The organism is Shewanella sp. MBTL60-112-B2 (assembly GCF_019655055.1).
GTDB lineage: Bacteria > Pseudomonadota > Gammaproteobacteria > Enterobacterales > Shewanellaceae > Shewanella.
The window spans coordinates 1-57,671 of record NZ_BPFA01000011.1; the positions used below are offsets into that span (position 1 = coordinate 1).

Below are 57,671 nucleotides of genomic sequence, written 5' to 3' on the forward strand. Positions count from 1 at the left end.
AATGTAGATCACTACCTCGATTTTCGCCAATAACGAACTGGTATCACATTAGAAATCAACCCAAAGAGATCGCGATCACACTAAAGGCAAAATAACTAACTTTCAGTAACTTGTGATGCTCGGCCTATTAAAACCTTTTTGACTCGTTAATTTCATAAAATCAAAACAGAAGTTAGTGATGCGCATCCCGTTTATTAAATATTTGCGATCTAAGTGAAGCAATAACTACGTCAAAACTGAAAGTTTTTAACCTTGAAGCATATTTTGAACTTACGCCATCCTGAACTAGAGTGAGCCAACTTAAAATAATAAGAGACATTCCAATGTCATTTGAATCGACCAAAGTACCCGACAATACCGATGGTAAAATGTCAAAACAGCAAAAGAACTTACTCATTCTAGCTGCTGATATTCTACTGTTAGTTTTGATGTATCACTTTCTTCCCTTTGACCAAGGGGTTAACACAGGCTTAGCTATGCTTGTCTTCGCGGCAATACTGTGGTTAACCGAAGCGATTCATATCAGTGTCACAGCGATTTTAATCCCCATCTTAGCGGTTCTATTTGGCGTGTTCGAAACCCAAGCGGCCATGAGCAACTTTGCTAACCCCATTATTTACCTTTTCTTCGGCGGTTTTGTACTCGCAGCAGCGCTTAACCACCAAGGAATTGATAAGTTGATTGCGCAAAAAGTACTGGGAGCATCGAAGGGCCGACTCTCTGTCGCCTGTTTTATGCTATTTGGGATCACTGCTGGTCTTTCTATGTGGATTAGCAACACGGCAACGACCGCAATGATGTTGCCGCTGGCACTTGGGATCTTGCATCAAATCGATATAGAGAAACACAAAAGCACTTACCTGTTTTTACTTCTTGGTATCGCCTATTCGGCAAACATTGGCGGTATTGGTACATTAGTGGGTAGTCCACCCAATGCTATTGCAGCAGCTCAGGTAGGGCTTTCATTTGCCGATTGGCTTGAGTTCGGTCTTATTACAGTTGCCATCATGCTGCCTATGATGCTTATTGCTCTCTATCTTTACCTTAAGCCCGATCTATCAATGATCTGCGAAGTCAAAATGGAGCAGCAATCGCTCAATTTCCAAGGCAAGCTCACACTCGTTATCTTTATCGCTACTGTTTGTTGCTGGATTTTCAGTAAACCCATTGCTCAAGCATTAGGTGGGATCGCTAAATTCGATACTATTGTGGCTCTCGGCTCAGTCGTGTTGTTAGCAGGCCTTGGTTTAGTCAAATGGAAAAAAATTGAAACCACAACGGATTGGGGCGTACTCATTTTGTTCGGTGGCGGATTAACCTTAAGTGCAGTTCTTAAAGCGACTGGCACTAGCGTATTCTTAGCGCACTGGATAACCGACATTTTCGGCAATACTCATATGGCACTGTTCACCTTTGCTGTGATTGCCTTCGTCGTTATGCTGACAGAGTTTGCCAGTAACACTGCTAGTGCAGCATTGTTAGTCCCTGTATTTGCCGCCATAGCTGAGGCATTAGGGCTATCTCCAGTAATGCTATCGGTATTGATTGGTATCGCCGCCTCTTGTGCCTTTATGTTACCTGTTGCGACGCCGCCTAACGCCATCGTTTATGGCTCTGGCTATATTAAACAATCTGAGATGATGAGAGCTGGTGTGATCATTAACTTCATCAGTATGCTTGTACTCTATATCATCGCTCATACTTTCTGGGAAATCTAAAAGCTAAGTTCAAACTATTAGCCCTGCTTATCTTTGGCAGGGCTAACTTCCTAAGTAAAGCTCATATTACAAATCCACTAAGCCATCTTCCAGAGCCTGAATAATATCTGCTACCGATTCAAGGCCCACTGAGATCCTAAGTAAGTTATTTTTAATTCCCGCCTTAATACGCTCCTCTTCACTATAAGGTGAATGGGTCATTGATGCTGGATGTTGAATTAAAGACTCGGCATCGCCAAGACTGACAGCAATAGAAAACAGTGATAACCGATTGATGAAGGCTATTGATTGTTCGAGGCTCGCATCTAACTCAAAGGCGATGACCCCTCCGCCTCTGCGCATCTGGCTGCCCATAAGCTCATGCGCTGGATGACTTTCAAGACCGGGATAGTACACTTTTGACACTTTAGGGTGACCTTCCAGATAACTTGCCACTTTCTCAGCATTATCGCAGTGTCGGGTTACCCGTACGTCTAAGGTTTTCAGTCCACGCAAAATCAGCCAAGCATCGTGAGGCGAAATCACCGCGCCAACGTCTTTTAGTACTTCAAACTTAATCACTTCCATCTGTGCAAAGCTGGCACATATAAGCCCTGCAATCACATCACCATGGCCATTGAGGTACTTGGTTGCACTGTGAATAACGATATCAATGCCATGTTGAATTGGTTGTTGCAGCAATGGCGTCATAAAAGTGTTATCCACCACACTCACCAAGTTATGTTGCTTGGCGATATGGGCAATAACATCCAGATTAAACACATCGAGATGCGGGTTAACCGGGGTTTCACAAAATATCACTTTAGTATTTTGCTTTATTGCAGCTTTAATCGCCTCTTCGTCACTGAAGTTAACTAGCGTCACCTCGATGCCAAACTTAACCAGTTGCGAGGTCATAAGGGAGAAGGTGCAGCCATAAACAGCGTGAGATGCGACTAAGTGATCGCCATGGCTTAAATTTGCCAGCAAGGCAGCTGACACTGCGGCCATTCCTGAGGCCGTCGCTGCGGCAGTATCGCTGCCTTCTAGTGCCGCAATTTTACGCTCAAGTTCTGCCGTAGTCGGATTGCCTAATCGAGTATAGATATAACCTGGCTCATCACCCGAAAATCGAGCCCCGCCTTGCTCTGCGGTCTCAAACACAAAGGTTGCACTCTGGCACAGGGGCGTGACAAGTGCACCAAACTCATTATTCTCACGGCCAGCGTGGATCACTTTTGTGGCAAGTTGCCATCTATCTTGCATAATGCTCTCCCAACTTGGTTACGACCGACCTTTTAATAGTTGTTAATGTCAGCCTTATCTCTTCAATCTCAAATGAATTTTCCAACCCATTCAGAAGAACAATTGAAACAACAAAGGTTGGTGTTAGTTCCATAATCAAGATGAACTAGTCTGAGTAAAGATTATACTTTCTGGAGGCAATTCTACGCGCCAAAATTGTAAAGTGAATGTTACAAGTAAGGGCTAAGTACAAAAATAGGCTGCATGACTGCAGCCTCTGATAGGTATAAGGTATTAAACCAAGACAAGATTAGTCTTGATAGACTTTGCTCTTGTCAGATTTTGCCGCTTTTGACAAAACGCTAGTCGACAGCTCCTTTAGACTTAAGAGTAGTTCTTTATGGATCCCTGATAGCTTAGGTTTTGATTGCTGATTAAACTCAAGCGGACGGCAAAGGGCCATTGCTTGATAACCTAGCCTAGCCGTTAGCAGTCCACCACCTAACCCTTGCCCTAGCCTCGCCGATAGCTTGCCTGACATCTCAACCGACAACAGTTGGGTGCCTAAGTCGGTAATGATCTCACTGGAACCCGCATAGATAATATTACCTACAATACTGCGAATAAGCTTTACTCTGCTCCAGTAGCCTAACTCTATGCCATAACAGTCGGCAATCTTATTAATCATGCTCTGATTGCGCCAAAGAATAATCGCCATATCCAATACCGCTAATGGGCTCGCAGCTAATAGCAGCGCTGACTCTTGGGCAAAACGACGGACGATTTTCTTGGCGACCAAGTCGCGCTCTGTTAACACTATAGAGTCGAACAACATCAACTTTTCTGCGTCGTTATGCTCTGACATGTTGTTAAGTTGAAACTTTGTCAGCTCTGCAGTCTTGGGCAATTTAGCGACGATGTCATCAATAAAGGGATCGGCCTCCCCCATCTGCATACTGTGCACTAAGCGCTTGCCCACTGTTTGCGTGTCTTCGATATGCTTAAGAGCTTTAAGCTTACGCCATTCAACAAAAGTCACTTTACCAGCCCAAAGTAACACTAATCCTGTGACACTGGCATACAGCCCAAACAACCAACTGCTTTGCACAAAGGCGGCCTGTAGACCAAGAAAACCTTCTACCGCAATCACGATGGCAACGCCGGCTAAACAGGCTCTAGCAAGCCAGTTACGCTTAGTTTTAGCACTCTTGTGCGCCGCTAATGACTCAAAATGGGATAAACGTTGCTCAACGAGCAGATCAAGCTCTGGCTCATTCTCAGATTCAGCCTCAATAAAATCGACTTGCTCCTCAAAGCTGACAGAGCGAGCTAGTTTCGATTCAGGCACATTAGCATCAGTGTCAAACCGCTGCTGCTTTCTTATGGAATTATCACCTTGTGACATAAACACTCACTTACTAAAAATCACTTTAATTTATCGCCCAGCAAAAACTGCAACACATGATCTAATCGAATATGTTCAAAGTCGGCATTACTACGCTGGGTATTTTTATTGGTAGCAGGGACAAAATTGATAAACTCAAACCCTTGCTCATCCCAAAAATCGGAAGCAGGCAGAGACTTAGGTACCTCACCTGGAAATAAGGTCACGGACTGTCGCTTACTAAGCTCAGTCCCCCGCACCACCTCAATCTCTTTACCGTCTTGCTTGACCATGCCATGGCTGGTCGATTTAATGGCACTGATTGCCATTGTCTCCACTTCGCAGCCTTCGAATTTGGCGTATTGCTGGCTTTGATGCACGAGCTGGGTCAACAGTGACAATACATTGCCCTGCTGATCACGAGTCACATGGTCAACCTTGCTCGCAGCAAATAGTAATTTATCAATTTTAGGTGCAAATAAGCGTTTCAATAAACTCGATTGGCCAAAATGAAAACTCTCCATCACCGCATGGATAGCCGACTTCATATCATTAAACTGGGCTTGACCTCGATTGAGTGGACTAAAGCAGTCGACCAATACCAATTGTCTATCAAACTTGGCAAAGTAGTCCTGATAAAAGGGTTTAACCACCCTGCTCACGTACTCTTTATAACGCAGCTTTAACGTATGGTAAAAACTATTGGCTACTGACTGTTCTAGAGACTGAAACATTTGTTCACTTATATTAAGCAATGGGAACAAAGCCAGCACGGGCGTGCCATCTAACTCGCCTGGCAATAATAAACGCCCTGGTTGCGCATAATAGAATCCATGATTACTGACGCAGTCTTGCAATACTTTCTGGTAAAGATCGGCAAGCTGCTGCAGCTTAAGTTCATCGGCAGGACTTGCAAGATCCACTGCATCGAAAGCCTTGGAAAACGCACTAAAATGAACCGAACGTTCAAATACCGCTTTGCGCTGTTCTTGAGTATTTGACCACTGCTGGAATGATAGTTTGAGCATGGGTAGATCAAGTAACCACTCACCTGGATAATCGACGATATCCAGATATAAGGTGGCGCTATCGGTCAGTTTCGACAACAGACCTTTGCCAGGGCGATACTTGATAGCCAGTCGTAATTCACTAATATTTCGCGTGGAAACTGGCCAAGTCTGTGGCTCGGTAGTTAACGACTTAATGGCCGCATCATAATTAAAGCTTGGAATGGTCAAGTCTGGTTGCATATCGCGTTTAACGCCATAAAGCCTGCCGTCTCGAGCCACTCGCCATAAAGGTAATTGGGAGCCAGTTTCTGCAATGCCCGAATGTAGCAGCTGATTGACTAAGCCTGTAATAAAGGCTGTTTTACCTGCTCCCGCTAATCCGGTAACCGCTAATCGTAAATTTCTATCTGTGGTTCTTAGCGCAACGGCTTGAGTATTCTTACCAAGCTTTTTGAGTGACTGTTTAAGACTCGCCATAAAATGAAGTGAAACCCGTTTGAGGAAGTTCTAGGGCAGTATAGCCTGCCCCTTCATTGAACTATAGATTGTTGACCCATATAAACTATTGGACTATGAATCTTATAGATTGTTGATTTGATCTTTAAGATCGTAATTATCAGAAGTCACATGACGCTCTAAGTTCTGTAGTCGAACTTCTAACGACCTAAACTGGCTATTCACATCTCTTAATGCCATTTTGGCCGGTTCACCTGACTGCCAAACCTTCTTCTTTAGTCCAATTTCTTTACTTGACTCGTTTTTGCCAGTGCCGGGCTTAATATCTAAGATCATCCAAAGTAACACATAGATAATCAAAACAATCCCGGAGCCACCCAATAAGAAGATTGAGGCTGCAAGTACTCTGACTAGCCAAGTTTCAAAATTAAAGTAATCTGCAATTCCCGCGCAAACACCCGCAATTTTACCCGACTGAGGAATTCGATATAACGTTTTATTTCCTTCGTTCATCTCTACATCCTCCTTATTAAGCACCAATTTGGTCGTATTTATTTATTGCTAGAGAAATCGTCTGTTTAGTCATGACGATTTCTCCACTGCGGCGCCTCACTGTCTAAGATAGCTTCTAGCGTTTCGATGCGATGAGACATCTTATCCGCTTTAGCAATTAACTCATTAAGCTGGCTAAACTCTTCTTCAGTAAGTCCCTGGCTAACCTGTCGCTTACTGCGGTAATGAAGTATTAGCCATATTGGAGCCACAAAAATCATAAAGATGATAATTGGAGCCATCAAAATATCCGTGTTCATAACTCACCTCTGATTAGTATTGATTATTTAGTTTTTGTTTTACTTTCCTTCATTTTAGCCTTGAGCGCTTCAAGCTCCGCACTAACTGAATCTTCAGCTTCTAGGGCGGCAAACTCGTCATTAAGCGACTTCTTATTACCTAAATCGTAAGAATCAACCTGCGATTCTAGGCTTTCAACACGACGCTCATATTGCTCAAACTTGCTCATCGCATTATCAATCTTGCTAGAATCAAGCTGCTTTTTCACCTCTAAACGTGATGAAGCTGTCTGCTTACGCATGATAATAGTCTTTTGACGCGCTTTAGCGTCGGCTAGCTTTTCTTGAAGTAAGTTCACTTCGTCTTTAAGACGTAAGATGTGCTCTTCAACGACAACTAACTCCGCGGCAAGGTTTTGCGCTAGGTCATTGGCTTTTTGCTTTTCAACTAAAGCCGCTTTAGCAAGATCTTCACGGTTTTTAGACAAAGCTAATTCAGCTTTACTTTCCCAATCTTGTACTTGCTCTTGTACTTTAGCGATACGGCGAATGATCTCTTTTTTCTCGGCTAACACTTTTGCTGAGGTAGAGCGTACTTCAACTAACGTATCTTCCATCTCTTGGATGATCAGACGAACCATTTTCTCTGGATCTTCGGCCTTATCGAGTAATGCACTGATATTCGAGTTAATGATGTCTGCAAAGCGTGAAAAGATTCCCATAATGTTTCCCTCTAATTAACGTTGGATTCGATAATTACAATCCATATTCCGTGCCAACTTTAACTTTTCAATACTATACAGCGACTTAAACAAATATTTAACTTTTTCTTTCATTTATAAACTGAGCATCATATTATTATTTTCACCAATTATTAGCGTGAAAGACTAAATTACTGTGAGAAAGCAATTTCAACAAGATAACCTTATCGGTCAATCCAATGCTCTTTTAGAAGTCTTAGAGCATATTTCACAAGTTGCACCACTGTCTAAGCCAGTGCTAATAATTGGTGAGCGCGGCACAGGCAAAGAGCTTATCGCCGAGCGATTACACTACTTATCAAAGCGTTGGGATCAGAGCTTTATCAAACTTAACTGCTCATCATTAAGTGAAAACTTACTCGAAAGTGAGCTATTTGGCCATGATGCGGGGGCATTTACAGGAGCCAGTAAAAAGCATGAAGGCAGATTTGAGCGCGCCGACGGCGGCACGCTGTTTTTAGATGAGCTAGCCAATACCTCAGGACTAATTCAGGAAAAACTACTGCGGGTCATTGAATACGGTGAATTTGAACGAGTCGGTGGTAGTAAAACAGTACAAACTGATGTGCGCCTGATCTGTGCCGCCAATGAAGACTTACCCACTCTTGCCGACGCCGGTGAGTTTAGAGCGGATTTGCTCGATAGGCTCGCTTTCGATGTGATCACCCTTCCGCCCCTGAGACACAGAAGCGAAGATATCATGCCGTTGGCCGAATATTTTGCTATAGGCATGGCAAGACAGTTAAAGCTTGAGCTATTTGAAGGTTTTAGCAGCAATGCTATCAAGCAGCTCATGGAGTATCAGTGGCCTGGTAATATCCGCGAGCTTAAAAACGTGGTTGAGCGTAGCGTCTATCGAAATGCTGAAACAAATGCCGCAATAGATCAAATCATTATCGACCCATTTGCTTCTCCCTATCGCCCGACTAAACGGGTTAAAACCAAAGAGCGACAGCAAACAATTGCACCCGAGGTTAATTCAACGGCCAGTAACGGCAGCGATGAAGTAAGTGCTAACATAAGTACTAGCAATAGTGCAGCAACTGATATGGGCGTTAGCTTTCCTATCGACTTTAAAACCCATTGTGAACAGGGTGAAGTCAGGATCTTAAAACAAGCATTAGAAGCGGGTCAGTTTAATCAAAAGAAAACCGCAGAACTGCTGGGATTAAGTTACCATCAACTTCGCGGGATCTTAAAGAAATACAACTTGCTGGATAAATAATTGCTGTTAGCTAGCGGGCACTGTTAAAATAGCTATTATCGTTCAGTTCAAAAATGACGGCTTAATGAAACAGCTGCTTAAGAGAATAAAGTTAATCACTGCTCTCTCTTTGATTAACTTGTTACTCACCGCCTGTGGTCCACAGCAAGTTCCAACGGGTTTAGTCTATTGCTCAGAAGGCAACCCTGAGACTTTTAACCCTCAATTGGTGACCTCTGGCACCACTATTGATGCCACTTCACAGCAGTTATACGACAGTTTGGTCGATTACGATCCTGTATCTGGTGAAATAGTGCCCGCTCTCGCCACGTCTTGGGAGACTTCAGCTGATGGTTTAAGCTACCGCTTCAAACTGCGCCATGGGGTTCAGTTTCATCAAACGGCGCTATTTACACCGACACGCCTATTTAACGCCGATGATGTGTTATTTTCTTTCAATCGCGTCATAGACTCCACCAACCCTTATCATAAAGTTTCAAAAACAGGTTATCCCTTCTTTCAAAGTATCGGCTTTAATCAAACGGTTAATCGAATTGAAAAAACTGCCGATGACGAAGTGGTATTTCATCTAAATCAAAGCGATGCGTCTTTTCTTTCCAACTTAGCAACCGGATTTTCAGTCATTCTATCTAAAGAATATGCAGATGGACTCTTGGCTCAGGGAACACCAGAATTGTTGGACAGAAAACCTGTGGGTACAGGCCCTTTTCAGTTGGTCAAATATGTTAAAAACGAGCTAATTCGCTATCACCGCAACGACAGTTTTTGGCGTACTCAGCCGGAATTTGAACAACTGGTGTTTAACATCACGCCGCAGAGTAGTACCAGATTAACTAAATTAATCACCGGCGATTGCAGCGTATCGGCCCTGCCGAAGGCGGGGGAATTACCCGTGATTAAAGAGCACCCGAATCTTGAACTCGATACTCAGCTCGGCTTTAACGTCGCATTTTGGGCATTCAATACCAAGAAAAAGCCTTTCGATGACGTACGGGTGCGCCAAGCCCTAGCCTACGCTGTCGATAAGCAGAATATCTTGCGGGCGGTATACCAAGAAACGGCCATAAAGGCGACTGGCATGCTGCCGCCTCAATCTTGGGCCTATCATTATAATAAAAGTGCTTACCAATATAATCCTGACAAGGCTCGTTTGTTATTAGCCAGTGCAGGTATCGAAAACTTAAACATCGATATCTGGGCAATGCCCGTCGCGCGTATTTACAATCCAAATGCCTTAAAAACTGCTGAGTTAATTCAAGCCGATTTAGCTAACATTGGCGTAAAAGTGAATATAGTGACCTACGATTGGAGTGTGTTTAACCAAAAGCTCAGTCTTAACGATTACGACTCGGTGCTGATAGGCTGGAATGCAGATAATAGCGACCCCGATAATTTCTTTTCGCCTATGATGAGTTGTGATGCACTAAAATCATCGAGTAACCGCGCTCAGTGGTGCAACCTTGAAATGGATCGTATCTTAGCAAAGGCAAAAGCCACAACATCAGAATCAGAGCGAAAGGCACTTTACCAACAAGCAGAGGCCTTATTTACAGAACATGTACCAATGATGACATTTGCCCATGCAACACAGCTAACTTTTAAGAGCAAAAATATCAAGCAAACTCAGCTTACTCCTTTTGGTGGGATCTCATTTGAGCGAGCCAAGAAGATAACATCAGAGGAGGAGCTATAATGGGCCGCTATCTTCTACGCAGATTAAATCTGTTTATAGCAACGAGTTTCGTCCTAATAGCCGTGTTGTTTGTAACCACAGGTTATTTCCCTACCAATAAAACCGTTGCACTGACTGGGATCTCTAACCCAACGCCAGAGCAACTTCACAGTATCGAAGAGACTTATCAGTTAAATGAGAGTCAGCTTGAGCAATTTTTTGCCTATACCAAAACTCGCTTAAGTGGCGATTTAGGGTTATCTGTCACTTCACAGCGCCCGGTTATTGAAGAGCTGACTCAGGCACTTCCCGCATCATTTGAGCTTGCTATCGTATCCGGCTTAATTGCCGTATTGCTTGGTGTGCCACTTGGGGTGTTTGCTTCACTAAGTAAGAACAAGGTCACCCAACACAGTATTATGGCAATTACCTTAACCGGTTACTCCATTCCTGTTTTTTGGCTAGGGCTAACCTTGTCATTATGGTTTGGCGTTAAACTTGGCTGGCTTCCGGTTTCTGGGCGAATAAATTTGTTATATGAGATAGAGCCTGTGACAGGCTTTATGCTGGTAGATACCTTACTCTGGGATTCTATCTATCGTTTTTCCGCATTTAAAGATGCATTGTTTCATATCATCTTACCGTCAATAACCTTAGCGGTATTGCCGTTTACTGTGGTGGTACGTATTACTCGTGCAGCCATGCTCAACATCATGGAACTGCCCTATATTAAAGCCGCTGAAGCCCGAGGGCTACACACCAGCACGATAGTACTGCGTCATGCACTACCAAATGCACTGATCCCTGTTTTGAAGAATATGGGCCTCATGCTAGGTACTTTTGCCAGTTACGCCATGATTGTTGAGGTTATTTTCTCATGGCCAGGCGTTGGTAGCTGGTTAGTATCTGGCATTTACCAACGAGATTACACCGTTATTCAAGGTGGCGTGTTGGGCGTTGCACTGACCATCATATTCTTGAGTATCTTAATTGAAGTCATACATAACGCTTATAATCCGCTAAGCAGGAAAGAGATCTATGCCGCGAATTAGGATCTACCAAGAAGACCATATTCTTTCTCCAACCCAGAAAGTATGGCAAGCATTTGCCGATAACCCTTTTGCACTAATTGGGCTTTGGGCGGTGTGTTGTATACTCACCTTAGCCATTTTTGGCCCTTGGATTGCGCCTTTCTCACCGGAGCAGCAGGACTCACTCGCGTTGCTCTTACCGCCCTCTTGGGATGCTAGTGGTACGGTTGAGCACTTCCTCGGTACCGATGACTTAGGCCGAGATATTTTCAGTCGCCTGCTTCATGGTGCGCATCTCACTTTTGGTATGGCTCTGGCAATCGTACTGGCATCATTAGTCGTTGGTTTTATCATCGGCTCGATATCCGGCATGATGAAAGGCTTAAAATCTTCGATATTAAGCCACTTACTAGACGCACTTTTATCCATCCCATCTTTACTGCTGGCCATTTTGGTCGTCGCAATAATGGGGCCGGGACTTGAAAATGTTTTTTGGGCGGTAGGTATTGCTCTCACGCCACAATTTGTTAGGGCTATCCATCAAGCAGTGCATGAAGAGTTGCAAAAAGACTATGTAACCGCAGCTAAATTAGATGGCGCAAACTCAATTCAAGTTTTTTGGTACGTGATCATGCCTAACGTTTGGGAAACCGTAATTATTCAAACGACCTTGGCTATTTCTGCTGCTATTTTGGATATTGCCGCACTGGGTTTCTTAAACCTTGGCGCTCAGGCTCCTAGCCCAGAATGGGGGGCGATGGTGTCGCAAGGACTTGATAATTTATTGACCGCACCTTGGACAGTCACCATCCCAGGTGTTGCCATTTTGTGTAGCGTACTGGCTATTAACTTAGTTGGTGACGGTTTGAGATCGGCGTTATCGCCCATCAGAAATTAATACTATGCCATTACTCGATATTCGTAACCTCACCATTGAACTCGATACCCCCCAAGGACGAGTCAAGGCGCTAGAACGTGTCAGCTTAACCATTAATCCTGGCGAATTACATGGCTTAGTCGGTGAATCTGGTTCAGGCCGCACACTATTAGCCCGTGCTATTTTAGGGGTACCTGGACATAACTGGACCATTACTGCCGATCGCATGATGTGGGACGGGCAAAACTTAATGGATATGTCGGCTAAACAGCGACGTAATTTAATGGGCAGTGAAATAGCCGTTATTTTCCAAGACCCTACCGGCAGCTTAGATCCTGCCATCTCTGTAGGTAGCCAGCTTATCGAAGCCATGCCTGTCGATAAGCAAATTTCATTTTGGAAGCGCAACAAAGTCCGTAAAGCAACGGCGCAAAAGTGGCTGCATAAAGTCGGTATTAAAAATACTGAAGAAGTGATGAGCAGTTATGCGTGGGAGCTTTCCGCTGGTGAGTGCCAAAAAGTCATGATTGCGATGGCGATAGCCAACCAACCACGCCTGTTAATTGCCGATGAACCCACCGACTCGATGGAACTCAGTACTCAGGCGCAGATCTTTAGATTGCTAGGAAAACTTAACCAGTTACACAGCGTATCAATTCTATTGATTAGCCATGAATTAGAAACCTTATCTGGCTGGTGCGATCAGCTCACCGTTTTGTATTGTGGCCAAGTTATGGAGTCTGGTCCAACAGCGGAAGTACTCGAGCAACCGTTTCACCCCTATACCAAAGCCTTGCTGGACAATATGCCCGACTATTCCGGTGGACTTGCCCATAAGTCAGTGATGCAAACCTTGCCAGGCTCATCGCCGGCCCTGCAACATCTGCCTATCGGCTGTCGTTTAGGCCCGCGCTGCCCACAGGCACAAAAGCGCTGTGTCAGTAAACCAAGCCTGTGCCATAAGAAAGACCGCTATTTTGCTTGCCATTTCCCATACCACAGTGAGCCATGTAATGACGACTCCACTTCTTAAAGTTAATGATCTCAGTAAAAGTTATTATGCTGGCTACAAACGTTTTAAACGACAATACAACCACGCTTTATCACCGGTTTCGTTTGAGCTAAATCGTGGTGAAACTCTGGCGATTGTTGGTGAAGCCGGCTCAGGTAAAACCACCATCGCTAGAATATTAGTAGGCGCAGAGATCAGAAGTGGCGGCGAGATCTTCTTTGAAGGTGAGCCGTTAGATAAACACGATTTAAAACAGCGCTGCCGTCTGATCCGGATGATATTCCAAGATCCTAATACCTCACTCAACCCAAGACTGACCATTGGTGAGTTATTAGATGAGCCTTTAAAGTTCAGTACTGATTTAGACAGTAGTGAACGCAAGGCACAGGTAATCGATAAACTGAGAAAAGTCGGCCTATTGCCAGAACATGCTGAGTTCTATCCTCATATGATTTCAGAAGGACAAAAGCAACGCGTAGCTGTGGCACGAGCCTTAATGCTAGATCCTAAAATCATCATTGCAGATGAAGCCTTAACGGCTTTGGACCTCTCTGTTAGATCGCAAATACTTAATCTACTGCTAGAGCTACAACAAGAAATGGGGCTATCTTATATATTCGTATCGCATAATATGAATATCATTCGCCATGTTAGCGATAAAATTATGGTACTGAAAAAAGGGGTTATGGTTGAGAAAGCAACAACAGAACAGTTGTTTAACCAACCTCAACACGAGTACACCCAAAGGTTAATTCAAGATCAAAGCTTATTTACCCGTAAGAAGTAATCTCGTTTCAAGTGCTTTAGATCTGCGCAGTTGCACGCAAAGTCACGGTGAAATCTGATTAAGGCAAGTGAGCTAAACTGCTCCAACCACTGATAAAAAAGCCGATTTTCAACAAAAACGAGTGCCATTTGATGTCGGTTTAATTATCCTAGAGACAATTTTTTAAGAGAATCAAAAAATATGATCATCAAACCTAGAATTCGTGGTTTTATTTGTACTACGACCCATCCTGTTGGCTGTGAAGCTAACGTCCTTGAGCAGATCAACTTTACCAAGGCAAAAGGCAAAATAGCTAATGGCCCTAAAAAAGTTTTAGTTGTCGGTTCTTCTAGTGGATACGGTCTTTCGTCACGCATCACAGCAGCCTTCGGTAGTGATGCCGCCACATTAGGTGTGTTTTTTGAAAAGCCTAGCACCGAAACTAAGCCAGGCACTGCAGGCTGGTACAACTCGGCTGCATTTGACAAGTTTGCAAAAGCTGAAGGACTTTACTCTAAAAGCATCAACTGTGATGCCTTTAGCCACGAAGCTAAACAGAAAGCCATTGAGCTTATCAAGCAAGACTTAGGTCAAGTTGATATGGTGGTTTACTCACTGGCTTCTCCTGTTCGTAAAATGCCTGATAGCGGTGAACTGATCCGTTCTTCACTCAAGCCTATCGGCGAGACTTACACAGCTACAGCAGTAGATACCAACAAAGATCTTATTATCGAAGCTAGCGTTGAGCCAGCCACAGAGCAAGAAATTGCTGATACTGTGACCGTGATGGGCGGTGAAGATTGGGAACTATGGATGCAGGCGCTATCTGAAGCTGGCGTATTAAGCGATAACTGCAAAACCGTTGCTTACAGCTACATTGGTACAGAGCTTACTTGGCCAATCTACTGGCATGGCGCATTAGGCAAGGCCAAGATGGACCTTGACCGCGCAGCTCAAGCATTAGATGCTAAGCTTTCTGTAACGGGCGGCAGCGCTAACGTTGCAGTACTAAAGAGTGTTGTCACTCAAGCTAGTTCTGCAATTCCTGTAATGCCACTGTACATCGCTATGGTATTTAAGAAGATGCGCGCTGAAGGCCTACACGAAGGTTGTATTGAGCAGATTAGCCGTATGTTCAATGAGCGCCTATTTAAGGCCGATGGTACTGCGGCCGACGTAGACGATTCAAACCGCCTACGCCTTGATGACTGGGAGCTTCGTGAAGAGATCCAGCAGCATTGTCGTGATATGTGGCCACAAGTCACTACTGAAAACCTAGCTGAGCTGACAGATTACCGCGAATATAAAGAAGAGTTCTTAAAACTGTTCGGTTTCGGTATCGAAGGTATCGACTATGAAGCTGATGTTAACCCACACGTTGAGTTTGATGTGGTTTCAATCTAAATCACCCCGTGAATTAGATAATACTATTCTGTAGTAAAGTAAACGCCGCAATATTTTATTGCGGCGTTTTTTATTGCGGCGTTTTTTATTGCGCCTTCGCAACGTTCATCACGAAAAACAATGAGGGCAGCAGATAAGCAGTAAGCTTTTGATCTTTATCTTCGTGATCTCCGTGAAAGCGAAGCGCTTCGTGGTTAATTTAGTGGTAAATAAGCAATAAAGTAAAAGCCAACGAAGGACACAGAGCGCTGCGCTACACGAAGAAATCCATCGGCAAGATTAACTATAAAATAATAGCTTCGCTTTTTTGCTCAACTTCTGGACAGCTCTACTTTGTAATCTTCATGAAAGCGGAGCGCTTCATAGTGTGGCAGTTTATTCAGCCCATAAAAAAACCGGCCTCAGCCGGTTTTTTTATGCCTCAATGAGGCGCACTGCTATTTATTAGTAGCGCATATTCAGCAATTCTTATTCAGCAACAGGGTAAAGAACTTCACCCTTAGCCTTTAGCGAAGCAATCACTGCACGGTAATCGTTTTCACTGTACTGAGAGCTTAAGCGTTGCTTAAGTGCATCGAGTAGATTTGCGTCTACACCTTCAGCAGCATTAACTTGCTTAAGAACCACTACAGCGTAACCATTGGCTAAAGCAACAGTATCAACTGAAGGCTTGTCGCTTGGTTGAGCCATCGCGAACGCCTTGTTCACAATCGCACCATCTACGTCTTGTGCAAAACGAGCAAGCTTATCTTTAACGATGTAGTCTGCAGTCACACCTGACGCTTCAACAGCAGTCATAGCTTCTTGTGCTTGCTTACGCGCCGCTTCATTAGCTTGTTCTTGCTTTAAGCGGTTAGCAATTGCATTGCGAACATCAGCTAAATCCATTGTACCAGCAGCTTTATGCGTATTTACACGAATCACAACTACGTGGTTAGGCTCAACTTCTAAAACATCACTGTTCATGCGATCAAGCAGTACATTTGAAGAAAATGCTTCTTTAAGTACATCAGGAGCAGTAAACAACTCAGGCGGATTAGCCTGTGTAAACTCCGGAGTGGTCTTAACTTCAACACCTAAGTCTTTAGCCGCATCGATTAAGGTATCAGGTACTTCATAGCTAGTATCAGCCAAAACTTGCTGTAGCTCGTAGAACTTATCTACCGCTTGCTTGTCTTTAAGCTGAGCAAGGATCTTCTCTTTTACGTCAGCAAACGGCGCTTGTGCACCTGGCTGAATATCTAGCACCTTGATGATGTGATAACCGAAATTTGTTTTGACAACACCTGAGTATTCGCCTTTGTTAAGCGCAAACAGTGCAGTGTCAAATTCAGGCTCCATTACACCCGCTTCGAACCAATCTAGTTGACCACCTTGCTCACCACTAAAGGTATCTTCAGATTCAGTTTTCGCGACTTCAGCAAAGTCTGCACCGTCTTGAAGTTGCTTGTAGATAGCCTCAGCTTTTGCTTTGGCAGCAGCGTCATCGTCACCTTCTTGTACAAGAATGTGCGCAGCTAAACGCTTCTCAGCTTGAGTGTAGTTAGCTTTATGCTCATCGTAATAAGCTTGGGCTTCTGCATCTGTCACTGTGATATCTTTAGCAAGATCTTTCGCATCAAGCTCGATGTAGTTAAGGCTAACGACTTCAGGACGAATGAATTGATCTAGGTTTGAATCGTAATAAGTTTTGATCTGCTCGTCAGTAACACTGATATCAGCAAGGAACGGAGTCGCATCAATAACCTTGTAGTCAATATTACGCGTCTGGCCTTGAAGCTCAGCTAAATACTCAGCTTCACCAGCAAGAACAAACTCAGAACCCACTAAGGTCGCAACAAGCTGACGGCGAGTCATATCGATACGCATCATGTCTCGGAAAGAGTTAGCTTGATAGCCTAGCTGACGTAAAATAGCTTGATAACGATCGTTATCAAATACACCGTCAGTTTGGAAAGCAGGCTCAGACATGATGGCAGCTTTGATCTGCTCATCTGATACGCGTAAACCTAGCTCTGCAGCATTTTGGTCAAGTAGCTTCTCAGCTACTAAGCGCTCTAATACACTTTGCTTAACGCTCTGCATATAGTTGTCATCGGCAGACAAAGTGGCAAACATATCACCTAATTGCTGCTCTAAACGACTACGTTCGTTTTGATATGCTTGCTCTAAAGCAGAGTTGCTGATCTCTTCACCATTTACGGTAGCAGCTGCAACCTCAGTTGAAGAACCTAAATAACTACTCACACCAGTAAATGCAAATGAAAGTATCACAAGGATTAATATGCTTTTAGCAATTACACCTTGCGAGCCTTCGCGAATCTTTTCTAACATCAGACTTCTCGCTTGTTGCGATTAATAAAATAAAAAGGCGCATCACTGTTTGATGCGCCTTTTTGTAATTTAAAGGAGGCGAAAATAATAATATTCTCTGGCTCCTGCTGGCAAAATTAAGGATTCCCTTAATTACTGCCCTCTCTATTTGTAAAAAGCACTGTTAAACAGTGCTTTCTTACAATAGCCTTACAAAGGCTGCATTGCTAACTTTCTTAGTTAACAGCGTCTTTTAGAGCTTTACCAGCTTTAAATGCTGGAATGTTCGCTGCAGCGATTTTGATCTCTTTACCCGTTTGAGGGTTACGACCAGTGCGCTCTGCGCGTTGACGCACTTCGAAAGTACCGAAACCAACAAGAGCAATCTTATCGCCTTCTTTTAGGCCTTCAGTAACTGCGCCAATGAAAGAGTCTAATGCACGGCCAGCAGCAGCTTTAGAAATGTCAGCACCAGAAGCGATTTTCTCGATTAGTTCAGATTTGTTCATGTCATCCCCTTGAATGTAATTTGTGCGCCGCACCCAAATTCTTGTCTAGAGCGGTCTGCGGAGGCTTTTTATAACAAGCTTAGAACCAAAGTTCAAGCCTTATAGGAAAACCAAATAAATAAATTAGGATACTACTCAAAACCAGTCACTCCAAGGGCTGGAGCGACTGACTCTCCACAGACTTAGGCTACCACAGCTTGATACTTAGGTAAGCCCTTTTTACTGTTTTTTTAAGGCAATCCTGCAATTTATTGCGTTAGTCCACGTTTTCTACGACTTCGAAGCCTTCAACTGGTCGCTCAAGCGCCAATTTCAATACTTCATCAACCCATTTGACAGGGTAAATTTTTAGATCGGCAATGACGTTTTGTGGGATTTCTTCCAAATCACGTTCATTTTCTTTTGGAATTAGAACAACTTTCGTACCGCCACGGTGTGCAGCTAGAAGTTTTTCCTTTAATCCACCAATCGGTAACACTTCACCGCGTAGGGTAATTTCACCGGTCATAGCAACATCTGCGCGAACAGGGTTACCGGTCAGGCTTGAAACGAGTGCTGTACACATAGCCGCACCCGCTGATGGGCCATCTTTTGGCGTTGCGCCTTCAGGTACGTGAACGTGAATATCACGTTTCTCGTAAAAATCTGGATTAATGCCAAGCTGTTCTGCGCGAGCTCGAACAACTGTCATAGCAGCTTGAATCGACTCTTGCATCACATCGCCAAGTGAGCCGGTATAAGTTAGCTTGCCTTTACCAGGCACAGATGTGGCTTCAATAGTCAGCAAGTCACCACCAACTTCAGTCCACGCCAAGCCAGTGACCTGACCAATCTGGTTGTTCGACTCAGCTTTACCGTAATCACAACGCTGTACACCTAAGAATGACTTAAGGTTGTCTTGGTTGACTTCAATATGCTTAATACTCTTATCAAGCAAAATGTTCTTAACCACTTTACGGCAAATCTTCGACAGTTCACGCTCTAGCGCACGCACACCTGCTTCACGGGTGTAATAACGAATAATGCCGATAATAGCACTATCGTCTACCGTCACTTCTTTGGCTTTTAGACCGTTACGCTCAATCTGCTTAGGCAACAAGTGCTGCTTAGCGATGTTAAGTTTCTCATCTTCGGTATAACCCGATAGACGAATAACTTCCATACGGTCTAATAGCGGACCTGGAATATTCATCGAGTTAGATGTTGCCACGAACATCACATCAGATAAGTCGTAATCGACTTCCATGTAGTGATCGCTAAATGCTGAGTTCTGCTCTGGATCTAATACTTCAAGTAGTGCAGATGCAGGATCGCCTCGCATGTCGCTACTCATCTTATCGATTTCATCAAGCAAGAATAATGGGTTTTTAACGCCCACTTTAGACATCTTCTGGATTACTTTACCCGGCATAGAGCCAATGTAAGTACGACGATGACCGCGGATCTCCGCTTCATCACGCACGCCGCCTAATGCCACGCGCACATACTTACGGCCTGTCGCCTTAGCGATTGATTGGCCCAATGAAGTCTTACCCACGCCTGGCGGACCGACTAAACAAAGAATGGGACCTTTAAGCTGCTTAACTCGGCTTTGAACCGCTAGATACTCTAAAATACGCTCTTTAACTTTCTCAAGACCAAAGTGATCGGTATCGAGTACGTCTTGCGCTTTAGCTAAGTCACGTTTGATTTTAGAGCGCTTATGCCAAGGCACTGACACCATCCATTCAACGTAACTTCTCACCACAGTTGCCTCAGCAGACATAGGTGACATCATCTTCAACTTATTCAGCTCAGCAGAGGCTTTTTCTTTCGCCTCAGTAGGCATTTGCGCCTCTTCAATCTTTTTAGCTAAGCTTTCAAACTCATCATGAGACTCGTCAATATCGCCAAGCTCTTTTTGAATAGCCTTCATTTGCTCATTCAAATAGTACTCGCGTTGACTCTTCTCCATCTGCTTTTTAACACGACCACGAATACGCTTCTCAACCTGAAGTAGGTCAATTTCCGATTCCATCATCGCCATTAAATATTCGATGCGCTCGCTTACATTGACCATCTCAAGCACTGACTGTTTGTCTTCAAGCTTAAGTGGCATGTGCGCAGCCATGGTATCTGCAAGTCTTGCCGCTTCATCAATCCCCGACAGTGAAGTAAGTACCTCTGGTGGGATCTTCTTGTTCAGCTTGATGTAACCTTCAAACTGGCCAACGGCTGAGCGAACGAGGACTTCCTCTTCTTTCTCTGAAAGTGGCTCAGACTCAAGGTAGTGAGCTGTCGCCTGAAAGATATCTTCCTGCTCGATATAGTTTTCGATGCAGACTCTTTGCCCGCCTTCGACTAATACCTTTACGGTGCCATCAGGAAGTTTTAATAACTGCAGGATTGACGCAACAGTACCTACATCGAAAATGTCATCGCTTGTAGGGTCGTCTAACTCAGCATCACGCTGGGCGACTAAAATAATTTGTTTACCTTGATCCATTGCTTTTTCTAAGCAACGAATAGATTTTTCTCGACCGACGAATAACGGAATTACCATGTGGGGATAAACCACCACATCTCTTAGTGGTAGTACGGGTAGTTCGATTCGCGCATCACGCTCTAGGGTCATAGCTCGATTCCGTTTTTTATGATTACTTATGAGTATATTGGGATGATTAGATAGGTTTCAATGGTGAAAAAGAATTAATTAAAGAAGTGTACAAAAAAGGAGCCATATAGGCTCCTTTTAGACTCACAGTCTGATTTTAGACGAGAGATTATTCCGCTGTTGCGGCTTGTGCTTCGTTATTAGCATAAATCAGAATTGGGCTTGACTCGCCTTTAACCACTGACTCATCGATAACAACTTTAACCACATCATCAGTCGATGGTAGATCATACATGATATCGAGTAAGATCCCTTCAACGATTGAACGAAGACCACGCGCACCAGTTTTACGAGTTTGTGCTTTAAGAGCAATCGCTTTAAGCGCATCGTCTCTAAATTCAAGCTCTACATTTTCCATCTCAAATAATGCAGCAAACTGTTTAGTGATCGCATTCTTTGGCTCAGACAAGATCTGAATCAAAGCTTCATCGTCAAGTTCTGACAGTGTCGCAAGTACAGGTAGACGGCCAATGAACTCTGGGATCAAACCGAACTTAACTAAATCTTCTGGCTCCACTTCTAGTAGCGTATCAGAGATAGTCTTCTTATCAGCTTCACCTTTGACTTCAGCGCCAAAACCAATACCCGTACCAACATGAGCGCGTTGCTCAATGACTTTTTCAAGACCGGCGAACGCACCACCACAAACAAACAAGATCTTAGAGGTATCAACCTGTAAAAACTCCTGCTGTGGATGCTTACGACCACCTTGTGGTGGCACAGCAGCGATAGTACCTTCAATCAGTTTCAATAAGGCTTGCTGAACACCCTCACCCGATACGTCACGAGTGATTGATGGATTGTCAGACTTGCGACTGATTTTATCAATCTCATCGATATACACGATACCGCGCTGTGCTTTCTCTACGTCGTAGTCACACTTTTGCAGTAGCTTTTGAATGATGTTCTCAACATCTTCACCAACATAACCCGCTTCGGTAAGCGTAGTTGCATCAGCCATAGTAAATGGCACATCAAGCACTCGTGCAAGCGTTTCTGCTAACAAGGTTTTACCGCTACCCGTTGGGCCAATTAGCAAGATGTTACTCTTACCAAGTTCTACGCCATCTTTAGGGCTAGCATTTCTAAGGCGCTTGTAGTGGTTATACACTGCGACAGCAAGAACCTTCTTAGCCTTATCTTGACCAATTACATAATCATCCAAGTGTGCTCTTAGCTCATGAGGCGTAGGCAACTTGTCTTGATCTTGCTTTGGTGAGATCTCTTTAATCTCTTCTCTAATAATGTCATTGCAGAGTTCAACACACTCATCACAAACATATACAGAAGGTCCAGCAATGAGTTTTCTTACCTCATGCTGACTCTTGCCACAAAAAGAGCAGTACAGCAGTTTCCCGCCGTCACCGTTACCTTTGTCTTCACCCATTACTTTACCTCTGTTTGCAGCAATTCTACTGCCTATATCTTATCGTTACTTCTTATTTGAGCATAGCTCAGAGAAGAGTAAAAATCAGCCTCGTTTTGCTATCACTGAATCGACTAAACCGTATTCAGCAGCTTCTGTAGCGCTCATGAAGTTATCACGGTCAGTATCACGTTCAATCACTTCAAGTGGCTGGCCAGTATGCTCAGCAAGCATAGTGTTTAACTTATTCTTAATGCCTAAGATCTCTTGAGCATGAATAGCAATATCCGACGCCTGACCTTGGAAACCGCCTAATGGCTGATGGATCATCACTCTAGAGTTTGGTAAGCAATGACGTTTGCCTTCTGCACCGCCTGCTAACAAAAATGCGCCCATGCTCGCCGCTTGACCAATACACACAGTGCTAACGTTTGGCTTAATAAACTGCATTGTGTCATAAATCGCCATGCCCGCAGTTACGCTGCCGCCTGGTGAGTTGATGTATAGGTAAATATCCTTATCTGGGCTCTCTGACTCCAAAAACAGTAACTGAGCAACGATAAGGTTAGCCATATGTTCTTCAACTTGGCCAACAAGAAAGATTACTCGCTCTTTCAAAAGGCGAGAATAAATATCATATGAACGTTCACCTTTAGCTGTTTGTTCAACAACCATAGGAACGAGTGCGTTAAGTACTGATTCTGGCGCTTTGTGCATGATTAACTTCCCTAAATAAAAATGGCCCGCATGAGGAACCTCATACGAGCCATTATAAATGGCTAATAGCCATTTAAGTCAAGCGATGGTTACGCGCGACCTGTAGCCTTGTTCATAAATTCTTCAAAGTTGACTGCTTTTTCAGTCAAAGTTGCAGTTTTTAACAAAGCTTCAACTGCTTGCTCTTCTAGAGCAACGTTGCGCATGTTTTGCATTAGCTCTTCGTTACCATTGTAGTAAGCTACAACTTCACTTGGATCTTCGTAAGCAGAAGCCATTGAAGCGATCAAACCTTGAACACGCTCGTCTTCAGCTTTTAGCTCGTTAGTCTTGATCACTTCGCCAAGTAGTAGACCTACTTTAACGCGACGTGCAGCTTGCTCAGTGAACAGGTCAGCTGGTAGCTCAGGCATGTTTGCAGCTTGGTCGCCGAAACGTTGCATAGCTTGCTTACGCAATACTTCTACTTCGCCGTCGATTAGTGCTGTTGGCAATTCGATGTCGTTTTGCTCAACTAGACCATTAAGAACTTGCTCTTTAACGTTTGCTTTAAGCGCTTGCTCAAGTTCACGGCTCATGTTCTTGCTAATTTCGCCGCGTAGTGCGTCGATGCCACCTTCGGTAATACCGAATAGTGTAGCGAACTCGTCGTTAACTTCTGGAAGGTTAGCAGCTTGAACTTCGTTAAGAGTAATAGCGAATGTCGCTACTTTACCCTTAAGGTTTTCAGCGTGGTAATCTTCTGGGAAAGTCACTTCGATGTTGAACTCTTCACCTGCTTTGTGACCTTCAACACCAGACTCGAAGCCTGGGATCATACGGCCGCTGCCAAGTTGAAGTTCGAAATCATCAGCCTTGCCGCCTTCGAATTCTTCGCCATCGATAGAACCAACGAAGTTGATCTTAGCTTTGTCGCCTTCAGCTGCTGCACGATCTGCAACTTCAAAAGTAGCGTGTTGGTTACGAAGCGTTTCAATCATTGCATCAACGTCTGCTTCAGTTACTTCAGCAGTAGGCTGTTCAACAGTGATTGACTCTAAACCTTTTAGTTCAACTTCTGGGTAGATTTCAAAAGTAGCAACAAACTCAAAGTTTTCGCCTTCAGTTGAACCAGGAGTTAATGTAGGTGCGCCTGCAGGGTTTAACTTCTCAGCAATGATTGCTTCAACGAAGTTGCGCTGCATCACTTCACCAGTGATATCTTGACGAATAGCATTACCATAACGCTTATTAATAACGCTTACAGGTACTTTTCCTGGACGGAAACCTGGGATGCGGGCACGCTTAGCTTCGCTTTTTAATGCTTCTTTAACAGTGTTCTCGATCTGCTCAGCAGGTACAGAAATTGTTAGGCGACGCTCTAAGCCTTGTGTGGTTTCTACAGAAACTTGCATTTTTTTACCTCGAAATATGTCTATCGTCCTTTGCAATAGTCGAAAACTCAACTATTCAGGTATTCGTTTCTTGATCCATAAATTTAACCAAAATGCCCATAAATACTGACGATCGGCACAGGTATCTTTTAGTTGATAATTATCAAGACGCGACATTATAGCTATGGAATGCGCCCGAGTCGAGCCTCAAAGCGTGATTTACAGGCGTAAAAAAAGCGACCTAGGGTCGCTTTTTAAACTTCTTTACAGAATGAGTGGGGTGACTGATGGGGTTCGAACCCACGACAACCGGAATCACAATCCGGGACTCTACCAACTGAGCTACAATCACCACAAAATGGTACGCCCGGCAGGATTCGAACCTGCGGCCACCCGCTTAGAAGGCGGGTGCTCTATCCAACTGAGCTACGGGCGCTCGGCAATGAAATAAATTTCATTTCCTGAACTGGGCAACTAACGTTCCACGTTAGTTTAAATGTGGTCGGTGATAGAGGATTCGAACCTCTGACCCTCTGGTCCCAAACCAGATGCGCTACCGGGCTGCGCTAATCACCGAAATTTTGAAACCTATTGTAAAGTACGTTTTCACGCTGGGACACCCTTTACTGTTTCTGGCCCTCAAGGACAACAACTTGCTGCTCGGTGAGGACGGAGCGCATAGTATCCCCTCTTCTAAATATCGTCAACGCCTTTTTTAAAAAAAGATGTTCACATGGCGATTTAACAGCCCGATAGATTTAGTTTTAACCTTTTCGCAGAATTTAGCAGCAAAGTTCGCTATCTAGTCGAAATAAACCGCTGACTCTATCCTTATTTTCTCAAGAGCTTACTTAACTCAACCGCTAAAATAGAAGCTCTTCCTTTATATAGGTCATTAGCTTTTATCCGCAATATAAAGCACTACGTTATTATCCGTATATTAGAATTGTTTGTTAATAGTCTAAATCAATGACACCTTTGGCACGTCCTGTTAAAATGTCGGCGTTTTCCATTATCGCGCCGTATAAAGGACACCAACCCCAATGACAGCCCAAAACATCGATGGTAAGGCCATTGCCCAAACCATTCGAACGCAACTCAAAGATAAAGTCACCGCCCGCAAAGAGGCAGGAAAAAGAGTCCCTGGTTTAGCCGTAATTCTTGTTGGCGCAGATCCTGCCTCACAAGTATATGTTGGCAGCAAACGTAAAGCTTGTGAAGAAGTAGGCTTTATGTCGCGCTCTTACGATTTAGACAGCAGCATTTCTGAAGATGCGCTTTTGTCATTAATCGATGAATGTAATAACGACCCAAGCATTGATGGTATCTTAGTGCAGTTACCACTGCCTGAGCATATCGAAGAATCAAAAGTCATTGAACGTATCCGTCCGGATAAAGATGTAGACGGTTTCCACCCTTATAATGTTGGTCGTCTTGCACAACGTAGCCCTGTACTACGTTCATGCACGCCAATGGGCATTATGACATTGCTTAAGGCTACCGAGATTGATACCTATGGTTTAGACGCATTAGTAGTAGGTGCATCTAACATTGTAGGGCGCCCTATGGCACTTGAGCTTTTATTAGCAGGTTGTACAACGACCATCTGTCATCGCTTTACGCGTAATTTAGAAGATAAAGTTAGACGTGCTGACTTAGTGGTTGTTGCTGTTGGTAAGCCAGGCTTTATTCCTGGTGATTGGATCAAACCAGGCGCTGTCGTCATCGATGTGGGTATTAACCGCCTTGAAAACGGTCAACTGGTTGGCGATGTTGAATTTGATGTTGCTTCTCAGCACGCGAGTTTCATTACTCCGGTACCGGGTGGTGTTGGCCCAATGACTATCGCAAGCCTGTTAGAGAACACTTTATATGCTTGTGAGCAATATCACGATTAACTGGAGGTTCTAGGTTCTAGGTTCTAGGTTCTAGGTTCTAGGTTCTAGGTTCTAGGTTCTAGGTTCTAGCAAAATGTTCCTGACCTAGCGAGTAAAAAGATACCACACCTTTCCATCCATGGGGTGAGGAATAAGTGCTCCAGACCTAGTTACTCAAAAAAAGAAAAGCCTGCATTAGCAGGCTTTTTTGTATATTTAGTTATGCGGCTTATTGCTAAGAATTACTTCTTACGCCAAGTGGTGCCTTCTGGACCATCTTCTAAGATCACGCCTAATGCATTTAAGCCGTCACGTGCAACGTCTGCTGCAGGCCAATCTTTTTCTGCACGAGCGCGATTACGCTCAGCGATTAATGCTTCAATCTGTGCAACTTCATCATCGCTACCTTCACCTTTAAAGAAGGTATCTACGTCTTGGCCTAGAATACCTAACACATCACCAAGTTCTTTTAGGGCAACACCTAACGCAGAGGCTTGGGCCATATCAGTCGCTTTCAGGCGGTTGATCTCACGCACCATATCAAACAGCACTGAATAGGCTTCTGGTGTATTAAAGTCATCATCCATCGCAGACTTAAACTTAGCCACGAACTCCTCAGCTGGTGCAGCAGCAACCGTTAAATCTAAATCTTTAAGCGCGGTATAGATACGCTCAAGGCCAGATTTTGCCTGCTTTAAGTTGTCTTCAGAATAGTTCAGCTGACTGCGGTAATGGCCTGACAACAAGAAATAACGCACTGTAGTCGCGTCGTAGTGACCTAATACATCACGAATGGTGAAAAAGTTATTCAAAGATTTTGACATCTTTTCTTTATCTACCATCACCATTCCCGTATGCATCCAATAGTTTACATACGGCGTGTCATGGGCACAGCAAGACTGAGCAATCTCATTCTCATGGTGCGGGAACTGTAGATCAGAACCGCCGCCATGAATGTCGAAGTGATTACCTAAATGTTTGCTGTTCATTGCAGAACATTCAATGTGCCAACCAGGGCGACCTGGTCCCCATGGTGATTCCCATGTAGGCTCACCTGGTTTTGACATTTTCCATAATACGAAATCCATTGGATCGCGCTTTGCGTCTTCAACTTCTACTCGAGCGCCCGCTTGTAGCTGCTCAAGATTCTGCCCTGATAAACGGCCATATTCAGGGAATGAAGACACGCTGAATAATACATCACCGTTTGAAGCCACATAGGCATGCTCACGTTCGATTAGTTTTTCAACCATATCAATAATTTCTGGCATATGCAGTGTCGCGCGTGGCTCGTTATCTGGACGTGCCATATTAAGCGCATCAAAATCACGGTGCATTTCACCAATCAAGCGCTCAGTTAATTCATCGCAACTTTCTTTGTTTTCATTGGCACGCTTAATGATTTTGTCATCGACGTCAGTAATATTGCGCTGAAAATTAACGTCATACCCGCTATATCTTAGGTATCTAACTATCATGTCGAAAGATACAAATGTACGTCCGTGGCCAATATGACATAAATCATAGATGGTCACCCCACACACATACATGCCAACCTTTCCTGGTTGTAGTGGCACAAACTGCTCTTTTTGGCGGGTCAGACTATTGTAAAGCTTCAACATTGATTATTCTCTTCAACGGCTAAAATTAAAAATTAGTTTTCCAGTTTACCATTGCAAAAGTCGCTGTTCCAAGCTGTTTTCACGTTGAAAGTTCGCAAAAACGAGTAGATATGGCGCATCTACGCCAGTTTGCGATCTTATACCTATAATCATTAGACAATTTCTTTGACGCTCTGCTTAAATTCAGTGCAAACACCCTGCAGAACAGGTGTAAATTTGACAACCTAACCACACAGCACTTTATGGCGTTCGGCAATTACGTTAGAATCCAGCCATAATCGACAACGTATTCAATAACGAGAGTTTTAAATATGATCACACTGCATACCAATCACGGCGAAATCAAGTTAGCCCTAGATGCTGAAAAAGCACCAAACACTGCGGCTAACTTCGTTAATTATGTTAAAGAAGGTTTCTACGACGGTACAGTTTTTCACCGTGTAATCGACGGTTTCATGATCCAAGGTGGTGGTTTCACGGAAGACATGGGCCAAAAACGCCCTAACGAAACAATTGAAAACGAAGCTAACAACGGTTTATCGAACAAAATCGGTACTATCGCTATGGCTCGTACTTCTGATCCACATTCAGCTACAGCTCAGTTCTTCATCAATGTTGGCGATAACACTTTCCTAGACTTTAAGTCAGAGTCTGCACAAGGCTGGGGTTACTGTGTATTTGGTGAAGTTGTTGAAGGTATGGACGTAGTTAACAAGATCAAAGCAGTTAGCACTGGCAACCGTGGCATGCATCAAGATGTTCCTCTTGAGACTGTTATCATCGAAAAAGTGACTATCGAAGAGTAATAACACCTCGATGCGCACTCTATTTGTGGGCGATTTGCACTTAAGTGCTGATCGCCCCGATATCACCCAAGCTTTTCTTGAATTTCTCGATACTCAACTTCACGACACCGATGCTTTATATATACTTGGTGATCTGTTTGAAGTCTGGGTTGGCGACGATATCGCTGAACCTTTCGCGAGCCAGCTTGCTAAATCGATAAAAAAAGCCTCACTTAAGCTGCCGATCTATTTTATCCATGGCAACAGAGACTTTTTAATTGGTAATGAGTTTGCTAAGCGCAGCGGAATGACATTATTGCCAGAAGTGCATACACTCGATTTATACGGCGTATCTACTGTTATTTTGCATGGCGACAGCCTTTGTACTCTCGACAAGGCTTATCAACGATTTCGTAAGTTCCGTAACTTAAGTTGGGCAAAATGGCTCTATGCTCATTTGCCTAAATCTAAACGTCTCGGTATTGCCGCAAAACTACGAAATAAAAGCCAAAGCAGTAATCAGCAAAAAAGCTATACCATTATGGACGTTGAGCCTATAGCAGTGCTTGAGCTACTTGATAGCACCCAAACTCAGCAAATGATCCACGGTCACACACATCGCCCGGCAATCCATGAACTGAGTAATGGTAAACGCCGAATAGTTGTTGGTGATTGGTATGAGCAAGGCAGCATGCTCACTGTTAGCCAAGATAATATTGAGTTAATCGAGCTACCTTTCGGCAAGTAATCATGACTTGCCGTTATTTCGCTCATTCTTAGCTGACGTAAACTTAAGCTACCTCTGCATTTGCACTCACAATCGGTGCTCCGCTATGAAACTTAAAATCTTCATCGTCTGCAGATATTAACTCCGCTTCGACTTGGGCAAAATGCGCAACGCGGTCACTGATATCAGTATCAGATATGGCTTGTGCTAGGGTTAAGTAGTCTTGGTAATGACGAGCCTCTGAGCGCAACAGCGAAATATAAAATTTCTTCAGTTCCTCATCCAAATGCGGCGCCAGTTTGGCAAAGCGTTCACACGAGCGTGCCTCAATAAATGCGCCAACAATAAGCTTATCAATTAAAGTTACAGGATCATGAGTTCGGACTTGTTTCATCATGCCTTTAGCATAACGACCGGCTCTGGCGCTTTGATAGGCAATACCGCGATTATGCATAATTTCTAACACTTGCTCGAAATGATGGAACTCCTCTTTAATTAGGCGCACCATTTTAGCTATCAAGTCTTCGCTATGGGCAAAGTCACTACGCCCAATTAACTCAGCAGCTAACTCATTCTTTTTACTGTTGTTGCCTAAAAATGTCTCTATATTTCGATCTTGGCTGTAGACAAAGTCAGAATAAGGCTTAGCCCAAGCTTGCAATACTTGGCCACTTTGCTCGTCCACCGCGTATTTACGAACGACAAACATCGCGGTCTGAGCGGCTTTTAATTCACAGTTGCAGTGATCTATTAACAGCCCCTTTAATCGCTCAGGCTTTTTCGCTTCATCAATCCAGCTATCTGGTGTTTCGCATTTCAAAAAAGTATTAATTGGCGCTAATAGTTGCTGCATAGCTAAGTTCATTTGGGGTCCATCGCGACTCTAACAATAGAGGGGGATTTTATCAGCTATTTTCTGCAGAGTCTTAGCTTAACACCTATGCTTAAGTCGATAGGCTTGACTCTACGCAGATTTTGTTCAATAAATAACCTTAGAGCTGTAACAAGTTCGTCTGCAGTTTGGCGAGCCAAATTAACTATAAAAGCTAAAAGCCAACGAGGATAACTATAATGATATTGAATCACTTAATGGGGCTATACACTCATCCGAAAGAAGAGTGGCAAACAATTGAAAAAAACCACGAGGCATTACGCAGCAGTTTGAGCCACATCATCATCATCGCGCTTATTCCTGCTATTTGTTCATTTATTGCCACATCACAAATCGGCTGGGACTTAGGCGTTGGCGATCGTCAGTTCCTAACGACCCAAAGCGCGTTATTCATGTCCACGGGGATGTATTTCGGATTAATTGCCGGAGTCTTTGCTTTGGCCTATCTTGCTTTCTGGATGGCAAAAACATTCGACGCAAAACCTAGCTACACCCAGGCTCTAGAGCTTGCCGCCTATACTGCTACACCGCTGTTTATGGTGGGACTAGCTGCACTTTATCCAACGCTTTGGTTTATTATGGTTATTGGCCTAGCTGGCCTCGCCTATTCGGTTTACCTGTTGTACACAGGTGTTCCCATCATAATGAATATCCCTGAAGAGAAAGGCTTTATTTATGCCAGCTCAGTAGTCACTGCAGGGTTAGTGTTATTGGTCGGACTCATGGCTTCAAGCGTGATCCTTTGGAGCATTGGCTTTGGCCCTATGTATCAGTAATACCAATTAGTATAAAGATTTGGTCGCTCAGCGAGAGTTTAGCGGCACTGAGACCAGGCAACGAGTGAAGAGCATAGTTATTCTACGTTTAAGCTTGTTAACGCAGTATCAGAGCCGCTAAAACTCGCCATTCTGGAGCGTTTTTGGCTGCCTACTTCTGCGTTGAATAACTTCACAAGGGAGCAACCATTCTTTCAGTTATTCGCCTTGAATTAGTTTGCCAAAAACGCTCTGAGTAGATCAACTTCTTATACTGATTGGTATAATCTAGTCCAAATCAATAAAATGCAAGCAACAAAAAGCCGACATAATGTCGGCTTTTTTAATGCTAAAACTTAATGGCTATTAAGTCTTACTCAAAAGTATCTCTTAATGGCACGGTTAGGTTAAACACTAACGCGTCCTTTGTAGAGTCTTTGCTGTCGGCGCAGAAGTAGCCTTCACGCTCAAACTGGTAAGCTTTTTCAGCTTCAGCATTCACAAGACTTGCTTCAACTAGACCATGCTTAATGGTCAATGAATGTGGGTTTAGCACTTCATCAACAGATTCAGCTGCAGCAGGATTAGGGTCGCTGAACAATCTTTCATACATGCGAAGCTCTGCTGGTTTTGCAGTCGTTGCTTCAACCCAGTGAATAACGCCTTTAACTTTACGACCGTCACTTGGGTTTTTACCCAAAGTCTCGTCGTCATAAGTACAGAAGATAGTGGTGATGTTGCCATCAGCATCTTTCTCGCAGCGCTCAGCTTTGATCACGTAAGCATTACGCAAACGTACTTCTTTGCCTTGCACTAAACGCTTGTACTTCTTGTTGGCTTCTTCACGGAAGTCGTCTGCATCAATAAACAGTTCACGGCCAAAAGATAGCTCGCGCTTACCCATCTCTTCCTTGCTAGGATGATTAGCCGCGTTGATGATTTCAACTTGGCCTTCAGGGTAGTTTTCGATAACCACTTTAACTGGATTAATCACAGCCATTGCACGTGGTGCAAAGTCGTTTAGCTCTTCACGAATACACGCATCAAGCATGGCGACTTCGACCATGTTGTCTTGCTTAGTCACGCCTATGCGCTTACAGAATTCACGGATAGAAGCTGCAGTGTAACCACGACGACGGTAGCCAGCGATTGTTGGCATACGCGCATCATCCCAACCTGTTACCAAGTTGCGAACGACTAAATCATTAAGCTTACGCTTAGACATTAATGTGTATTCAAGATTTAGTCTTGAAAACTCATACTGACGTGTTCTGTTTGGCGCTTGGAAATCATCTAAATGATCTAACACCCAGTCATACAATCTACGGTTGTCTTGGAATTCAAGGGTACATAGAGAGTGAGTGATGTTTTCAATCGCATCAGAAATACAGTGAGTGAAATCGTACATTGGGTAAATGCACCATTTGTCGGCTGTTTGGTGATGATGAGCAAAACGAATACGGTAGATGATTGGATCACGCATACACATAAACGGTGATGCCATATCAATCTTAGCGCGCAGTGAACACTCACCTTCTTTGAACTCACCTAAACGCATTTTCTCAAATAGCGCTAAGTTTTCTTCAGGTGTGGTGTCACGGAACGGGCTGTTTTTACCTGGCTCTTTAAGCGTGCCACGGTACTCACGAGTTTCGTCACCGTTTAAGAAACATACATAAGCTAAGCCTTTGTTGATTAACTCAACGGCATACTGATGTAGTTGATCAAAGTAGTTTGACGAATAGCGAATGTCACCATCCCACTGAAAACCGAGCCACTGCACATCAGCCTGAATAGAATTAACGTAATCGATATCTTCTTTTTCAGGGTTGGTATCATCAAAACGTAAGTTACATTGACCTTTGTAGTCCTGTGCAATGCCAAAGTTTAGGCAGATAGACTTAGCGTGGCCGATGTGAAGAAAGCCGTTTGGTTCTGGCGGAAAACGAGTTTGTACACTCGAGTGCTTACCCGTGGCTAGATCTTCATCTATGATATTACGTATGAAGTTACTAGGACGTACTTCAGTGTCCACATGACTCATGGAATTCCTCTTTGCGAACGATGATTAAAGACTAAAAACGCATAATCCTACAGTTTCTGTAAAGGATCAACGACTGAGGCTTAAAAACCTACTTTACTGGCTATAGCATAAGCACATATAGCGCAAAAAGCAGCGAATTATCGCTGCTTTTTATTACTTGATAACAGTATACGCTATTCGCGTTATTCCGTAATCACTTTAATGCCTGGAATAATCGTCTGGGTTTTCTTACCCTTTCTCTTAAGCCAAACATAAAATACCACCAGCGCCACAGTAAAGAAACCAATCCAAAGGCTTGATTGCAATGGGTGCTGTGCAAATGTTGCCGCTTGATAGAACACTGTTGCCACGCCGTAAGCTAAGCCGAATGTCCACAGACCCGCAAATGCTGCCCAGCGTCCACCAAACTCATTAACTAATGCGCCCATTGCCGCTACACATGGTGTGTACAATAGAACAAATAAGAGGTAAGCAAATGCAGCAGTTACACCTGCAAAGCCAGCTTGCAATGCACCGAATGTAGAAGTATCAACTTCTAACTCTTCTGATGCTGTTTCTAACGATGACACATCACCAACAGAGATTGATAGTGGATCTTCCGGTGCAATACCAAATAAGTTTTCAGGAATCGTAGCTAACGCTTCTGTTAGCGTTTCGCTAAATGGTGCTAGCTCTTCATCACCTGCACCAGCATCTGAATAAAGGCTGTTCAAGGTACCAACAACCGCTTCTTTAGCAAAAATGCCCGTGATGATGCCAACAGTGGCAGGCCAGTTATCTTGCTCAACACCCATTGGCGAGAACAAAGGCGTTACTTTTTGGCTGGCAACACTAAGAATCGATTCAGAGCTATCTTCATGGCCAAATGTACCGTCAACACCAATAGCGTTAACAAAGTTAAGTAGAGTTACAACGATAACAATCGTCTTACCTGCGCCCATGATAAAGCTCTTAGTTCGCTTACCTGTGCGCGCCATTACCGTTTTGAACTTTGGCTTTTCGTAACTTGGAAGCTCCATCACTACCGCGCTGCTTGAGCCTGGTAATAATGTGTTACGTAGCAATAAACCTGTACCAATCGCGGCAAAGATACCTATGATGTATAGTAGGAATACTAGATTTTGCCCCGACTCAGGGAAGAAGGCAGCTGCAAATAATGCATATACTGGCAGGCGTGCACCACAAGACATAAAGGGTGCCATCATACCGGTCACAATGCGCTCACGCTCACTGCCCAAAGTACGAGTAGCCATAATCGCAGGTACTGAACAACCAAAGCCCACAATCATAGGCACAAAAGCACGGCCCGGTAGGCCAATACGGCGCATTAAGCCATCAACTACAAACGCAGCGCGCGCCATGTAGCCAGAACCTTCTAATATCGATAACGCTAAGAATAACGCTGCGATCACCGGAATAAAGGTCGCAACGGTTTGAATACCTTGACCCACACCACCAGCAATAATAGTGACTAACCATGTTGGCGAACCAAGGCTAGTCATAAATGCGCCTAAGTGATCAACAAATAATGCGCCTGCTGTAATATCGAAGAAATCAATAAATGAACTGCCCACGTTAATACTGAACATGAACATTAAATACATAACAAATAAGAAAACCGGAATACCTGCAACCGGATGCAGCACAATTTTGTCCAGTTTATCGGTAAAGGTTTCGCGATTATCGCTATCTACTGAACCAGTAAAAACACGCTCAACAAAGTCAAAACGCGTGGTAGCAACCATGATTTCGATATCTTTGCCTTGGCTCGATAGAGCTTGAGAGTATTGCTCAACTTCGCTTGCCATTTGGCTATTTTTACACTTACCACAACCTAAACCATTAGCTAGCATAGCGAGTGCGCGGCCGCGGCTTAATGAGTCATCTTTAGCTAATAAGCTAGTTACACCAGATTCAATTTCAGTGTCGTAATTAAGTACTAGTGGTGCTTCAGATACCTTGCCGTCAAGTAGCGCTACAAATTGCTGTTTGACCTTCTCGATGTCTTTTTCTTCACGAGAACATACAGCGACCACAGGGCAGCCTAGCTCTTCGCTCATTTTAACTACGTCAATCTTAATGCCACGTTCAAGCGCTGCATCAATCTTGTTTAATACAACCACCAACGGAATGCCCAACTCACGTAGCTGCACAGTTAAATATAGGTGGCGTTCGATATTAGTCGCATCAACAAGGTTAATGATGCCGTCAATAGGTTGATCAGCTAGATACTGCTGGGCAATTTGCTCGTCTAAAGAGCAATCACAGCTATTACCTGCTGGCAAAAGATCGTAAATCCCCGGTAAGTCCGTTAAAAATACGTCAGTGCCTTGTAGTGCAAACTGACCGGTCTTTTTCTCAACGGTTACGCCTGACCAGTTACCCACTTGCTGGTTAGAGCCTGTGAGCGCATTAAATAGTGTAGATTTACCCGCATTTGGGTTACCAACAGTGACACAGTTAAATTGTTTAGCCATTCGCTTTTTCAACCTCAATAATATCTGCTAAATCGCGACGCATACATAATTTACTGCCACGGATATCCAGTTCAACGCCCGAGCCCATAGGTGCTCTTCGGATCAAGGAGAATCGAGTATTAGGGGTGATCCCCATCGAAAGGAGTTTGCGTTTGACTACGGCTGGCAGGTCGATTTGACCTACTTGAGAAATTCTGGCGATATCGCCTGGATTCAATTCACTTAACTTCATTGTGCATTCCACCTATTTACAGGCCCCGACTCTCTTTGAATTAATGTTGATTTTAAAGGAGGCAAACAAGTAATAACTTTACCTAGATCAACATTTGGAACTGTAAACGATAATAATTTTCAATTGTGTTCGCCATTATGTGACAAAACTCTCAACTAATAAACGCATTAATTAAGAATGGTTAGTATTTCTAAAAGTAAACGATTCTCCTTTACCGACACCCGAGTGTGACATAGATCACATAAACCCCTTAAATCCTTTAGTAATCAGTTAACTCACCAAATAAACCCTCATTAATGTTATGGAATTGTCACAGACCTGTTCTATCATTCGGTATTAGTAATTTACCAAATTACTAATATATAGCTGAGCGAGTGTGAATAATTAAAATATCGCTTATAAAAGCGAGTGGAGTGAATGATGAGCGAGAACACGGGATGGTTCACGGGAAAAGTCGTGCAACTGATATTACTGACTTTAATCAGCTGCAGCTTCAATGCAATGGCAACCCCTTGGGATAACCAAGATCCTGCAGAAGTAGAAGCTATATTAGATAAGAAGTTTGCAGAAGGCCAATATTCTTCAAAGGGGGCAGACTCCTGCTTAATGTGTCACCGAAAGAGCCCAAAAGTGATGGAACTGTTTGACGGGGTACATGGAAGTGATGTTCAAGGTTCACCAATGGCAGATCTTCAATGTGAAGCTTGTCACGGCCCTCTAGGAAAACATAACCGTGGCGGTAAAGAACCTATGATCACATTTGGTTCAGACTCTCCTATTCCCGCTCAGAAACAAAATAGTGTTTGTATGAGCTGTCATAACGATGACAAGCGTATGGCTTGGGAGGGCAACCATCATGATAATGCCGATGTGAGCTGCGCGAATTGCCACCAGGTGCACACAGGTCACGACCCCATCTCGGACAAGAGTACTGAGGTAGCCGTTTGTACTACTTGCCATACTCAACAAAAAGCCGATATCAATAAACGCTCTTCTCATCCCTTAAAATGGCAACAAATGGTGTGTAGTGATTGCCATAATGCTCACGGAAGCTTGGCGGATGCCAACCTAAAACAGATGAGTATTAACGAGAATTGTTATTCATGCCATGCAGAAAAGCGCGGTCCAAAACTTTGGGAGCATGCTCCTGTCACAGATAACTGCGCAACTTGCCACAATCCACACGGTAGCGTAAATGAAGCCATGTTAATCAGCAAACCTCCCATGCTTTGCCAACAATGTCACTCATCGGTCGGTCACACTTCAAACGCAGTATTTGGTGGTAAGCCTAACGCTTTTAATGCCGGACAAAGTTGCATGAACTGCCATTCGCAGGTCCATGGCTCTAATCATCCATCTGGCAAGCTGCTACAGCGCTAACAAGGAGTGGCCGTTATGTTTGGAATAAACAAAAATATCAACACAGGGCAACAACTATCCATACTCGCGCTTGCAATTAGCGCCAGCATCTCGCCTGCATTTGCTGATGGCTATGGTCTGCAAAGTGCCAACCGAGAAAAGGCTGACACTAGCAAGTGGGAATGTAAACGCTGCACCATTGAATCTGGTTTTAAAGGCACTATAGGTATTGGTGCAGCCTATAACGATGCATCGGACATCAACTTTGGTAATGTCACTGGCACAGATACCGATGGTGCAGTTGGGCACTTAGAGGCAGATTTAGTTAATAAGTCCGAATCTGGCTATGAAACAAGCTTTACAGCCAACAAGCTCGGTTATGACACTGGCAGTGCAAGGATTGAAACAGGCAGACCCGGGCAGTATCAAATAGCCTTAGGTTATCGTGGCCTAGCTAATTACCAAAGTAACGACGCACTTTCGCCTTATACAAACAGCGGTGACAGTTTGACATTACCTGCTAACTGGCAAACAGGCGCAACAACCTCACTGATGCCGACGTTACTCGACGATATAAGAGATATTGAGTTAAAGACTCAAAGAGATCGCTTCTTAGTCGATGCTTCATATCAAGGCGCTTTTTACCAAGCCGATATCAACTTTCAACACGAAGAAAGAGAAGGTAAACGCGCATTTTCTGGCAACTTCCTTACCAATAGTGCCATGCTCGCCCAGCCAATCGATGACAGTACTGATGAGCTCGGGGCCAAGATTTACTTCAACGGTAAAGGTTGGCTCGTTGGTATAGATTCAAGCTTCAGTCAGTATAAAAACGATCATGATTCGATTATTTGGCAAAATGCATTTAGCCCGACATTTGGCGCCGCCTACGAGGGGCAAAGCGCGGTATCGCCAGACAATAAGGCTTACCGCATTGGCGCGAATGCACAACTCAGTGGTAATGGCCATCAAGTGCTGATGCATTTAGGTGTTGCCAGCTTTACTCAAGATGATGCCTTCTTACCAGCCACTATCAATGGCCCTAGTCCCGCCCTGCCAACAACAAACCTCGATGGCAAGGTCGATACAACGGATATGAAACTCAAATACTCGAGCCGTCTAGCTAGAGGCCTGAGTATTAGAGCCAGTTATGATTACTCTGATAGAGACAACAAAACAACTCAACAACCCTACCCTCAAGTAATAACTGACAGCTATTTCTCAGGAACAGCAATTAATCCTGAGTATGACAGAACTAAACAACTAGCGAAGCTTGCTGCAAAGTACCGCTTTAATCGTGACGTCTACCTTGATGCGGGCTATCAATATGATCACAACGACTATAGCGATTTAGACCGTGACTCCTTAAAGCAGAACGGGCTCTTCGCCAAGTTGAACTATATCATTACGCCTTCTTGGTCCGCCTGGTTTAAGGCCGACTATAAAGATAGAACCGGCAGTGCATATAAAGCCGTCAGTTCGACATCAAGTCTAAGTAACCCTTATTTAAGAAAGTCGTACCTTGCAGACAGAGAGCGCCAAGAATACCGCCTCAGCGTTAACTACAATCCGCTATCTGCGTTATCGGCCAGTGCCAATGTGCATATCAGTAGTGACGATTATAACGATACATTAGTCGGCCTCACCAAAGTCGATACACAAGGTTACGACATTTCGGCTAATTACCTTTTCAGCGAAGACTTCATTGTAAACGCTTACCTTAATCAAGATTGGCGCGATAGCGATCAGGCTGGCAGCAACAATTTTAGCCTGCCAAATTGGTACGCCAATACAGATGAAACTTCAACATTAGTTGGCATAGGTTTCGATTACTTACAGCTTTTAGATAAAAAGCTCGATCTGGGATTGGATTACAGCTACTCCGATGGCCAGAGTGATACCGAGATAACCCAAGGGTTAACTTCCCCTTACGGCGACTACTTTGCCGAGAAGCACAACATCAATGCTTTCGCCAAGTACCAGATTGGCGAAAAAATGGCCTTACGTTTTGATTGGATATTTGAAAACTATAAAGATTCAGATTGGCTAAACCAAGGTTTAACGGTCGATTCCATCCCTAATGTCTTAACGTTTGGCGATCTTAGCCACAATTATAGTGCTCATTATGTTGGCCTAACATTTAGCTACGAATTATAGCCTTGAGATAGCAACGTTAACTATTAGCTACCAGCAAGTGCCAAGTCAATAAAAAGGAATTCAAGGACATCAATATGAAACGAGTCACTCAATCACTAGCAGCAAGAATGTTTCCACTTGCGCTACTAGCTATGTTAGCAGGCTGCGGCGGAGACGATGGTAGCCCAGGTAATCCCGGCGAACCTGGAGGGCCACCAGCGACTGAAATAAACAGTCTCAACATCACGGTAAATGAAGTGTTATTTGAATCAGGTGTCGCAACGGTAAATTACCGTATTACCAATGAAAGCGATGAACCCGTTGTCGGTATTCCATCAGCTACCTACATTGCGGCTCAGCTTTTACCTCAAGGCTATACCAATGCAGGGAATGCCAGTCAGTGGCAGTACTTCACCTCCGAATCTTGTTCTAGCAGTTGTGACGGCGAATTTGTTGACCATAAAAATGGTAAGTACAGCTATACATTTAGCGGTGCATTCGATGGCATGAACGACATAACCTATATCAATGGAGCCACTCAGCGTGTGGTGGTAAAAGTTGGCGGTGATACATTGCCTGATGGTACTGACTTGCCAATCACTAATCAGCATTATGATTGGCAAGATAATGGCAGTGAGCCCGCCTACACCCGTAACCTTATCGAAATGAGCACCTGTAATACTTGCCATAACGACTTGGCTTTTCATGGCAGCAAGTATGATGAGGTCGAAACCTGCGTGACTTGTCACAATCTCACTAAAGTCAATAATCCAGGTAATGTGTTCGCCCCTATGGTGCACACTAAACACCTTACTGGCTTTCCTGTATCACTTGCAGACTGTCAAACTTGTCACGCAGCAGATGAAGCGCTTACAGAGAATATGAACTGGGCACGCGTGCCAACCATGGAAGCCTGTGGTAGTTGCCATACCAACATCGACTTCCCTGCTGGTCAAGGGCACCCAACTCAAACTGATAACAGTAATTGTGTTGCATGCCATAACTCTGATTGGACTAAGAGCGCTCACAGCCAAGCAGATACAGATGCGGTACTTGGGCAGTTTAATGCAGAAGTGGTCAGTGCTGAACTCGTTGGCGATGCTGTTAACTTCTCAATAAGACTATCGAACCCGGCAACGAATGAGATTTATAGCGATAGTGCCGACCAGCTTAACTTCATCAATGACCTTCGCGTATATGCCAACTTCGGTTTAAGTGTTGACTACACAACACGTTCCGCCAAGTCAATAAAACTGCAAGATACAACGCCAATATCAGGCAGCAATGGTGTCTACCATTATCAAATTGCAGGGCTCACTCTAAGTGCAGAGCCAGCATCTGATAAAGGCACCCTCGCCCTACAAGGTAAGCTTTGTAGCACTGAATCTATGTTAGCTGACTGCGCTGATACGGACACCACTACTACGATAAAGTCTAGCCATCAATTCTTTAGCGCCACAGCCATAACAGAGCAAGGCCGTAGAGTTGTTGTCACCAATGAGACCTGTGGCAGTTGTCATGGCGATCAGCAGCTGAATTATCATGGTTCACGTAACGATTTAGAAGGGCAATGCCAGCTTTGTCACAACCCTAATATGCAAGCCGATGCGACCGTAACAAACCCTGGCGCTTCAACAGCAGATTATAAGCATCTCGCTCATACGCTACATGCAGGGTCTCGCGAGAGTTACCCTAATATCAATTACCCCGGCAATATCGGTAATTGTGCTCAGTGCCATACTACCGATGAGTCAGGCATTTTAACGGCAGCGCTCCCACTTAACAGTGCAGTGCAGCCACTTGCCTTTAAAGATGGCACCTTTACTAGTGCAACATCAGCTATTTGTAGTGATTGTCACTTAAGCGACACAGCTATAAACCATATGACACAACAAGGCGGGGTATTTAAAGGGTCTAAGGCCGATGCAACTGCAGGAACAGAAAGCTGCGCAACCTGTCATGGACAAGGCGCAGCGGTCGATGTGTTAAAAGTTCACCCTATAAAATAAAAACTTGTCGCCCTAGAAAACAAATTTTAGGGCGACATATTTTGTGATGAGAAAACGATTTGTGACGCAAATAATTAGTGACAAAAACTAATGACAAAACAATGGAACGCAAAATTATGGATATAAAAATTAAACACTTAAAATTGAGTTTAATTGCGCTCACCGCATCAGCCATGCTTTTCGGCTGCAGTGATGGCAATGACGGCGCTGATGGTAAAGATGGTGTTGTTGGCGTTGATATTGATTCAACTTCTAGCGTTCAGGCTCAATTTACAGAAGCCTCAATAACAGATGGAACTGTCACCGTAAACTTCGACCTAGAGAATGCCAATGGCGTTGCAGTATTGGGGCTCGACAAAGACTATGACTTGCGCTTTGGTATCGCCCAACTCGCTAAAGTCAGCGAGACGATTGATGACGTCGAATACGACAGAGGTTACCAATGGCAAGCTTATATCAATGCCCTTAAAGAGCCTGGCACGCCACCTGACGATACCAGCGATCTAAACCCCTCGCCGCAGTATCAAGCTAATGTAGAGGCAGCGAGCAACTGTGAAGACTGTCTAGTGGATAATGGTGATGGTAGTTACACTTATACCTTCCAACAAAATATCGCCAATGTCACTGAGCCTCTTACCATTACTTACGGTGAAGATAATACCCATAGAGCAACATTAGAGCTAAAACTGCCTCAAGCAACAGCAAATGCACATTATGATTGGCAGCCATCTACAGGCGCAACGACCGATATTCAAACCCGTAACGTGGTCACTATTGAAACCTGCTACACCTGTCACCAACCTGAAAGCCTTGCACTTCATGGCGGTCGACGTATCGCACTTGAAAACTGTGCTAGCTGCCACACCTCAACCTCTGGCGATCCTGAAAGTGGTAATAGCGTTGATTTTACCTATATGATCCACGCCATCCATAAGGGACAAGATAGAGAAACCAGCACACCAGAAGGTATGGTGCCAGCACCTTATAAAGTTGTAGGTTACGGCGGTAGCGTACATGACTATGGCAAGGTGATGTTCCCGCAAAAACCAGCTGCCAACTGCGCATCTTGTCATGTCGAAGGTGAAGGTGCCCCAGCCAATGCAGATTTATTTAAAGCAGATTTAAGTAATACAGCCTGCGTGAGCTGCCATACAGAAAAGCCATCACAAACTCACACCGATACCAATTGTGTTTCTTGTCATAATTCAACCGATACCTATCGCGGTACTGGCAGTGCAGAGAAACGTCACGGTGACGTATTGCAAGCCTACGTTGATGCAGAAGCAATGGGGGTAATGTTCAGCAATATTGGCCTTGATGCGAATGGAAAGCTTAAGTTTGATGTCCAAATTCAAGATGCTACTGGTGCAGCTATAGGTGGAGAGTTCATCAATCAAGGCACTCGTGTAATTGTAGCTTGGGACAGTAACAAAGACTTCCCCGCTTATAGTGACGCATCCTACTCTAACCGCAGATTCAAGCTTGAAGACGGTACCTACGACAGCGCAACGAAGACCTTTACTATCATAGGCAGCACCTTCGATATGCCTACCGATGCTAATGGTAAAACATTTGAGCTATGGTCTACCGTAGAGGTTTGTTTCAATAACGGCGGATACTTAGTTGAATCGATCCAAATGACAGAGTGCTCAGACAAGACTCGCTCAGTTGCCGTAAAAGAAGCGCCATACCACTTTGTTTGGTTAGACTCTGGTGTCGACGACACCATGCAAGCCGCGATGCGCCGCTCAATTATCGATGCGGCAAAGTGTCAGAGCTGCCACAACCAAGAGAACTACCATTATAACAACGGCTATAACTGTCAGACGTGTCATACATCGGATAAAACAACTAAGACAGATGACAGCTTCCCTGGCGGTAAGAAACCAACCAGCTACGCATTTAAAGCACATGAAGCTGATGGACATTACTTAAAGTATGCGGGTGTTCAATCAGGAACAGTGCTGAAAACTGATTGTTCGACTTGTCACACCTCAGATGGGATCCAGTTAGGCCGTGCAAGCGAGCGAGTATGGCGCTACGGAGATACCGAAACTGGAGCTGATATTTGGGTATCTTCTGATGCAGGATCTTGCTTAAGTTGTCACCAAAAGTATTTAAGTGATTCTGGCGCTAACCATATTGTTGCCAATGGCGGGATCCTAGATGGTATGGATGCTGATGATGTGAGAACTCGAGCAGCAGAAGCCTGTTCGACTTGTCATAACCCAGAACAGTTAATGGAGATCCACGGTAATTAAACCAAGATTTGTCTGGCTAAGACTGACACTTATTCAGTGCTAGCCCAGATTTAGACACGCGATAAATAAAAGGAGGCAATTGCCTCCTTTTTTATTATATCAACTTTACTAAAATCAATGGGCAATCACCTCCCCTACCAAACAACATTACAAAAAGATTCTATTAACACCACCGTAAAGCCGCACGCAAATTGCGCAACATCACTCTATGAACTATGTAACGCCAAGGTTAATATCCACAGCCACAACCAATCAGTGTTTTTGATGTATATCAAGTTTCCACCCAACTTTAGCGCAAACTTTAAGCTTGCATTAAGTTTGAGCTGGTCAAAATTAATACAAGCTTAAAGCCACCGAGACAAGCTATATAAATAATTGTTTTCAATGTTATTTAACATCTTTTAACAAACGAAGTATCTGCTGACGATATAGCTCACATTTATCCTAGCTATCAAAAAGAAGGCTACCTCTTTTGGGTAAGATCGTGTTGAGGAACCCCCTCATGCTAAAAGAGGTAAAAACCTCATAGCAGCTAACCTATGCAGGGAATAAAATGATGATGAATCGGTATAAATTAACAAATGCTGTAAAGTCAGCAATCGGTATTAGCGCACTCTCGTTCGCGCTAATTGGTTGTGGCAGTGATGGCAAAGATGGCGAAGACGGTGAAAATGGCAACATAGGCGTCGACATTCAACAGGCGACGAGCTTAAAAGCCAATATACTCCATGCCACAGTCACTGAAGGCGTTGTCGCCGTTGATTTTGAGCTAGAAAATGCTAACGGTGTCCCCGTATCTGGCCTAGAGACATTTGATAACATTAACACCTTGGGCTTTGGCATCGCTAAGCTTGATGCACTACAAAAGCGTGATATGCATGCAGTAGGCCAGCCAGCGACGCCTGAACAGTTTAAAGGCGTAAAACCTACTCAATGGACTAGCTATATAAACACAGTAAAAAATGCCAACTTAGAACACATTCCTGAGGGTTTCAATCATCTCGCTGGCGACCAAATTCAAGCGAATATTGAAACAAGCTGTAAAACAGAGTGTATAGAGGTACTAGAGCATGGCACTTACCGCTACACTTTCTCAAAAGCACTGTCAGAATATGAGCAAATAGAAGCGGTCAATACTGAGTTTAATGCAGAGCTTACCCACCGCGTCACGTTAGAACTTAAGCCAACAAGTACGTTTAGCGCAGCCACTCTTGTTAACACCCACTATGATTTTGTGCCTGCACTCGATCGCGCAGCGGAAGCTGATGAAACTCGCAATCTTGTTGATCTACAAGAGTCATGTATCCGCTGCCATAGTGATGACTACGACTCAGCAGCATCAAAATTAATGCTACATGGTAGCAAGCGTATCGAAATTGAAAACTGCGTAGTCTGTCATACTACTTACTCTGGCGACCCAGAAACCGGTGCAACCATAGACTTTGGTTCAATGCTGCATCGTATTCACGACGGCACTTATTTAATGGCTGGCTACGGCGGTAGTGTTCATGATTACACGGGTACCACCTTCCCGACCGATATGGGCAATTGCCAGACCTGTCATATCAATGAGGAGCACTCACCAGCACAAGCCGAGAACTTCCAATTCCATCGCCAAGAAGCCTGTGCATCTTGTCATATGGCCGAATTTAACCCAGTCGATAATGCCGAGTGGCTCACTCCACCAGGAGAAAGCAAAGATCGTGGCTTTGTGGGTAACTACTTCCACTACTATGCAACACCAGAGCTAGATGGTGTAGAAGGTGCCGACGTTCGTGGCGTGTTTGAAAATCAGTCTTGTTCAAGCTGCCATGCCGACGACAGTAACCCACAAGGCGCAGCTATATTCCATATGGCTAAAGTCAATGAAACCATAGATGTTCGTGAGCAATATGCTTATGAACTCAGTAATGGTGTATTTGACCCACAAGCCGGAACCCTCGAGTTTACGCTAACTTGGGAGCGTGAACAGGCTCCACATGAAGACAGTGCGATTAACGGTTTCTGGATCAACATTCAGGCTTTCGATGGTGTAGAGTTTGTTATGGGACCAAGACCTTCAAGTGGACCTTTAGGACGTTCAGAGTCAAGAATATCAATGAATCTAGCAGGATTAGAGAGCAATGAATACTTGACTGCAACCATTGAAGGCAACGCTATAACCTATACAATCAGCGGGATCACTTCAGACAGCATACACACACAGATTGTTGAATTAGGACAAGGATTCATAGATGGCAAGTTGATGGTTTGCGCACAAGGCAGCGAACGAGTTCCCGCTCCTACTACAACCATTGATTGCGAGCACTTAGAAAGCGATCCATACAATTTTGAACTTGCAGTAAAAGGCAATAAAGCTTCTTTCTCTGTTGATGGTAGCAGTATTGCTAACCGCCCAATTGTCGCCTCGGAAGAAAAATGTGCAGCCTGTCATGGTGAGCAAGCAGACTTCTCAATTTCACATATTGCAAAGTATGCAGATCGCGCACCAGACAATAGCTGCGGTACTTGTCACTCAGCAGAGCCTAACACGGCAATTAACTTAGCTGATGGTAGCTGCGTAGCGTGTCACAACAGTACTGGCGCTCCAGGTCACAAATACTATGATTTCAGCCAAGGCTTTGACTTCAAGGTTATGATCCACGGTATTCACTCAGACAATCGTGCTAAATACACTTCAGGTAATGGACGAGACAAAGCTCAAGGTGATATCACCTACCCTACAGATCCCGCAGATTGCGCAGCCTGCCATGATCAAGGGCAGTTAACACTGGCTGGCCTAGCAGATACGCCGCCAACGCTTTCTAAGGATGGAACATACTCTCCAACTGTTGCAGCATGTGCTTCTTGTCACGCACCAACTGCGGAAGGAAATAATGCAGTCATCAGCCACTTCGAATCAAATGGCGGTGTATATCAAGGTAGTGATGGCAGTTATCAGTTAGGTGGTGAAAGCTGCGCGACTTGTCACGCTGAAGGTAAATCTTTCGGAGTAGATAAAGTGCACCCAACCAACTACAAATAACTTTAAGCATATGCCTTGAACAAGGTCCAATGTTAAAGAGTGTCCCCAAAAGCGAGAAGTTATCTTCTCGCTTTTTTATAGACATAAAAAATAAGCCCGGTAACCACAACTGTGTTCATTATCTATCCGATTTAAAAAGGGAAAACAACCTAGCAAAATGGTTAAAACTTAAGCCAACACCAATTAACACTTACACAACAAACGGCCGTTTTGGGGAGAGCAATTCTTAATCGATAATTAAAATAGTCCTAAAACGGGCACTTTCTATATACCCCTAAAGAAATAGTCAGATCTCAATCACATAAAGGGGCTAAAACACCTGCTAAATATCTCCCTCTTAGATAGCCTTAGTGTTGGAAATAAAATTCCACACACTAATTGCGGTTAAATGAGAGCTGTTCTCATATAAAACTTGCAGTTAGTGATGATTAAAAACTATTGCAGGGACATAAAATGATGAACAAATTTAATCTAAGCGCTGCTTCAAAAGCATTGCTTACAGCCGGGGTGCTATCTTTAGCAGTTACCGGTTGTGGTAGCGATGGCGATAATGGTAACGACGGCCAAGATGGTGTAATCGGTGTAAGCATCGATAGTGCAAAAAGCGTAAATGCTATTTTCACTAATGCAACTGTTGATGCGGGTACAGTAACTGTTGATTTTAAACTTGAAAACGACAACGGCGTTGCTGTTCTGGGTCTAACAAAAGACCACGATTTACGTTTTGGTATCGCTCAGCTTTCTCATGTCACAGAGTTGATGGGTGAAACTGAAGTCGATAGAGGCTTCCAGTGGCAGGCGTATATCAACGCTGAGAAAACACCTAACGAAGACTGGATCCCTGAAGGCGAGACAAATATCAAACCTTCTAATCAATTCCAAGCTAACGTAGAAAAAGCGTCTAGTTGCGAAACTTGCTTTGTTGACAATGGTGATGGCACCTACAGCTACAGCTTCCAGCAAAATGTTGCCAATGTAACCGAACCTGTTGCCGTAGCCTATAATGCTGAATTTACCCAGCGTGCAACACTTGAGCTAGAACTACCTAACTTTGCTGCTAACGCTCATTTTGATTGGCAGCCATCAACAGGCATGACCGATGGTATTCAAACTCGTAACGTGGTTGCGATTGAAACCTGTTACACCTGTCACCAGCCAGAGAGCCTCGCTTTCCATGGTGGTCGCCGTATTGACGTTGAAAACTGTGCTTCTTGCCATACCTCTACTTCTGGCGATCCTGAAACTGGTAACAGCGTCGATTTCACTTACATGATCCATGCTATCCATAAAGGTAGTGACAGAAAGATCAGCACACCTGAAGGTATGGTTCTAGCTCCATACAAGGTTATCGGCTACGGCGGCGGTGTACATGACTACGGTGATGTGATGTATCCACAAAATCCTGCTGCTGATTGTGCGGCATGTCACCTTGAAGGCGAAAATGCACCTGCAAATGCAGATCTTTTCAAAGCAGACTTGAGCAACACAGCTTGTATCGGTTGTCACACTGAAAAGCCTTCTAGTAACCACTCAAGCACTAACTGTATGTCTTGCCACGATAATGGTAATGAAGCTTATGGTCGCAGTGCAGAGAGAGCCCATAGCGACGCAACCAAGCGTTACAAAGAAAGCCAAGGCTATTCAGCTAAATTTAGTAATATCGAAGTTAGCAACAACGGTACCAAAGATATATTGACTTTTGATGTGCAAATTTTAGATAAAAATCTGGCTCCTGTAGCAATTGAGCTGATTAAAAACCCTAGCCAATACACTCCATCTAGCATCTACTTATCTTGGGATATCGATAAAGACTACCCAGAATATACAGACGAAACTAAGTACAGTGCGCGTGGTTTTGCTCTACTACCACCAGCTAATTCTTGGGATCCTAAAGTAACAACTTATAACCCTGATACTAAAACATTTAGTATCGATAGCACCAACAGCGCACTAGAACTACCGGTCTTAGAAGGTAAGAGCGTAGAACTATTTGCTGGTGTTGCCACTTGCTTCAGAGTGGGAGGGTTTAATGCTCCACAAGTCGAGCCTATTGCATGTGATGCAACAGATCCTAAAGGTAACTCAATTGCCTCTTATGCATACATTCAAGATGAGCCACTACGCTTTACTTGGAATGGCACTGGTGTTCAAGATACCAAAAAGCCAGCAATAGAGCGTCGTGATATCATCGATGCAGCTAAGTGTACTAGTTGTCACAATCAAGAAATTGTTCACTTTGACAACGGCGTAAACTGTCAGGCATGTCACGTGCCAGATAAAGGCGTAACAGAAGTTAAGAATGAATTCTACCAGTCAACTGGTGAAATCAAATCTACAAGCTTCATCTATAAAGCTCACAAAGCAGAAGGTCACTATACAGGCACTGTTGTTAAAACTGACTGTATGACTTGTCACTCTAAAGGTGAAGGCTACTCAGGTCCTGTGTATGGCTTTGAATTAGGACGTAGTGCGGGTACAGCCCATGCACTACCTAAAGATCTTTCTCAAAAAATACCAGAGGATATTCGTAATCCAGAAAACGATGCAGATAAAGAAGCAAAGAAACTGTGGATTAAAGAAAACACTTGGTACGCTTCTCCAGATGCAGCTGCATGTATGAGTTGTCACCAGAAGTATATGAGTGATGCAGCTCTAGGTCACATGACTACCAATGGTGCATACTTCGGTCCTGATATTTCAGAAGCGAAAACAGCAGCTGAGACTTGCTCTACTTGTCACTCTCCTGAGCAAGTAATGCAACTACACGGTTACTAAAAGTTAATCGATTAATTAGCATTAGCGATTAATCAAAAAGGGAGGCTTAGCCTCCCTTTTTTAATAAGAGCAGTTATCAACAACATCTTTTCTAATTCATTACACATATCACATATATAAGTTCAACATTTCCAACTTTTGTAGCGTTATGGCCCACCCTCTTATACCTCTTTAGAAATAGGCAGATCTAGGTCACATCTTAGCACCTGTTATGCAGATTTTAGCCCTACATTACGTTAGCCTTTCATTGGGGAATCTTATTTCCAGCATTGACTTAAGCGGCAATTAAAAAATTACAGTCGGCTTCACTAAATCTAGCCACACGCCTAAGACAGTGCCAAACCTATGCAGGGAAAAAATGATGAATACTAACAAATCTAAAATTGCGCTGCTTCTAGCAGCAGGTGCTGTCTCTATGGCCCTTACAGGCTGTGGTGGCGACGACGGTAATGACGGTGACAACGGCAACCCAGGTGGTCCAGCGGCTGATGTGATTAATGTACTTAACTTAAAAGTCACTGATGTTACTTACGCTGATGGCGTGCCGACAATCAATGTTTTTGCAACAAACGAAGAAGACCTACCTGTAGTAGGTCTAACTGCGCTTGAAGTGAAAAAAGTGGTACAACTTATCCCACAGGGAGCTACTGGTGCGGGTAACAGCGCTGAATGGCAATACATTGGCTCACAAAAAGAATTCAAAGACCAGAAGAACGGTAACTACAGCTTTACCATTCCTGTTGAAGGTTATAACTCTGAACTAACTCAACGTTATAACGTCATCGCAAGTGCATCGACACTAGCTGACGGAACAACTACAGTGCCTCGCACTGAGTTATCACAAGATTTTTCAGGTGAAGGCTATAAAGCGACATACACTAAAGATGTCGTTGCTACTGCAAGCTGTAACTCATGCCACGCTGAAGGCAAGAAAATTTACCACGGCTATACCACGTCAGAAACTTGTGCAGCTTGTCATACACAAGAGATGGCTGATGAAAAAGGCAAACCACAAGTTGCATACAACCACTTAATCCATAACGTACATAACGACGCTAAAATGTACGGTAAAAACATGGATAAGAGTGCTGAAACAGCAAACGGTATCGTTCAAGATAACTGTACAACTTGTCACGTAGCACCAACCGAAGATAGCAACGAGCTAACTGAATGGGGTAACTGGTCAAGCGTTCCAACCATGGAAACCTGTACTAGCTGTCACGTGAATATTGACTTCCAAGCTGGTCAAGGTCACTCACAGCAAGCTGACAACTCAAACTGTATCGCTTGTCATAACGCTAGCTGGACTGAAGAGATCCACACTGAAGGCTTCGTTCAAAAGAAAGCGCTTATTGACACTTACGGTATGAACACAACTCTAGTTGTTAATGACGATAGCACTGCAACCATCACTGTAGCTCTAATCGATGCTAACGGTGAAGCGGTGAACGCAACCACTCTTCTACCAAAACTCCAGCGCGTTGAAGCAACGACTAACGTCGGTCCTAACAACGTGCAGCTAGGCTACTATGGCAAAGATAGCCTTAATCTAGTGCTGAACGGTAAGCTTGATGCAGCTGCGGCTATTAACGAAGATGGCGACATCGTATACACCACTAAAGCACTAAAATTTGGTACTGGCGATGCAGATACAGCATTCACTTTCTCTGGCCTATCACTATGTTCTGAAAACGGTGAGTTTGTTAACTGTGACACTGTTGTAGTAGAAGAGAATTTAGACACTGACTGGCAAGGTAATAAATCTTTAAATTCAGCCTACTACACGGGAATGAAAGCTGATATTGCTTTCGCAACTTTCTCTGGAGAAGCTGTAAGCAAGCGCCATGTTGACTCTGTTAACTTCGATACTTGCATCAGCTGTCACGGCGACACCTTTGAGATTCATAAAGGTTCTCACCACCCAGGCTTTGTTATGAGCGAACAGTTAGCTCAAATCGTTGACGGTAAGACCATTGTAGGCGTTGACGGCTGTGTGGCTTGTCATACTCCAGACGGTACTTATGCTAACGGTGCCAACATGGGCGCTCTAGAAATGAAACTTCACAAAGTACATAGCTCTGGTGATCACGCTGTTATCACTGGCATGACCTGTAACCAGTGTCATAACGACCTAAACCTTGATGCGTTCAAGAAGAAAAGTGCATTTGCCACTAAAGTCGATGAAGTTTCTACCGGTGGAGAGGCAGTGAGCTTATATACAACACCGATAGCGGCAACATGTATGTCTTGTCACGTATATAGTCCTGAATCAGAAGCTAAATTTACAGCTCATGCAGAAGGTCAGGGGGCAAAAGTTAACGTGCCAGTAGCTATCGCTGATGATGCTGCTCAACTAGAAACGTGTTTCTTCTGCCACAAGCCAACTGCAGACGATCACACTTCTGTGAAGATGTAATTTGCGCAACTCAAATGGACTCAAGCCTTAAACACCAGAGTCCAAGAGTTTAGAAAAGGGGGAGGCCTCTCCCCCACTTTCTCTTCAAAATTGTGCAAGTTTAGGAAGCTATTATGAAGATCACAAAAAGATTAAAAACCCTACTGCCAGCCTTGATGGCATCGGCTGTACTGTCACTTGGTTTTGCTCAGACGGCTATGGCCTCTAAGTGGGACGCCAAGATGACTCCAGATGAAGTTGAAGCCACGCTTGACCAAAAGTTTGCTGAAGGTAAGTACTCACCAAAAGGTGCAGACTCTTGCCTAATGTGTCACCGTAAGTCTGAAAAAGTTATGGACCTATTCAAAGGTGTTCACGGTTCAGTTGACTCAAGCAAGAGTCCAATGGCAGGCCTTCAATGTGAAGCATGTCATGGCCCTATGGGTAAACATAACCGCGGCGGTAACGAGCCGATGATCGCTTTCGGTCCAGAGTCTACTCTGTCGCCAGAGCTACAAAATAGTGTTTGTATGAGCTGTCATAAAGACGACCAGCGTATGGATTGGAATGGTGGTCACCATGACAATGCAGATGTAGCTTGTGCTTCTTGTCACTCAGTTCACACAGCCAAAGATCCAGTGCTTTCAAAGAACACTGAAATGGAAGTGTGTACTAGCTGTCATACTCAGCAAAAAGCTGACATGAACAAGCGTTCTAGCCACCCAATGAAATGGGCGCAAATGGTGTGTAGCGATTGTCATAATCCACACGGCACCATGAGCGATGCAGACTTAGTTAAGCCTAGCGTTAACGAAACTTGCTACTCATGTCATGCGGAAAAACGCGGCCCAAAACTGTGGGAGCATGCACCCGTTACTGAAGACTGTGTGACATGCCACAACCCACACGGCAGCGTAAATGAAGGCATGCTTAAGACTCGTGCTCCACAGTTATGCCAGCAGTGCCACTCTTCTGCTCATAGCGGTCAAGTACTGTTTGGCAACACTGAACAAGGTTCATCTGTTGGCGGCAATGCAATGACTGGTGGACGCAGCTGTTTGAACTGTCACAACCAGATCCATGGTTCTAACCATCCATCAGGCAAGCTACTGCAGCGCTAAGGGAGACGAGAAGATGAAATTCAAATTAAATTTAGTCACACTCGCTTTGCTTACCAATGCCGGACTCATGTCTGGCGCAGCGATTGCTGCAGATGGTTACGGCATTCAAAATGCGAACACTGAAAAAGTAAAATTCGAAAAGTGGGTTTGTAAAAACTGTAAAGTCGAAAAAGGTGTCTCTGGCACTGTAGGTGTTGGTGCAGGTTATAGCGACAGCGATGATATTCGCTCGGCTAATGCCTTTGCTACCGAAGATGGCTTTGCTGGTAAAGTTGACGCGGATGTGAAATACACTGGTGAACACGGCTACCAAGCAACTATCGAAGCTGACAATCTAGGCATGGAAAACAGCCGCGCCGAGATCAATGCAGGTAAGCAAGGTCAATACAACTTGAACCTTAACTACCGCCAAATCGCTACCTATAAAACCGATAAGGCAATGAGCCCTTACCAAGGTATTGGTGGCGATGACCTTACCCTACCGGGCGATTGGGTTCATGGCGGCAGTACCCAAGACATGACCAACTTGTACTCAAGCCTTAATCCACTTGAGCTTTCACTTAAACGTAAGCGCGCAGGTATTGGTTTTGAGTACCAAGCAGAAAGATTGTGGAGCACTTACGTTAACTATCAACGTGAAGACAAAACAGGTCTAAAACAAGCATCTGGTAGCTTCTACAACCAATCTATGATGCTCGCTGAGCCAGTTGATTACACCACTGACACAGTTGAAGCGGGCGTTCGCTTTGCTGGTGATAACTGGTACACGGCAGTGAACTATAACGGCTCAATCTTCAAGAATGAGTACAGCGAACTGTCTTATGAGAATGCATTTGTCCCAACATTTGGTGCACAAACCACTGGTTATATGTCACTCGATCCTGATAACGAAGCGCATACTGTTTCTGTTCTAGGTCAGTATGTGGCAGGCCGCACTATCATGAATGGTCGTGTGTACTTTGGTCAGATGACACAAGATCAAGACTTCAGCACATCAGGTTATGGCTATCAAATGCCGACTGAGTCGCTAGATGGTCGAGTTGATACTCAAGGCGCAACCTTTAAGATTGTGTCTCGTATTAACCGCCAACTACGTTTAAACGCAAGCTATGACTATAGCGACCGTGATAACAAGACTAATGTTGAAGAATGGACGCAAATTTCTATCGACTCTACAACGGGTCAAGCGGCTTACAACACGCCATACGACATCACTACTCACAAGGCTAAGCTAGGTGCAGACTACCGTCTAGCACGCGGCCATAAGCTTGAAGGTGGCTATGATTACCGTAAGGATGAGCGTAGTTATTCAGACCGTGAAACCACTGACGAAAGTACCTTATGGGCTAAGTATCAGTTAAGCGCCTTTGCTAACTGGAACATGTGGCTCAAGGGTAGCTACGGCCAACGTGATGGCTCTACTTACCAAGCGTCTGAGTGGACATCGAGTGAGCAAAACGATCTGCTTCGCAAGTACAACCTTGCCGACAGAAACCGTACCCAAATTGAAGCTCGTGTAACTCACAGCCCAATAGATAGCTTAACGCTAGATTTTGGCGCTCGTTATGCACTTGATGATTATAACGAAACACAGATCGGCTTAACTGAATCGAAAGATATGAGTTATGACGCGAGTGTTAGCTACCTAATCAACGATGACATGACAGTGACGGCATTCTACAGCCGTCAGAACATCGATTCAGAGCAAGCGGGTAGCTCAAACTTTGGCACACCAAACTGGTATGGCACAGTTGAAGATCAAGTCGATGTTCTCGGTGCAGGCTTTAGCTACAACAACCTAATGGAGCAAAAGCTTCGTCTAGGTGTTGATTACACTTACTCAGACTCGAACAGTAACACCCAAGTCACTCAGGGCATTACTGGCGACTACGGTGATTACTACGCTAAAGTGCATAACGTCAACGTTTACGCCTTATACAAAGCGACAGAGAAGATGGATCTGCGCTTAGACTATAAGATGGAAAACTATAAAGACAATGATGCAGCTAATGATTTTGCCCCAGATGGTATTTGGAATGTATTAAGTTTTGGCAACAACAGCCACGACTATAATGCCCACCTAATCATGCTAAGCATGAGCTACCGTTTGTAGTAAATAGCTGTAGTACATCAAAAAACCCGCTACTTGCGGGTTTTTTACTGCCTGTTTTTTATTAATTAAAATAAATAAACTCAGCCATAACTCTCCACAAGAGCTTATCGACCACGAAGCGCTACGCTTTCACCGAGTTCACGAAGGAAAGTTTAAAGATAAAACTCAACGAGCTTAGCTTTTGCCTTTCTTCGTGCCCTCCGTGTCCTTTGTGGTGAGCCGCTTTTGTCTTCGAGACTTTTATCTTCGAGCTTGGCCTCTCTGCCTTCCATGGGGGATTACCATAAATAGCCGCTTTTGCCCTGCTACTGTTTAGCGAGTACAGAAACTATAGAGGTACGACTCGGCTTAAACATCCCAAGCAATTAAGTGAGCTTGATCACCGCAAAGATAAAAAAGTACGAAATATCACGCTCAAATTAGTGATGTTCTTGAACTTATACCTGCTTTAGGGGATCTTAATATCAATCATCTTCATCTAAAGTACTTAAATGACTCGTTCAACTACCGCTTATAAAGCGCTATTAATGTCAGCCTTTGTTGTCCCTTTGCCTGCCCTTGCGATGGCATCAGACACCACCAATGTGTTAATGCTCGCCATCATGCTAGGCGGTTTTAGCTTATTCAATTTGCTGCTTAATGGTCTGTTTTTCTTCACCGGAAAATATCACAGCCGAAACTTTGCCAAGATGCATTCTCTTATCGCGGTTATTCCGGCCATTATTGCGCTGTTTATTGCACTGATTTACTTCGATACTGCCGGTGCTATTTCGATGAATATCGGCGTTATTATTGTCAGTATTGGTCTGAGCTTACTGCCACTACAGTTGACGCTATCAGCGACTAAGGCTCCTGGGAAATACACCGCACTGATTATCGCACTTTCAGCGATAGCACTATTGATTGCAGCCTATTACATCGCGCCACTGGCCATCTTTGCCATTGCCTGCGCTCATGTAGCCCTTGTCAGTCAGGCCGATATCAAGGTGAAATTCTTAAGCATAGCGACTCTGGTAACGGCTTATGGCTACTTAGGTTATTGGGCTTACCAAATCCTACAATACAGCTAACGCCATCAGTTAAGTGCAATGCCAATTCCCAGTGAACTTAAGTTAATTCAACTCCAAACAGAGATTGCTCAATGCCAAATCTGCTCGGAGTTTCTGCCTCTTGGCGCTAAACCTATTGTTCAGCTAGGAGCAGGGGCTAAGATCTTGATTGCTGGCCAAGCACCAGGGCAAAAGACCCACCATAAGGGTCGCCCCTTCGATGATGCTAGCGGCGAGCGCCTAAGAGCTTGGCTTGGGGTTACCCGTGAGCAATTCTATGATCCTGAGCTGTTCGCCATCCTACCCATGGGCTTTTGTTACCCCGGTAGTTATAGCGCTAGCGACAAGCAAAGCGGTGATAAACCACCCCGCCCTGAATGCGCTAAACAATGGCGCAAGCAAGTACTCAAGCAACTGCCCAATGTAGAACTAACATTGCTAGTCGGCAAATACGCTATTGAATGGCACTTAAATCAAAAAATCAGCGTCACTGATTCTGTCGCTAACTGGCAAGCACTGTGGCCCCATATCTTAGTGATGCCTCACCCTAGCCCAAGAAATAATATTTGGCTAAAACGAAACCCAGAGTTTGAGCAGAAGATCATTCCTCAGCTACAGCAGCGTATTGCAAAGCTGACACAGGGCTAGAAGTGACAGGTGAAAAGTTAATTAGCCATCGAGCTCACAATTAGCCGATAAAGTAATGACAGATGTCGACGCTTTGGGGCACTGTATCGCCACTCTAAGTAAAACAATCTGCAGATTTAAACGTTAGTGAGGCTCAACGTGTATTTTCTAGATGGCTCCTTGGCACGACAAATCGTTAATCGCACCATGAAGATTATTGGTCATAATATCAATGTGATGAATAATCATGGCGTCATTTTAGGCTCGGGAGAGTCTCACCGGATCGGCGCCATACACGAAGGTGCATTGCTGGCTATCAGTCAAAAACGCACCGTAGAGATCAGCACTCACAGCACTGGCACACTGCAAGGTGTTAAACCGGGAATTAACCTGCCACTACATTATAAAGGCAAGGTTATCGGCGTTATCGGCATCACTGGCGAGCCTGAAAAGCTTCGTAGTTATGGTGAGCTACTGAAGATGACCGCTGAAATCATCGTTGAGCAGGCCAACACGCTTGAACAAGCTCAGTGGCAGTACCGCCAAAAGGAAGAGTTGATCATCGAGTTAATTAAGTCTGAGGGCGCTTTTACTTCCCACCAGCGTAATTGGGCCTCTCAGCTTAATATCGAGCTCGATGCGCCGCGTGTTGTGGCTATTATTCAAGTTCAGGCTGACGAGGAAGAAACCACTGCGAACTCTATGCTGAAGCAGGTCATGCATTTACTAGAAAATCCATCACGGGGTAACTTAGTCGCCATGGCCTCGATGACTGAGCTGGTGATTCTAAAGCCTGCGTTCTTGGATGGTAAAACTTGGGATCCTAACCTTGAGAGTGAGCGTATCGATCAACTACTCATACGGCTTCCCAAAGAACTTAATAGCCGCTTAAAAATCTCATTAGGCCATTTTTTTTCAAACCCAGAAGAGATCAACCGCTCCTACCAAACCGCACTAGAAACCTTAGCTATCGGCCAGCAGCTCCACCCTGAACAAAGTAAATACCTCTACGAGGATTACTCACTGCAGGTATTGCTGTCGGCATTAAAAGATAGCTGGCGCGGTAAAGAACTACTTTGCCCTTACCAAGCCCTCCTTAGCGCAGATAAAAATGCTCAGCTAGTGAAA

41 protein-coding genes and 3 tRNA genes (1 of these 44 running past the window's edge) are annotated in these 57,671 nt (G+C 44.1%); 24 read left to right on the forward strand and 20 right to left on the reverse strand.

Going from position 1 to position 57,671, the window contains the following annotated elements; genetic code table 11:
• Positions 1-323 precede the first annotated feature (323 nt).
• The gene (locus tag K5Q73_RS08880; RefSeq protein WP_220760457.1) at positions 324-1,718 is read left to right on the forward strand and encodes a DASS family sodium-coupled anion symporter; all 1,395 of its coding nucleotides are present in this window, start codon (positions 324-326) and stop codon (positions 1,716-1,718) included.
• Positions 1,719-1,784: 66 nt separating this feature from the next.
• Here the strand turns inward: K5Q73_RS08880 and K5Q73_RS08885 are convergent, their stop codons facing one another.
• The 6 genes from K5Q73_RS08885 to pspA all read right to left on the reverse strand — a co-directional run bounded on the left by K5Q73_RS08885 (position 1,785) and on the right by pspA (position 7,305).
• Complete coding sequence (locus tag K5Q73_RS08885) at positions 1,785-2,963, reverse strand: PLP-dependent aspartate aminotransferase family protein (RefSeq protein ID WP_220760455.1); 1,179 nt, start codon at positions 2,961-2,963, stop codon at positions 1,785-1,787.
• A 289-nt stretch (positions 2,964-3,252) separates the two neighbouring features.
• On the reverse strand, positions 3,253-4,347 hold the full coding sequence (locus K5Q73_RS08890; protein ID WP_220760453.1) for a TIGR01620 family protein: 1,095 nt from the start codon (positions 4,345-4,347) through the stop codon (positions 3,253-3,255).
• A 20-nt stretch (positions 4,348-4,367) separates the two neighbouring features.
• Positions 4,368-5,813 carry a YcjX family protein gene (locus K5Q73_RS08895; RefSeq protein ID WP_220760451.1) on the reverse strand — a complete coding sequence of 482 codons (1,446 nt, stop codon included), beginning with the start codon at positions 5,811-5,813 and terminating at the stop codon, positions 4,368-4,370.
• A 102-nt stretch (positions 5,814-5,915) separates the two neighbouring features.
• Positions 5,916-6,305 (reverse strand): envelope stress response membrane protein PspC, encoded by a 390-nt coding sequence (gene pspC / locus K5Q73_RS08900; protein ID WP_220760448.1) that lies wholly within the window; start codon positions 6,303-6,305, stop codon positions 5,916-5,918.
• Positions 6,306-6,370: 65 nt separating this feature from the next.
• Positions 6,371-6,604 carry an envelope stress response membrane protein PspB gene (gene pspB, locus K5Q73_RS08905; protein WP_220760446.1) on the reverse strand — a complete coding sequence of 78 codons (234 nt, stop codon included), beginning with the start codon at positions 6,602-6,604 and terminating at the stop codon, positions 6,371-6,373.
• A gap of 23 nt (positions 6,605-6,627) precedes the next feature.
• Positions 6,628-7,305 carry a phage shock protein PspA gene (gene pspA, locus K5Q73_RS08910; RefSeq protein WP_220760444.1) on the reverse strand — a complete coding sequence of 226 codons (678 nt, stop codon included), beginning with the start codon at positions 7,303-7,305 and terminating at the stop codon, positions 6,628-6,630.
• A gap of 175 nt (positions 7,306-7,480) precedes the next feature.
• On the opposite strand from pspA, the gene pspF reads away from it, so the two are divergent.
• From pspF to fabV, 7 genes are all read left to right on the forward strand, one after another.
• Entirely contained in the window at positions 7,481-8,569 is a 1,089-nt protein-coding gene (gene pspF, locus K5Q73_RS08915; protein ID WP_220760442.1) for a phage shock protein operon transcriptional activator, read from the forward strand.
• 64 nt (positions 8,570-8,633) lie between these two features.
• Positions 8,634-10,262 (forward strand): ABC transporter substrate-binding protein, encoded by a 1,629-nt coding sequence (locus K5Q73_RS08920; RefSeq protein WP_220760440.1) that lies wholly within the window; start codon positions 8,634-8,636, stop codon positions 10,260-10,262.
• Complete coding sequence (locus tag K5Q73_RS08925) at positions 10,262-11,293, forward strand: ABC transporter permease (RefSeq protein ID WP_220760438.1); 1,032 nt, start codon at positions 10,262-10,264, stop codon at positions 11,291-11,293. Before K5Q73_RS08920 ends, K5Q73_RS08925 begins: the two co-directional genes overlap by 1 nt.
• Positions 11,280-12,170, forward strand: coding sequence for an ABC transporter permease subunit (locus K5Q73_RS08930; protein ID WP_220760436.1), 891 nt, complete (start codon positions 11,280-11,282; stop codon positions 12,168-12,170). The genes K5Q73_RS08925 and K5Q73_RS08930 overlap by 14 nt, the downstream gene beginning before the upstream one ends.
• Positions 12,171-12,174: 4 nt before the next feature.
• Positions 12,175-13,182: an oligopeptide/dipeptide ABC transporter ATP-binding protein gene (locus K5Q73_RS08935; protein ID WP_220760434.1), complete on the forward strand. Its 1,008-nt coding sequence runs from the start codon at positions 12,175-12,177 to the stop codon at positions 13,180-13,182.
• Complete coding sequence (locus K5Q73_RS08940; protein WP_220760432.1) at positions 13,163-13,948, forward strand: ATP-binding cassette domain-containing protein; 786 nt, start codon at positions 13,163-13,165, stop codon at positions 13,946-13,948. Before K5Q73_RS08935 ends, K5Q73_RS08940 begins: the two co-directional genes overlap by 20 nt.
• Positions 13,949-14,128: 180 nt before the next feature.
• Positions 14,129-15,331 (forward strand): enoyl-ACP reductase FabV, encoded by a 1,203-nt coding sequence (fabV, locus tag K5Q73_RS08945; RefSeq protein ID WP_220760430.1) that lies wholly within the window; start codon positions 14,129-14,131, stop codon positions 15,329-15,331.
• Between the two features lie 468 nt (positions 15,332-15,799).
• Here the strand turns inward: fabV and K5Q73_RS08950 are convergent, their stop codons facing one another.
• The 9 genes from K5Q73_RS08950 to K5Q73_RS08990 form a co-directional block, all read right to left on the reverse strand.
• Entirely contained in the window at positions 15,800-17,665 is a 1,866-nt protein-coding gene (locus tag K5Q73_RS08950) for a SurA N-terminal domain-containing protein (protein WP_220760428.1), read from the reverse strand.
• A 215-nt stretch (positions 17,666-17,880) separates the two neighbouring features.
• On the reverse strand, positions 17,881-18,153 hold the full coding sequence (hupB, locus tag K5Q73_RS08955) for a nucleoid-associated protein HU-beta (RefSeq protein WP_012155904.1): 273 nt from the start codon (positions 18,151-18,153) through the stop codon (positions 17,881-17,883).
• A gap of 256 nt (positions 18,154-18,409) precedes the next feature.
• On the reverse strand, positions 18,410-20,767 hold the full coding sequence (gene lon, locus K5Q73_RS08960) for an endopeptidase La (protein WP_220760426.1): 2,358 nt from the start codon (positions 20,765-20,767) through the stop codon (positions 18,410-18,412).
• A gap of 148 nt (positions 20,768-20,915) precedes the next feature.
• A complete protein-coding gene (gene clpX, locus K5Q73_RS08965) occupies positions 20,916-22,193 on the reverse strand; it encodes an ATP-dependent protease ATP-binding subunit ClpX (protein WP_220760424.1) in 1,278 nt (425 codons plus the stop codon).
• A gap of 84 nt (positions 22,194-22,277) precedes the next feature.
• A complete protein-coding gene (gene clpP, locus K5Q73_RS08970) occupies positions 22,278-22,889 on the reverse strand; it encodes an ATP-dependent Clp endopeptidase proteolytic subunit ClpP (protein WP_012155907.1) in 612 nt (203 codons plus the stop codon).
• Positions 22,890-22,978: 89 nt separating this feature from the next.
• On the reverse strand, positions 22,979-24,283 hold the full coding sequence (tig, locus tag K5Q73_RS08975) for a trigger factor (RefSeq protein WP_220760422.1): 1,305 nt from the start codon (positions 24,281-24,283) through the stop codon (positions 22,979-22,981).
• Positions 24,284-24,538: 255 nt separating this feature from the next.
• Positions 24,539-24,614: transfer RNA gene (locus tag K5Q73_RS08980), tRNA-His, on the reverse strand.
• A 7-nt stretch (positions 24,615-24,621) separates the two neighbouring features.
• Positions 24,622-24,698: transfer RNA gene (locus tag K5Q73_RS08985), tRNA-Arg, on the reverse strand.
• A 63-nt stretch (positions 24,699-24,761) separates the two neighbouring features.
• A tRNA-Pro gene (locus K5Q73_RS08990) sits at positions 24,762-24,838 on the reverse strand.
• Between the two features lie 467 nt (positions 24,839-25,305).
• Here K5Q73_RS08990 and folD point away from each other — a divergent pair.
• Positions 25,306-26,160 carry a bifunctional methylenetetrahydrofolate dehydrogenase/methenyltetrahydrofolate cyclohydrolase FolD gene (gene folD / locus K5Q73_RS08995; protein WP_220760420.1) on the forward strand — a complete coding sequence of 285 codons (855 nt, stop codon included), beginning with the start codon at positions 25,306-25,308 and terminating at the stop codon, positions 26,158-26,160.
• 221 nt (positions 26,161-26,381) lie between these two features.
• Here folD and cysS read toward each other — a convergent pair whose 3' ends face one another.
• Positions 26,382-27,761 (reverse strand): cysteine--tRNA ligase, encoded by a 1,380-nt coding sequence (cysS, locus tag K5Q73_RS09000; protein WP_220760418.1) that lies wholly within the window; start codon positions 27,759-27,761, stop codon positions 26,382-26,384.
• A 311-nt stretch (positions 27,762-28,072) separates the two neighbouring features.
• Between cysS and K5Q73_RS09005 the strand changes: the two genes are divergently transcribed.
• Together K5Q73_RS09005 and K5Q73_RS09010 are read left to right on the forward strand one after the other, a co-directional pair.
• On the forward strand, positions 28,073-28,567 hold the full coding sequence (locus K5Q73_RS09005; protein WP_220760416.1) for a peptidylprolyl isomerase: 495 nt from the start codon (positions 28,073-28,075) through the stop codon (positions 28,565-28,567).
• 10 nt (positions 28,568-28,577) lie between these two features.
• On the forward strand, positions 28,578-29,294 hold the full coding sequence (locus tag K5Q73_RS09010) for a UDP-2,3-diacylglucosamine diphosphatase (RefSeq protein ID WP_220760415.1): 717 nt from the start codon (positions 28,578-28,580) through the stop codon (positions 29,292-29,294).
• 43 nt (positions 29,295-29,337) lie between these two features.
• Here K5Q73_RS09010 and miaE read toward each other — a convergent pair whose 3' ends face one another.
• Entirely contained in the window at positions 29,338-30,126 is a 789-nt protein-coding gene (gene miaE, locus K5Q73_RS09015; protein WP_220760474.1) for a tRNA isopentenyl-2-thiomethyl-A-37 hydroxylase MiaE, read from the reverse strand.
• A gap of 218 nt (positions 30,127-30,344) precedes the next feature.
• On the opposite strand from miaE, the gene K5Q73_RS09020 reads away from it, so the two are divergent.
• Positions 30,345-30,941 (forward strand): Yip1 family protein, encoded by a 597-nt coding sequence (locus K5Q73_RS09020; protein ID WP_220760414.1) that lies wholly within the window; start codon positions 30,345-30,347, stop codon positions 30,939-30,941.
• 352 nt (positions 30,942-31,293) lie between these two features.
• Here K5Q73_RS09020 and glnS read toward each other — a convergent pair whose 3' ends face one another.
• The 3 genes from glnS to K5Q73_RS09035 form a co-directional block, all read right to left on the reverse strand.
• Positions 31,294-32,964, reverse strand: coding sequence for a glutamine--tRNA ligase (glnS, locus tag K5Q73_RS09025; RefSeq protein ID WP_220760413.1), 1,671 nt, complete (start codon positions 32,962-32,964; stop codon positions 31,294-31,296).
• A 182-nt stretch (positions 32,965-33,146) separates the two neighbouring features.
• The gene (gene feoB / locus K5Q73_RS09030) at positions 33,147-35,441 is read right to left on the reverse strand and encodes a Fe(2+) transporter permease subunit FeoB (protein WP_220760412.1); all 2,295 of its coding nucleotides are present in this window, start codon (positions 35,439-35,441) and stop codon (positions 33,147-33,149) included.
• Positions 35,434-35,673: a FeoA family protein gene (locus K5Q73_RS09035; RefSeq protein ID WP_220760411.1), complete on the reverse strand. Its 240-nt coding sequence runs from the start codon at positions 35,671-35,673 to the stop codon at positions 35,434-35,436. Before K5Q73_RS09035 ends, feoB begins: the two co-directional genes overlap by 8 nt.
• A gap of 420 nt (positions 35,674-36,093) precedes the next feature.
• Between K5Q73_RS09035 and K5Q73_RS09040 the strand changes: the two genes are divergently transcribed.
• The 12 genes from K5Q73_RS09040 to K5Q73_RS09095 all read left to right on the forward strand — a co-directional run.
• On the forward strand, positions 36,094-37,053 hold the full coding sequence (locus K5Q73_RS09040) for a DmsE family decaheme c-type cytochrome (protein ID WP_374706829.1): 960 nt from the start codon (positions 36,094-36,096) through the stop codon (positions 37,051-37,053).
• 15 nt (positions 37,054-37,068) lie between these two features.
• Positions 37,069-39,189: an MtrB/PioB family decaheme-associated outer membrane protein gene (locus tag K5Q73_RS09045; protein WP_220760406.1), complete on the forward strand. Its 2,121-nt coding sequence runs from the start codon at positions 37,069-37,071 to the stop codon at positions 39,187-39,189.
• 74 nt (positions 39,190-39,263) lie between these two features.
• A complete protein-coding gene (locus tag K5Q73_RS09050) occupies positions 39,264-41,177 on the forward strand; it encodes an OmcA/MtrC family decaheme c-type cytochrome (RefSeq protein WP_220760404.1) in 1,914 nt (637 codons plus the stop codon).
• 101 nt (positions 41,178-41,278) lie between these two features.
• On the forward strand, positions 41,279-43,438 hold the full coding sequence (locus K5Q73_RS09055; RefSeq protein ID WP_374706830.1) for an OmcA/MtrC family decaheme c-type cytochrome: 2,160 nt from the start codon (positions 41,279-41,281) through the stop codon (positions 43,436-43,438).
• A gap of 559 nt (positions 43,439-43,997) precedes the next feature.
• On the forward strand, positions 43,998-46,463 hold the full coding sequence (locus K5Q73_RS09060; RefSeq protein WP_259650731.1) for an OmcA/MtrC family decaheme c-type cytochrome: 2,466 nt from the start codon (positions 43,998-44,000) through the stop codon (positions 46,461-46,463).
• A gap of 453 nt (positions 46,464-46,916) precedes the next feature.
• Complete coding sequence (locus K5Q73_RS09065; RefSeq protein ID WP_220760400.1) at positions 46,917-49,238, forward strand: OmcA/MtrC family decaheme c-type cytochrome; 2,322 nt, start codon at positions 46,917-46,919, stop codon at positions 49,236-49,238.
• A 358-nt stretch (positions 49,239-49,596) separates the two neighbouring features.
• Entirely contained in the window at positions 49,597-51,654 is a 2,058-nt protein-coding gene (locus K5Q73_RS09070) for an OmcA/MtrC family decaheme c-type cytochrome (RefSeq protein WP_220760398.1), read from the forward strand.
• Positions 51,655-51,767: 113 nt separating this feature from the next.
• On the forward strand, positions 51,768-52,754 hold the full coding sequence (locus K5Q73_RS09075) for a DmsE family decaheme c-type cytochrome (RefSeq protein ID WP_220760396.1): 987 nt from the start codon (positions 51,768-51,770) through the stop codon (positions 52,752-52,754).
• Between the two features lie 13 nt (positions 52,755-52,767).
• A complete protein-coding gene (locus K5Q73_RS09080; protein WP_220760394.1) occupies positions 52,768-54,867 on the forward strand; it encodes an MtrB/PioB family decaheme-associated outer membrane protein in 2,100 nt (699 codons plus the stop codon).
• A 491-nt stretch (positions 54,868-55,358) separates the two neighbouring features.
• Positions 55,359-55,937, forward strand: coding sequence for a hypothetical protein (locus K5Q73_RS09085; protein ID WP_220760393.1), 579 nt, complete (start codon positions 55,359-55,361; stop codon positions 55,935-55,937).
• A gap of 18 nt (positions 55,938-55,955) precedes the next feature.
• Positions 55,956-56,564 carry a uracil-DNA glycosylase family protein gene (locus tag K5Q73_RS09090; protein WP_374706831.1) on the forward strand — a complete coding sequence of 203 codons (609 nt, stop codon included), beginning with the start codon at positions 55,956-55,958 and terminating at the stop codon, positions 56,562-56,564.
• A 138-nt stretch (positions 56,565-56,702) separates the two neighbouring features.
• A protein-coding gene (locus K5Q73_RS09095; RefSeq protein ID WP_220760391.1) for a sugar diacid recognition domain-containing protein crosses the window boundary here: on the forward strand, positions 56,703-57,671 show its 5' portion. 183 nt of this gene lie beyond the right edge of the window; only the first 969 of its 1,152 coding nucleotides appear in the window; the start codon lies at positions 56,703-56,705; the stop codon falls past the right edge of the window.

Coding starts and splice junctions, on each gene's coding strand:
- tig (WP_220760422.1), bottom strand. CDS start 24,283: ATGCAAGTTTCTGTAGAAACCACACAAGGCTTAGAGCGTCGCCTAACA.
- K5Q73_RS09085 (WP_220760393.1), top strand. CDS start 55,359: ATGACTCGTTCAACTACCGCTTATAAAGCGCTATTAATGTCAGCCTTT.
- K5Q73_RS09035 (WP_220760411.1), bottom strand. CDS start 35,673: ATGAAGTTAAGTGAATTGAATCCAGGCGATATCGCCAGAATTTCTCAA.
- clpX (WP_220760424.1), bottom strand. CDS start 22,193: ATGGGTGAAGACAAAGGTAACGGTGACGGCGGGAAACTGCTGTACTGC.
- K5Q73_RS08885 (WP_220760455.1), bottom strand. CDS start 2,963: ATGCAAGATAGATGGCAACTTGCCACAAAAGTGATCCACGCTGGCCGT.
- K5Q73_RS09065 (WP_220760400.1), top strand. CDS start 46,917: ATGATGAACAAATTTAATCTAAGCGCTGCTTCAAAAGCATTGCTTACA.
- K5Q73_RS08925 (WP_220760438.1), top strand. CDS start 10,262: ATGGGCCGCTATCTTCTACGCAGATTAAATCTGTTTATAGCAACGAGT.
- K5Q73_RS08890 (WP_220760453.1), bottom strand. CDS start 4,347: ATGTCACAAGGTGATAATTCCATAAGAAAGCAGCAGCGGTTTGACACT.
- K5Q73_RS09045 (WP_220760406.1), top strand. CDS start 37,069: ATGTTTGGAATAAACAAAAATATCAACACAGGGCAACAACTATCCATA.
- K5Q73_RS09040 (WP_374706829.1), top strand. CDS start 36,094: ATGAGCGAGAACACGGGATGGTTCACGGGAAAAGTCGTGCAACTGATA.
- K5Q73_RS08950 (WP_220760428.1), bottom strand. CDS start 17,665: ATGTTAGAAAAGATTCGCGAAGGCTCGCAAGGTGTAATTGCTAAAAGC.
- K5Q73_RS08935 (WP_220760434.1), top strand. CDS start 12,175: ATGCCATTACTCGATATTCGTAACCTCACCATTGAACTCGATACCCCC.
- clpP (WP_012155907.1), bottom strand. CDS start 22,889: ATGCACAAAGCGCCAGAATCAGTACTTAACGCACTCGTTCCTATGGTT.
- K5Q73_RS09020 (WP_220760414.1), top strand. CDS start 30,345: ATGATATTGAATCACTTAATGGGGCTATACACTCATCCGAAAGAAGAG.
- cysS (WP_220760418.1), bottom strand. CDS start 27,761: ATGTTGAAGCTTTACAATAGTCTGACCCGCCAAAAAGAGCAGTTTGTG.
- K5Q73_RS08895 (WP_220760451.1), bottom strand. CDS start 5,813: ATGGCGAGTCTTAAACAGTCACTCAAAAAGCTTGGTAAGAATACTCAA.
- feoB (WP_220760412.1), bottom strand. CDS start 35,441: ATGGCTAAACAATTTAACTGTGTCACTGTTGGTAACCCAAATGCGGGT.
- pspC (WP_220760448.1), bottom strand. CDS start 6,305: ATGAACGAAGGAAATAAAACGTTATATCGAATTCCTCAGTCGGGTAAA.
- K5Q73_RS08930 (WP_220760436.1), top strand. CDS start 11,280: ATGCCGCGAATTAGGATCTACCAAGAAGACCATATTCTTTCTCCAACC.
- K5Q73_RS09010 (WP_220760415.1), top strand. CDS start 28,578: ATGCGCACTCTATTTGTGGGCGATTTGCACTTAAGTGCTGATCGCCCC.
- K5Q73_RS09060 (WP_259650731.1), top strand. CDS start 43,998: ATGAATCGGTATAAATTAACAAATGCTGTAAAGTCAGCAATCGGTATT.
- K5Q73_RS09080 (WP_220760394.1), top strand. CDS start 52,768: ATGAAATTCAAATTAAATTTAGTCACACTCGCTTTGCTTACCAATGCC.
- K5Q73_RS08940 (WP_220760432.1), top strand. CDS start 13,163: ATGACGACTCCACTTCTTAAAGTTAATGATCTCAGTAAAAGTTATTAT.
- K5Q73_RS09090 (WP_374706831.1), top strand. CDS start 55,956: ATGCCAATTCCCAGTGAACTTAAGTTAATTCAACTCCAAACAGAGATT.
- lon (WP_220760426.1), bottom strand. CDS start 20,767: ATGACCCTAGAGCGTGATGCGCGAATCGAACTACCCGTACTACCACTA.
- pspB (WP_220760446.1), bottom strand. CDS start 6,604: ATGAACACGGATATTTTGATGGCTCCAATTATCATCTTTATGATTTTT.
- K5Q73_RS08920 (WP_220760440.1), top strand. CDS start 8,634: ATGAAACAGCTGCTTAAGAGAATAAAGTTAATCACTGCTCTCTCTTTG.
- K5Q73_RS09005 (WP_220760416.1), top strand. CDS start 28,073: ATGATCACACTGCATACCAATCACGGCGAAATCAAGTTAGCCCTAGAT.
- glnS (WP_220760413.1), bottom strand. CDS start 32,964: ATGAGTCATGTGGACACTGAAGTACGTCCTAGTAACTTCATACGTAAT.
- K5Q73_RS09055 (WP_374706830.1), top strand. CDS start 41,279: ATGGAACGCAAAATTATGGATATAAAAATTAAACACTTAAAATTGAGT.
- K5Q73_RS09050 (WP_220760404.1), top strand. CDS start 39,264: ATGAAACGAGTCACTCAATCACTAGCAGCAAGAATGTTTCCACTTGCG.
- K5Q73_RS08880 (WP_220760457.1), top strand. CDS start 324: ATGTCATTTGAATCGACCAAAGTACCCGACAATACCGATGGTAAAATG.
- K5Q73_RS09075 (WP_220760396.1), top strand. CDS start 51,768: ATGAAGATCACAAAAAGATTAAAAACCCTACTGCCAGCCTTGATGGCA.
- hupB (WP_012155904.1), bottom strand. CDS start 18,153: ATGAACAAATCTGAACTAATCGAGAAAATCGCTTCTGGTGCTGACATT.
- K5Q73_RS09070 (WP_220760398.1), top strand. CDS start 49,597: ATGATGAATACTAACAAATCTAAAATTGCGCTGCTTCTAGCAGCAGGT.
- folD (WP_220760420.1), top strand. CDS start 25,306: ATGACAGCCCAAAACATCGATGGTAAGGCCATTGCCCAAACCATTCGA.
- pspA (WP_220760444.1), bottom strand. CDS start 7,305: ATGGGAATCTTTTCACGCTTTGCAGACATCATTAACTCGAATATCAGT.
- miaE (WP_220760474.1), bottom strand. CDS start 30,126: ATGCAGCAACTATTAGCGCCAATTAATACTTTTTTGAAATGCGAAACA.
- fabV (WP_220760430.1), top strand. CDS start 14,129: ATGATCATCAAACCTAGAATTCGTGGTTTTATTTGTACTACGACCCAT.